The 57,671-nt window shown below is 71.1% G+C and carries 47 protein-coding genes, 1 tRNA gene and 1 pseudogene (2 of these 49 only partly in view); 30 read left to right on the top strand and 19 right to left on the bottom strand.

Annotated features, from left to right (window positions below; genetic code table 11):
- The 8 genes from AB0M54_RS04870 to AB0M54_RS04835 all read left to right on the top strand — a co-directional run.
- Positions 1-2,465, top strand: the 3' portion of a protein-coding gene (locus AB0M54_RS04870; protein ID WP_364469109.1) for a DNA polymerase III subunit gamma and tau. It extends 979 nt beyond the left edge of the window; 2,465 of the gene's 3,444 nt are visible here — the last part of the coding sequence; its start codon lies beyond the left edge, outside the window; the stop codon is at positions 2,463-2,465.
- Positions 2,466-2,559: 94 nt separating this feature from the next.
- Positions 2,560-2,859: a YbaB/EbfC family nucleoid-associated protein gene (locus AB0M54_RS04865; RefSeq protein ID WP_364316973.1), complete on the top strand. Its 300-nt coding sequence runs from the start codon at positions 2,560-2,562 to the stop codon at positions 2,857-2,859.
- Positions 2,860-3,453: a recombination mediator RecR gene (gene recR, locus AB0M54_RS04860; protein ID WP_364312977.1), complete on the top strand. Its 594-nt coding sequence runs from the start codon at positions 2,860-2,862 to the stop codon at positions 3,451-3,453.
- Positions 3,454-3,821: 368 nt separating this feature from the next.
- The gene (locus tag AB0M54_RS04855) at positions 3,822-4,820 is read left to right on the top strand and encodes an ABC transporter permease (RefSeq protein ID WP_364312980.1); all 999 of its coding nucleotides are present in this window, start codon (positions 3,822-3,824) and stop codon (positions 4,818-4,820) included.
- Between the two features lie 70 nt (positions 4,821-4,890).
- Positions 4,891-6,648, top strand: coding sequence for an ABC transporter substrate-binding protein (locus tag AB0M54_RS04850; RefSeq protein WP_364469107.1), 1,758 nt, complete (start codon positions 4,891-4,893; stop codon positions 6,646-6,648).
- A 171-nt stretch (positions 6,649-6,819) separates the two neighbouring features.
- Entirely contained in the window at positions 6,820-7,833 is a 1,014-nt protein-coding gene (locus tag AB0M54_RS04845) for an ABC transporter permease (protein ID WP_364312984.1), read from the top strand.
- 1 nt (position 7,834) lies between these two features.
- Positions 7,835-8,875, top strand: a complete 1,041-nt coding sequence (locus AB0M54_RS04840) for an ABC transporter ATP-binding protein (RefSeq protein ID WP_364469105.1) — start codon at positions 7,835-7,837, stop codon at positions 8,873-8,875.
- Positions 8,875-9,921 (top strand): dipeptide ABC transporter ATP-binding protein, encoded by a 1,047-nt coding sequence (locus AB0M54_RS04835; RefSeq protein ID WP_364312990.1) that lies wholly within the window; start codon positions 8,875-8,877, stop codon positions 9,919-9,921. Before AB0M54_RS04840 ends, AB0M54_RS04835 begins: the two co-directional genes overlap by 1 nt.
- Here AB0M54_RS04835 and AB0M54_RS04830 read toward each other — a convergent pair.
- The 5 genes and pseudogenes from AB0M54_RS04830 to AB0M54_RS04810 form a co-directional block, all read right to left on the bottom strand.
- On the bottom strand, positions 9,908-11,398 hold the full coding sequence (locus AB0M54_RS04830) for a beta-N-acetylhexosaminidase (protein WP_364312993.1): 1,491 nt from the start codon (positions 11,396-11,398) through the stop codon (positions 9,908-9,910). The two genes, AB0M54_RS04835 and AB0M54_RS04830, sit on opposite strands and share 14 nt — an antisense overlap.
- 35 nt (positions 11,399-11,433) lie before the next feature.
- Positions 11,434-11,646 (bottom strand): annotated as a pseudogene (locus AB0M54_RS04825) (hypothetical protein); the annotation flags it as partial.
- A gap of 29 nt (positions 11,647-11,675) precedes the next feature.
- Positions 11,676-12,332: an HNH endonuclease family protein gene (locus AB0M54_RS04820; protein WP_364469103.1), complete on the bottom strand. Its 657-nt coding sequence runs from the start codon at positions 12,330-12,332 to the stop codon at positions 11,676-11,678.
- Between the two features lie 155 nt (positions 12,333-12,487).
- On the bottom strand, positions 12,488-14,236 hold the full coding sequence (gene leuA / locus AB0M54_RS04815; RefSeq protein ID WP_364312998.1) for a 2-isopropylmalate synthase: 1,749 nt from the start codon (positions 14,234-14,236) through the stop codon (positions 12,488-12,490).
- Positions 14,237-14,375: 139 nt separating this feature from the next.
- Positions 14,376-15,179, bottom strand: a complete 804-nt coding sequence (locus AB0M54_RS04810) for a hypothetical protein (RefSeq protein ID WP_364313001.1) — start codon at positions 15,177-15,179, stop codon at positions 14,376-14,378.
- 162 nt (positions 15,180-15,341) lie between these two features.
- Here AB0M54_RS04810 and AB0M54_RS04805 point away from each other — a divergent pair, with 162 nt between their 5' ends.
- The 3 genes from AB0M54_RS04805 to AB0M54_RS04795 all read left to right on the top strand — a co-directional run bounded on the left by AB0M54_RS04805 (position 15,342) and on the right by AB0M54_RS04795 (position 18,293).
- Positions 15,342-16,607: an aspartate kinase gene (locus AB0M54_RS04805; RefSeq protein WP_364313004.1), complete on the top strand. Its 1,266-nt coding sequence runs from the start codon at positions 15,342-15,344 to the stop codon at positions 16,605-16,607.
- A 7-nt stretch (positions 16,608-16,614) separates the two neighbouring features.
- Positions 16,615-17,673, top strand: coding sequence for an aspartate-semialdehyde dehydrogenase (locus AB0M54_RS04800; RefSeq protein ID WP_364313006.1), 1,059 nt, complete (start codon positions 16,615-16,617; stop codon positions 17,671-17,673).
- A 71-nt stretch (positions 17,674-17,744) separates the two neighbouring features.
- Positions 17,745-18,293, top strand: coding sequence for a hypothetical protein (locus AB0M54_RS04795; protein ID WP_364313008.1), 549 nt, complete (start codon positions 17,745-17,747; stop codon positions 18,291-18,293).
- 9 nt (positions 18,294-18,302) lie between these two features.
- Here AB0M54_RS04795 and pyrE read toward each other — a convergent pair whose 3' ends face one another.
- A complete protein-coding gene (gene pyrE, locus AB0M54_RS04790; RefSeq protein ID WP_364313010.1) occupies positions 18,303-18,827 on the bottom strand; it encodes an orotate phosphoribosyltransferase in 525 nt (174 codons plus the stop codon).
- A gap of 92 nt (positions 18,828-18,919) precedes the next feature.
- On the opposite strand from pyrE, the gene AB0M54_RS04785 reads away from it, so the two are divergent.
- The 3 genes from AB0M54_RS04785 (at position 18,920) to AB0M54_RS04775 (ending at position 22,654) form a co-directional block, all read left to right on the top strand.
- On the top strand, positions 18,920-20,080 hold the full coding sequence (locus AB0M54_RS04785; RefSeq protein ID WP_364469101.1) for an FIST N-terminal domain-containing protein: 1,161 nt from the start codon (positions 18,920-18,922) through the stop codon (positions 20,078-20,080).
- Position 20,081: 1 nt separating this feature from the next.
- Entirely contained in the window at positions 20,082-22,274 is a 2,193-nt protein-coding gene (locus AB0M54_RS04780; RefSeq protein ID WP_364469099.1) for an EAL domain-containing protein, read from the top strand.
- Positions 22,275-22,348: 74 nt separating this feature from the next.
- Complete coding sequence (locus AB0M54_RS04775; protein WP_364313019.1) at positions 22,349-22,654, top strand: hypothetical protein; 306 nt, start codon at positions 22,349-22,351, stop codon at positions 22,652-22,654.
- 192 nt (positions 22,655-22,846) lie between these two features.
- On the opposite strand, the gene AB0M54_RS04770 is transcribed toward AB0M54_RS04775, so the two are convergent.
- Positions 22,847-23,740 (bottom strand): glycoside hydrolase family 19 protein, encoded by an 894-nt coding sequence (locus AB0M54_RS04770; protein WP_364469097.1) that lies wholly within the window; start codon positions 23,738-23,740, stop codon positions 22,847-22,849.
- A 192-nt stretch (positions 23,741-23,932) separates the two neighbouring features.
- Between AB0M54_RS04770 and AB0M54_RS04765 the strand changes: the two genes are divergently transcribed.
- The 4 genes from AB0M54_RS04765 to AB0M54_RS04750 all read left to right on the top strand — a co-directional run bounded on the left by AB0M54_RS04765 (position 23,933) and on the right by AB0M54_RS04750 (position 27,864).
- The gene (locus AB0M54_RS04765) at positions 23,933-25,222 is read left to right on the top strand and encodes a methyl-accepting chemotaxis protein (protein ID WP_364469095.1); all 1,290 of its coding nucleotides are present in this window, start codon (positions 23,933-23,935) and stop codon (positions 25,220-25,222) included.
- Positions 25,223-25,399: 177 nt separating this feature from the next.
- Entirely contained in the window at positions 25,400-26,302 is a 903-nt protein-coding gene (locus tag AB0M54_RS04760) for a GntR family transcriptional regulator (protein WP_364313030.1), read from the top strand.
- A gap of 61 nt (positions 26,303-26,363) precedes the next feature.
- Positions 26,364-27,059, top strand: a complete 696-nt coding sequence (locus tag AB0M54_RS04755; protein WP_364469093.1) for a type II CAAX endopeptidase family protein — start codon at positions 26,364-26,366, stop codon at positions 27,057-27,059.
- Positions 27,060-27,105: 46 nt separating this feature from the next.
- Positions 27,106-27,864 carry a tetratricopeptide repeat protein gene (locus tag AB0M54_RS04750; RefSeq protein ID WP_364469091.1) on the top strand — a complete coding sequence of 253 codons (759 nt, stop codon included), beginning with the start codon at positions 27,106-27,108 and terminating at the stop codon, positions 27,862-27,864.
- A gap of 52 nt (positions 27,865-27,916) precedes the next feature.
- On the opposite strand, the gene AB0M54_RS04745 is transcribed toward AB0M54_RS04750, so the two are convergent.
- A tRNA-Pro gene (locus AB0M54_RS04745) sits at positions 27,917-27,990 on the bottom strand.
- Between the two features lie 74 nt (positions 27,991-28,064).
- Entirely contained in the window at positions 28,065-28,958 is an 894-nt protein-coding gene (locus tag AB0M54_RS04740) for a metallophosphoesterase (RefSeq protein WP_364469089.1), read from the bottom strand.
- Between the two features lie 25 nt (positions 28,959-28,983).
- Here AB0M54_RS04740 and AB0M54_RS04735 point away from each other — a divergent pair, with 25 nt between their 5' ends.
- Entirely contained in the window at positions 28,984-29,436 is a 453-nt protein-coding gene (locus tag AB0M54_RS04735; RefSeq protein WP_364313041.1) for a GatB/YqeY domain-containing protein, read from the top strand.
- A gap of 65 nt (positions 29,437-29,501) precedes the next feature.
- On the opposite strand, the gene AB0M54_RS04730 is transcribed toward AB0M54_RS04735, so the two are convergent.
- Entirely contained in the window at positions 29,502-31,919 is a 2,418-nt protein-coding gene (locus tag AB0M54_RS04730) for a transglycosylase domain-containing protein (protein WP_364469194.1), read from the bottom strand.
- 319 nt (positions 31,920-32,238) lie between these two features.
- On the opposite strand from AB0M54_RS04730, the gene AB0M54_RS04725 reads away from it, so the two are divergent.
- Positions 32,239-32,541 carry a WhiB family transcriptional regulator gene (locus AB0M54_RS04725; protein WP_364313044.1) on the top strand — a complete coding sequence of 101 codons (303 nt, stop codon included), beginning with the start codon at positions 32,239-32,241 and terminating at the stop codon, positions 32,539-32,541.
- A 17-nt stretch (positions 32,542-32,558) separates the two neighbouring features.
- Here the strand turns inward: AB0M54_RS04725 and AB0M54_RS04720 are convergent, their stop codons facing one another.
- The 3 genes from AB0M54_RS04720 to AB0M54_RS04710 all read right to left on the bottom strand — a co-directional run bounded on the left by AB0M54_RS04720 (position 32,559) and on the right by AB0M54_RS04710 (position 35,853).
- Positions 32,559-33,704: an ArsA family ATPase gene (locus AB0M54_RS04720; protein WP_364313047.1), complete on the bottom strand. Its 1,146-nt coding sequence runs from the start codon at positions 33,702-33,704 to the stop codon at positions 32,559-32,561.
- Positions 33,705-33,729: 25 nt separating this feature from the next.
- Entirely contained in the window at positions 33,730-34,689 is a 960-nt protein-coding gene (locus AB0M54_RS04715) for an ArsA-related P-loop ATPase (protein ID WP_364469087.1), read from the bottom strand.
- A gap of 69 nt (positions 34,690-34,758) precedes the next feature.
- The gene (locus tag AB0M54_RS04710; protein WP_364469085.1) at positions 34,759-35,853 is read right to left on the bottom strand and encodes a hypothetical protein; all 1,095 of its coding nucleotides are present in this window, start codon (positions 35,851-35,853) and stop codon (positions 34,759-34,761) included.
- Positions 35,854-35,931: 78 nt separating this feature from the next.
- Between AB0M54_RS04710 and AB0M54_RS04705 the strand changes: the two genes are divergently transcribed.
- The 5 genes from AB0M54_RS04705 to AB0M54_RS04685 all read left to right on the top strand — a co-directional run bounded on the left by AB0M54_RS04705 (position 35,932) and on the right by AB0M54_RS04685 (position 42,542).
- Positions 35,932-36,087: a DUF4177 domain-containing protein gene (locus AB0M54_RS04705; RefSeq protein ID WP_185038204.1), complete on the top strand. Its 156-nt coding sequence runs from the start codon at positions 35,932-35,934 to the stop codon at positions 36,085-36,087.
- An 85-nt stretch (positions 36,088-36,172) separates the two neighbouring features.
- Positions 36,173-36,658 carry a RidA family protein gene (locus AB0M54_RS04700; RefSeq protein WP_364313055.1) on the top strand — a complete coding sequence of 162 codons (486 nt, stop codon included), beginning with the start codon at positions 36,173-36,175 and terminating at the stop codon, positions 36,656-36,658.
- Between the two features lie 103 nt (positions 36,659-36,761).
- Positions 36,762-37,547, top strand: coding sequence for an MBL fold metallo-hydrolase (locus tag AB0M54_RS04695; RefSeq protein ID WP_364469083.1), 786 nt, complete (start codon positions 36,762-36,764; stop codon positions 37,545-37,547).
- A complete protein-coding gene (locus AB0M54_RS04690; RefSeq protein ID WP_364313060.1) occupies positions 37,544-41,191 on the top strand; it encodes an adenylate/guanylate cyclase domain-containing protein in 3,648 nt (1,215 codons plus the stop codon). The genes AB0M54_RS04695 and AB0M54_RS04690 overlap by 4 nt, the downstream gene beginning before the upstream one ends.
- Before the next feature lie 31 nt (positions 41,192-41,222).
- Positions 41,223-42,542, top strand: coding sequence for a serine/threonine-protein kinase (locus AB0M54_RS04685; RefSeq protein WP_364469081.1), 1,320 nt, complete (start codon positions 41,223-41,225; stop codon positions 42,540-42,542).
- Between the two features lies 1 nt (position 42,543).
- Here AB0M54_RS04685 and AB0M54_RS04680 read toward each other — a convergent pair whose 3' ends face one another.
- From AB0M54_RS04680 to AB0M54_RS04665, 4 genes are all read right to left on the bottom strand, one after another.
- A complete protein-coding gene (locus AB0M54_RS04680) occupies positions 42,544-42,942 on the bottom strand; it encodes a VOC family protein (protein ID WP_364469079.1) in 399 nt (132 codons plus the stop codon).
- Positions 42,943-42,963: 21 nt separating this feature from the next.
- On the bottom strand, positions 42,964-44,970 hold the full coding sequence (locus AB0M54_RS04675) for a biotin carboxylase N-terminal domain-containing protein (RefSeq protein ID WP_364469077.1): 2,007 nt from the start codon (positions 44,968-44,970) through the stop codon (positions 42,964-42,966).
- Positions 44,971-45,029: 59 nt separating this feature from the next.
- Complete coding sequence (locus AB0M54_RS04670; protein ID WP_364313071.1) at positions 45,030-46,466, bottom strand: carboxyl transferase domain-containing protein; 1,437 nt, start codon at positions 46,464-46,466, stop codon at positions 45,030-45,032.
- Positions 46,467-46,749: 283 nt separating this feature from the next.
- Positions 46,750-47,427 carry a Crp/Fnr family transcriptional regulator gene (locus AB0M54_RS04665; RefSeq protein WP_285686067.1) on the bottom strand — a complete coding sequence of 226 codons (678 nt, stop codon included), beginning with the start codon at positions 47,425-47,427 and terminating at the stop codon, positions 46,750-46,752.
- 203 nt (positions 47,428-47,630) lie between these two features.
- On the opposite strand from AB0M54_RS04665, the gene AB0M54_RS04660 reads away from it, so the two are divergent.
- Genes AB0M54_RS04660 through AB0M54_RS04640 form a run of 5 tightly spaced genes read left to right on the top strand, consistent with a single transcriptional unit; the run spans position 47,631 to position 52,227 of the window.
- The gene (locus AB0M54_RS04660) at positions 47,631-48,815 is read left to right on the top strand and encodes a CapA family protein (RefSeq protein ID WP_364469075.1); all 1,185 of its coding nucleotides are present in this window, start codon (positions 47,631-47,633) and stop codon (positions 48,813-48,815) included.
- A gap of 35 nt (positions 48,816-48,850) precedes the next feature.
- On the top strand, positions 48,851-49,669 hold the full coding sequence (nth, locus tag AB0M54_RS04655; protein WP_364469073.1) for an endonuclease III: 819 nt from the start codon (positions 48,851-48,853) through the stop codon (positions 49,667-49,669).
- Complete coding sequence (locus AB0M54_RS04650) at positions 49,666-50,358, top strand: TlpA disulfide reductase family protein (protein ID WP_364469071.1); 693 nt, start codon at positions 49,666-49,668, stop codon at positions 50,356-50,358. Before nth ends, AB0M54_RS04650 begins: the two co-directional genes overlap by 4 nt.
- Positions 50,355-51,017, top strand: coding sequence for a CoA pyrophosphatase (locus tag AB0M54_RS04645; RefSeq protein WP_364313079.1), 663 nt, complete (start codon positions 50,355-50,357; stop codon positions 51,015-51,017). The genes AB0M54_RS04650 and AB0M54_RS04645 overlap by 4 nt, the downstream gene beginning before the upstream one ends.
- A gap of 31 nt (positions 51,018-51,048) precedes the next feature.
- Positions 51,049-52,227, top strand: coding sequence for a MarP family serine protease (locus tag AB0M54_RS04640; RefSeq protein WP_364469069.1), 1,179 nt, complete (start codon positions 51,049-51,051; stop codon positions 52,225-52,227).
- Between the two features lie 424 nt (positions 52,228-52,651).
- Here the strand turns inward: AB0M54_RS04640 and mycP are convergent, their stop codons facing one another.
- A complete protein-coding gene (gene mycP / locus AB0M54_RS04635) occupies positions 52,652-53,890 on the bottom strand; it encodes a type VII secretion-associated serine protease mycosin (protein WP_364469067.1) in 1,239 nt (412 codons plus the stop codon).
- A 260-nt stretch (positions 53,891-54,150) separates the two neighbouring features.
- Positions 54,151-57,671: the 3' portion of a type VII secretion protein EccCa gene (gene eccCa, locus AB0M54_RS04630; protein WP_364313086.1), read on the bottom strand. Its footprint extends 436 nt past the window's final position; the window shows 3,521 of its 3,957 coding nt (coding positions 437-3,957); the start codon falls outside the window, past its right edge; the stop codon is at positions 54,151-54,153.

The raw sequence follows: 57,671 nt of genomic DNA, 5'->3' as shown, positions 1-57,671 counted from the left end.
GCCCGGCTCAGCTCTCCCGCAGCGCCGACATCGTGCACAACGGACTGGTCGAGATGCGCGGCACGACCGCACCCCGGCTGCTCCTCGAGCTGATCACCGCCCGCATGCTGCTCCCCGGCGCCGACGACTCCCACGGCGCGCTGCTCCAACGCCTGGAGCGCATGGAGCGGCGGCTGACGCTCAGTTCCGAGGTACGCCCGGACGACACGACTTCGTCGCTCCCCGACGCCAGTGCCGGTGGCGGTGTCCAGGCCGTCGCCCCGGGCTCGAGCGGTGGCATCTCCGCCGCCCGAGCCGCCGCGGCCGCCGCGGCCCGCCGCGCCCCCGCCGGCGGCCTCGCCGCAGGCCAACGCCCCGCCTCTCCCGAGCCCACGCCGGCCGCCGCCTCTGTTTCTCCCGCGGCCGTGTCAGCTCCGCCCGCGGCCGGCCCTGCGTTTCCCGAGCCGGCCGCTCCGGTCTCTCCCGCGCCGCCCTCCGGGGCCGTCGCGCCGGTCAGCGAGCCCGAGCCGACGGGTTCCTCGGTGGCGTCCGGGGGGCCCGCCTCGCCGTCGGCGCTTGCTGATCCCTCCGCGGCATCTGCGACACCCGCGGTCTCGTCGGCCGCGCCTGCTTTGGCCGCTCGTGCTTCGACCGGGGCCGTGGCTTCCGCTGCGCCTGCGTCGGCTTCCCCGCGGCCGACGTCGGCGCCTCCCGCGCGCCCGGCCACCGCCGCCTACGACGAGGACGAGTGGCCGGAGGAACCCCCGCCCTACGACGATGAGCCCACGCCTGCCTCGCGCCCGGTGCCGCCGCAGGCCGCACGTACCTCGGGCGGCGCTCAGCCGCCGAACCGTCCCGACCCCGGCGCGATCCTCCCCGACGCGCCCGACGACGGCGTGGAGCCGGTCTCCTCCGGTGCCCCCGGCCAGTTGACCGCCGCGGCGGTCCGCGAGGTGTGGCCCGAGATCATCACCACGGTCAGCCGACAGAGCAAGAAGCTGGCCGCCTTGGCCTCCGGCGCCACCGTCCGCGATCTCGAGGGCCAGACGGTGGTCCTGACGTTCCGCTTCCCGGCCCACGCCAAGATGGTCGCCGACCAGCCTCAGCTGCTGGCCGACGCCCTCTACGAGGCGTTGGGCGGCCGCTGGCAGATCCGCTGCGAGGTGGCCGGCGAGGCCGGCGCCATCCCCCAGCCCGGCGGCAACCCCAACCGCGGCCCGGCCCAGCAGGGCCCGCCGCAGCAGGGCCCGCCCCAGACCGGTCCGTCCCGCAACGGCCCCGCCCCACGCGAGCAGTCCGCCCAGCCGACCCGCCAACGCGAGTCCCCACCGAGGCGCTCACCGCAACCGTCCTCGGACGACAGCGACGACTGGCCTGACCCGGCCCGCCCCGCCACCCCGCAGCCCGCCGCCACCCGGCCGGAGCAACCCGCCACCACCGGCAGCGCCTCGCCCCAGGCGCCCGGCGCCCCGGTCGGCGCTCACCCACGGCCGGCCGGCGCCGATGGCAGCCTCCATGCGGAGGCGTCCGTCACCCGTGCCGGCGCGCAACCGCAGGCTGCCAACACCCCTGCCGACGCCCGTTCGGCACGCCAATCCCATGACGGCGCTTCGTCGGCACGCCCAACTCATGACGGCGCCCAGCCGAACACGCCAGACGTTCGCGCCGCGAGCAGTGCCCCAGCCGGCGAGCAGCCGGGAGCGGCCAGCTCCGCGTCTACGTCCGACGACGACTGGCCCGAGCCGGCCCGCCCGGCCGCCCCCACGGCCCAGCCGAGCGCGACCCCTTCCACCACGGACGCCGACGACGACGGCTGGCCCGAGACCGCTCGCCCCGGTGGCGGCGCGGCGCCCGCCCCCGCCCCACCGGCTGACGAGGCGTGGCCGGTGCCGGCCCGCCCTGGCGGCGTACCCACTCAACCCCCGCCACCCGACCCACCAAGGCCAACCACCGCCCCGGCAACCCCCGCGGCGGCCGCCCCCCAGCAGCCCGCACCGCCTTCCCGCTCGAGCGGCCTGGCCGCCGCCCGAGCCGCCGCCGCGGGTCCCACTGCGGGCAGCGCGGCCACCGGCGCCACTTCTCAGCCGTCCGCAGCCAACCGCCCGGCGACCCAGACCCGCCCGGCGACCCAGGCCCGCCCGGCCGACCAGGCATCGCGCCCCAACGCCGCCCCCGCCGCGGCCACACCGGACGCCCGCCCCACGGCGAGCCCGGGCCTGGCCGCCGCCCGTGCCGCCGCGGCCGCCGGTGCCAGTCGCCAGGGCGCCCCGAAGACCGCCTGGTCCGACGGCTCACCGACCGAGGAAGCACCCTTCGACCCGGAGTTCGACGACTCGGCCAAGCCGTTCGACGGTTTCGACCCGGGCGACGAGCCGCTGGACGAGGTCATCGACGAGAAGAGCGCACGCCAGAACAGCGAGCAACAGGCCATGGACCTGCTGCGCGAGGCGTTCGGCGCCGAGAAGATCGGCGAAACCCAGGGCTGACCCCGGCGGTGGTGCTGCAGGGACCACTACGCTGGACGGGACTTTGTGCCGACTGAGTAGGAGCAACGCGATGCGCCCCGGTGGACAGCCGAACATGCAGCAGCTGATGAAGCAGGCGCAGAAGATGCAGCAGGAGATGGAGAAGGCGCAGGCCGAGCTGGCCGACGCCGAGCTGACCGGCACGGCCGGCGGCGGGCTGGTGTCCGTCGTGGTCACCGGCCTGGGTGAGTTCAAGTCGATCAAGATCGACCCCAAGGCGGTGGACCCGGAGGATGTCGAGACGCTGGAAGATCTGGTGCTCGCCGCCCTGCACAACGCGGCCGAGGCGCAGCGTGAGCTGACCAGCCAGAAGATGGGGCCGGCCGCGGGCGGGCTCTCGCTCCCGGGGTTCTAGGTGTACGAAGGCGCCATCCAGGATCTGATCGACGAGCTGGGCCGGCTGCCGGGCGTGGGCCCGAAGTCGGCTCAGCGGATCGCTTTCCACATCCTGTCCGCCGACCCGGCCGACGTGAACCGGCTGGCCACCACGCTCCGCAAGGTCAAGGAGCTGGTGCGCTTCTGCACGACCTGCTTCAACGTGGCCGAGTCGGAGCAGTGCCGGGTGTGCCGCGACCCGCGCCGTGGCGGCGAGGTGCTGTGTGTGGTCGAGGAGCCGAAGGACGTGGTGGCGATCGAGCGGACCGGCGAGTTCCGCGGCCGCTACCACGTGCTCGGCGGCGCGATCAATCCGCTGGAGGGCATCGGCCCGGACAACCTGCGGATCCGGGAGCTGATGGTCCGGCTGGGCACCGGTGAGATCAAGGAGCTGATCCTGGCCACCGACCCGAACACCGAGGGTGAGGCCACGGCCACCTACCTGGCGCTCATGGTGAAGCCGATGGGCATCGCGGTGACCCGGTTGGCAAGCGGGCTTCCGGTTGGTGGTGACTTGGAGTACGCCGACGAGATCACCCTGGGCCGGGCCTTCGAAGGTCGGCGTGCGGTGTAGGTGTCCTGTTGGGGCCGTTGATCACAAAGTGCCGAAACGCACCTCGGCGATACGACTGTGCGTTACCGTGAGTTCGCGGAGGGCTTTGTCACGCTGCCGTCACGGCCCGGCCAGGAAACGATAAACGGACCGAAAGCCTATTGACCGATGGACGGGATTACGTGAGCGTTCCTCTCACGGCGGCGGCGTAACCCGTCCGCTGGTTCGTGTCCGCATCGACGACCATCCTTGTCGAGGCGGTCCGCACCACCCCACGTACGCGAACAACCGATCGGTTGCCCGCGCTGCGGGGCCGGTCGATCTCGCGGCTTCGTGCCGTGACGGCGGCGGCGCCGTGGCCGGTGGCCGGGGAGAGGACCGGAAGCTTCATGGTCGTTGGACCCGGCACGGTCTCAGACCAGATCCCGCTGGCGCCCGATCCCGCGCCCGGCGGCGCGATCGTGACCAAGCAGATCGAGGGCCGTTCGCTCGGCCGCATCGCCTGGAACCGCCTGAAGCGCGACAAGGTCGCGATGGGCGGTGGCATCGTTGTCATCCTGCTGATCCTGGTCGCGATCTTCGCGCCGCTGCTGGCCGACTGGTTCGGCTCGCCGCCCAACGAGTTCCACCAGGACCTGATCGACACCAACACGCTGGCCCCCAAGGGCGGCACCGGCATCTCGTCCGAGCACCTCTTCGGCGTCGAGCCGCAGAACGGCCGGGACATCTTCAGCCGGATCGTCTACGGCGCCCGGATCTCGCTGCTGATCGCGTTCTTCGCCACGCTGCTGTCCACCCTGATCGGCACGACGCTCGGCGTGATCGCCGGCTTCTTCGGCGGCTGGGTCGACACGATCATCAGCCGCGCGATGGACGTCTTCCTGGCCTTCCCGCTGCTGGTCTTCTCGATCGCGCTGGTCGGCGTGGTGCCCGACAACGCGTTCGGGTTCACCGGCGACGGGCTGCGGATCTTCCTGCTGATCTTCATCATCGGCTTCTTCAGCTGGCCGTATATCGGCCGGATCGTCCGTGGTCAGACCCTGTCGCTGCGCGAGCGTGAGTTCGTCGACGCGGCCCGCAGCCTGGGCGCACGGTCGCCGCGCATCATCTTCAAGGAGATGCTGCCCAACCTGATCGCGCCGATCCTGATCTACGCCACGCTGCTGATCCCGACGAACATCCTGTTCGAGGCCGCGCTGTCGTTCCTCGGCGTGGGTGTGCGCCCGCCGACGGCCAGCTGGGGCGGCATGCTCTCGGACGCGTCCAGGTTCTACACGATCTGGCACTTCATGTTCTTCCCGGGCATGGCCATCTTCATCACCGTGCTTGCCTTCAACCTCTTCGGTGACGGCCTGCGAGACGCCCTCGATCCCAAGGGCCGGCGCTGATGCGCCACATGACTTCTACTCCAGCCAGGCGGTCCGGACCCGGACCGTCCCACCAGGGAGGTTGCTACAAGTGATCCGCAAGAACAGGGTGCTGGCGGCCGCGACGGCCGTCCTGGCACTCGGATTGGCCGGCGCGTGCGGCGGCGGTTCTGACGATGATTCGGACGGCGGCACGACTTCCGCGAAGCCGGAGTTCAATGCTGCTCTGACCAAGGTGTTCAACCCTTCTGACAAGAAGGGCGGCACGATTCGCATGGCGAACTCGGGCGACTGGGACACCCTAGACCCGGGCGAGACCTACTACGGCTACTCGTGGAACCTGCTCCGGCTGTACGGCCGCAGCCTGCTCACCTTCAAGGTGCAGCCGGGCAAGGTCGGCAACGAGCTGACTCCCGACCTCGCCGAGGGCGTCGGCACGCCGTCGGACGGCGGCAAGACCTGGACGTACAAGATCCGGGCCGGCATCAAGTACGAGGACGGCACCGTCATCAAGGCGGCCGACGTCAAGTACGCCGTGCTGCGCTCGATCGACAAGGAGACGTTCCCGAACGGCCCCGCGTACTTCGAGCAGTTCCTGAACCTGCCGGCCGGCTACAAGGGCCCGTACAAGTCGAAGGGCGTGAACACCGACTCGGCGATCACCACCCCGGATGACACGACGGTCGTCTTCCACCTGAAGCAGGCCTTCGGTGGCTTCGACTACCTGGCCGCGCTGTCGCAGACGGTTCCGGTGCCGGAGGCCAAGGACACCGGCGCCAACTACAAGCAGCACGTCGTCTCGTCCGGTCCGTACATGTTCGACACGAACAACCTGGGCAAGGACTTCGCGCTCAAGCGGAACCCGAACTGGGACCAGGCCAGCGACCCGATCCGTAAGGCGCTGCCGGACCGCTTCGAGGTCCAGCTGAACGTCAACGCCGACGACCTGGACAACCGGCTTCTCTCCGGTGACCTGGACATCGACGTGGTGGGCACCGGCGTGCAGCCGGCCGCTCTGGGCCGCGTGGTCGGCGACCCGACGGTGAAGGCCAGCACGGACAACGCGTCGCTCGCCCGCCTCTGGTACACCTCGATCAACGGCAACGTCGCGCCGTTCGACAAGGCCGACTGCCGCAAGGCCGTGGAGTTCGCCGCCGACAAGACCGGCTACCAGACCGCGTACGGCGGCCCGCTGGCCGGTGGCGACGTCGCGACCACGCTGATGCCGCCGATCGTTCCCGGTTACCAGAAGTTCGACCTGTACCCGTCGCAGGACGGCAAGGGTGACGTCGAGAAGGCCAAGGCGGCCCTGGCCGCGTGTGGCCAGCCGGCCGGCTTCGAGACCAACATCGCCTACCGGGCCGAGCGTCCGAAGGAGAAGGCGGCCGCCGAGTCGCTGCAGCAGTCGCTGGGCCGGGTCGGCATCAAGCTCACGCTGAAGCCGTTCCCGCAGGGTGACTACTTCTCCCAGTACGCCGGCAACCCGCCGTACGCGAAGAGCAACAAGCTCGGTCTGATCGTGAACGGCTGGGGCGCCGACTGGAACGACGGTTTCGGCTTCCTGTCGCAGATCGTGGACAGCCGGGTCATCCGGGAGACCGGTGGCTCGTCCAACACGAGTGTCCGGGACCCGGACGTCGACAAGATGCTCGACGCCGCGATCGCGAACACCGACACGGCCGCGCGTGAGAAGGCCTGGGGCGAGATCGACAAGAAGGTCATGGAGGACGCTTACATCCTCCCCGGCGTCTACGCGAAGTCGCTGCTCATCCGCCCGAAGAAGCTGACCAACGTGTTCGTCAGCGAGGCGTACAACATGTACGACTACACCGCGCTCGGCGTGGCCTGATCCAGGCCGGAACACACCCGACAGATAGGTGAAGGCAGCAGACGGCCGGTCCGGGGACGTCCTCGGACCGGCCGTCCAGCCGAGCACCGATGAGGTCTATTCACGACGGTGGAGACCGAGTTGCAGCACTTTCGCATGTCGCTAGTCAAGGAAGGTCGTGAATAAACCTCAGTGATCACGTACATCATCAGGCGCCTTTTCGCGGCCGTCCTGCTGCTCTTCATCGTCAGCGCCGCCACGTTCTCGATCTTCTACCTGTTCCCGCGGCTCGTCGGTGGGACGCCGGAGACGCTGGCCACCCGCTACGTCGGCCGGGCGGCGACGCCCGAGACGGTCACGCTGATCGCCCACAAGCTGGGCTTCTACGAGCCGATCTGGGTCCAGTACGGGCGCTGGATCAAGGGCATCTTCGTGGGCGCCGACTACAACATCGGCTCGAGCCTGGAGCACTGCCCGGCGCCCTGCTTCGGTTATTCGTTCATCACCCACCAGCCGGTCTGGCCCGACCTGCTGGACCGCCTGCCGGTGACCCTGTCGCTGGCGATCGGCGCGGCCATCCTGTGGCTGCTCCTCGGACTGTCCGCCGGCACCATCTCGGCGCTGCGCCGCGGGTCCCTGCTGGACCGCGTCGCGATGGGCATCTCGCTGGCCGGCGTCTCGCTGCCGATCTTCTTCACCGGCCTGATCGGCCTGCTGGTCTTCAGCTACACCCTGAACTGGACGGCGGACGGCGGCAGTTACACGCCGTTCACCGAGAATCCCGGCGAATGGTTCTATTCGCTGCTGCTGCCATGGGTCGTGCTCGCTTTCCAGTTCTCCGCCCAGTACGCCCGGCTGACCCGGGCCGGCATGTTGGAGACGTTGAGTGAGGACTACATCCGGACGGCGCGCGCGAAGGGACTGAAGGAACGCGACGTCAACGTGCGACATGGTCTGCGCGCGGCGCTCACCCCGATCCTGACCATCTTCGGTCTCGACTTCGGCCTGCTGCTCGGCGGCGCGGTGCTGACCGAGACGGTCTTCTCCCTGCCCGGCCTGGGCAAGTACGCGATCGACGCGATCACCAACAACGACCTGCCGAAGGTGCTCGGCGTGACGTTGATGGCGGCGTTCTTCGTGGTCATCGCGAACCTGGTCGTCGACCTGCTCTACGCGGTCGTCGACCCGAGAGTGAGGGTGGGCTGACATGACCGACCAGACACAGCCATTCCTCGAGGTCAAAGACCTGAAGATCCACTTCCCGACCGACGACGGTGTGGTGAAGAGCGTCGACGGCCTGACCTTCTCGGTCGAGCGCGGCAAGACGCTGGGCATCGTCGGCGAGTCCGGCTCGGGCAAGTCGGTGACCAGCCTCGGCATCATGGGGCTCTACAACAAGCGCAACTCGAAGATCTCCGGCCAGATCTGGCTGGACGGCGATGACGTGGTCAGCAGCGACGACGAGACGGTTCGCAAGCTGCGCGGCAACAAGATGTCGATGATCTTCCAGGACCCGCTGTCCTCGATGCACCCGTACTACACGGTGGGCCAGCAGATCGTCGAGGCGTACCGGGTCCATCACAGCGTCTCCAAGAGCGTGGCCCGCAAGCACGCCGTGGACATGCTGGGCCGGGTCGGCATCCCGCAGCCCGACCGCCGGGTGGACGACTACCCGCACCAGTTCTCCGGCGGTATGCGGCAGCGCGCGATGATCGCCATGTCGCTGGTCAACGACCCGCAGCTGCTGATCGCGGACGAGCCGACCACCGCCCTGGACGTGACCGTGCAGGCGCAGATCCTCGACCTGATGCACGACCTGCAGTCGGAGTTCAACTCCGCGCTGATCGTGATCACCCACGACCTGGGCGTGGTGGCCGAGCTGGCCGACGACGTGCTGGTCATGTACGGCGGCCGGTGCATCGAGTTCGCCGATGCCACCACGATCTTCGACCGGCCGGAGCACCCGTACACCTGGGGTCTGCTCGGATCCATGCCCCGCATGGACCGTCCGCAGATCGACCGGCTGGTTCCCATCCCGGGTCTGCCGCCGTCGCTGATCAACCTGCCGACGGGCTGCTCGTTCCACCCGCGCTGCCAGTTCGAGCCGCGCACCGGCGGACTCGGCTCGACCACGATGCCGGAGCTGAGCCCGGCCGGTGGCAGCAAGCACCTGGTCCGTTGTCACATCCCCACCGGTGAGCGGCAGCGGATCTGGTCCGACGAGGTCAAGCCGAGGCTGGAGGCGTGATGAGCGACAAGAAGACCGCGCTTCTGTCGGTGCGGGGCCTGGAGAAGCACTTCCCGATCACCAAGGGCCTGCTGCGGCGCAAGGTCGGCGCGGTGCGCGCGGTCGACGGCATCGACTTCGAGGTCTACAAGGGCGAGACGCTGGGCCTGGTCGGCGAGTCCGGCTGTGGCAAGTCGACCACCGGCCGGCTGCTGACCCGCCTGCTGGAGCCGACCGGCGGCAAGGTCGAGTTCGACGGCCGGGACATCACGCACCTGGGACAGGGCCGGCTGCGGCCGATGCGCCGGGACATGCAGATGATCTTCCAGGACCCGTTCTCGTCGCTGAACCCGCGGCACACGGTCGGCACGATCGTCGGGGCGCCGTTCCGGATCCAGAACGTGAAGACCGAGCACGGCGTCAAGCGCGCGGTTCAAGACCTGCTCAAGCTGGTGGGCCTGAACCCGGAGCACTACAACCGCTACCCGCACGAGTTCTCCGGCGGCCAGCGGCAGCGCATCGGCATCGCCCGGACGCTGGCGCTGCGGCCCAAGATGATCGTCGCCGACGAGCCGGTGTCCGCGCTCGACGTGTCGATCCAGGCTCAGGTCGTCAACCTGCTCGACGACCTGCAGAACGAGTTCGGCCTGACCTACGTGTTCATCGCGCACGACCTGTCCGTGGTGCGGCACATCTCCGACCGGGTGGCCGTGATGTACCTCGGCAAGGTGGTCGAGATCGCCGACCGGGAGTCGCTCTACAGCAACCCGCGCCACCCGTACACGGTGGCTCTGCTCTCGGCCGTGCCGGTGCCCGACCCGCGCCGGCGGGACCGCCTCCAGCGCGAGCGGGTGCTGCTGACCGGTGACGTGCCGAGCCCGATCAACCCGCCGTCCGGCTGCCGGTTCCGCACCCGCTGCTGGAAGGCGCAGGACATCTGCGCGACCGAGGAGCCGCCGCTGGTTCCGCGTCTGGACGACCCCGACTCCCACCAGACCGCGTGTCATTTCCCGGTGGCGGAGGGCGAGGCCGTCCAAGGACGGAAGACGGCTCTTACTCCCAGCTGATCTGCGGGGACGGGTAGAAGTCGACGCCGCGTGCGGTCCACTGTGGGCCGTGCGCGGCCAGGCGTGACCGGAACGACTCCCAGTCGTGTGTCGAGGCCGGCGACCAGGCGAGCTCGGCGATCGCGGCCAGCCTCGGGAACGCCATGAACTCGATGTCGTCGATGCTGCGCAGCGTCTCCGACCAGAGGGCGGCCTCAACCCCCAGAACCGCTGATTCGGGTACGCCGGTCAGGTGCGTTCCGGGATCCCAGTCGTACGCGGTCCGCACCTCGATCAGACCGGCCCAGGTCAGGCCGAGCCGGGTGTTCCGGTCGTACTTCATGTCGAGGTAGGCCTTGTTGGCCGGCGACATCACCACGCGCGTGCCGTTCGCCACCGCGCCGGCCAGGACCGGGTTGCTGCGCGTCGTGCCCCAGTACTGGGCGACGGAGGAGTGCGCGGCGGGGGACTGGGCGATCTCGTTCCACCCGTACGCCGTCTTGCCGTACTTGGCGACCAGCGGGATCACCCGGTTCTGGAACGTCAGGTAGTCGGCCGGCGGGGTGGCGTGCGCCTCGTCGCCGCCGATGTGGATGTACGGCCCGGGGGTGATGGCGGCGAGCTCGCGGATCACGTCCTCGACGAACCGGTAGGTGGTTTCCGACGAGATGCACAGCGAGCTGTAGCCGACCGCGGTGTCGGTGCGGGGCGGCGGCGCGACCCCGTCACAGGTCAGCTCGGGATAGGCGACCTGGGCGGCGTTGACGTGTCCGGGCATGTCGATCTCGGGCACGATGGTGACGAACCGGGCCGCCGCGTACGCGACCAGGTCGGCGTACTGCGCCTTGGTGAGGAAGCCGCCGCCGACCCCGTCCACGCCGGTGCCCGCGGCCCCGCCGATCTCGGTGAGCCGGGGCCAGCCGTCGATCTGGATCCGCCAGCCCTGGTCGTCGCTGAGGTGCAGGTGCAGATAGTTGATCTTCAGGCGGCGGATCTCGTCGATGTACTTCTTGACCTCGTCCGGGGTGTGGAAGTGCCGGGCCAGGTCGAGGTGGGAGCCGCGGTAGGCGAACCGCGGCCGGTCCTGGACGGTCCCGCCGGCGATGGCCCGGCCCTCGCGCAGCTGCAGCAGCGTCTGGGTTCCGTTGAAGAGCGCTTCCGGGTTGCCGCCGGTGACCTCGACGCCGCTCCGGTTGACGGTCAGCTGGTAGCCGTCGCCCAGACCGCCGGCGATCCTCAGCGAGATCTTCCGGGCGGCCGGCGCCGCAGAGGTCGTCACCGGGAGCGTCAGCCCGGTGGCGGCGGCGAGGTCCGACGCCAGCAGGGTGCCGACCGCCGGGGTCCGGGTCTGGATCACGGTGTTGCGGTCGAGGTGGAAGTCGGCGCCGCTGGGAACCGCGGAGACGGGCGCCGGGATGACATCGCCGAAGGTGGATGCCGACAGAACGGGCACCGGAGCCGCCAGGAGGGCGGCGGTCAGAATCTGAGGCAGGGCCATGCCCGACGCTACATCGAGGACTGTAAATAAAGCTACTACTCCGGGCGGTGCAGCAGCGCCACCGCGAAGTCGTGCAGCACGTCGGCGTCGGCCGCGTCGGCCAGCTTCACCTTGCCGCCGGTCACGTGGTACCACTCAGCGGCGTCCTTGTACTGCACGGTCAGCGTCACGTCCTGGCCGGACACCTCGCTGACCAGCGTCACCTCGCCGGTGATCACGCCGACCTCATCGGTCATCACGCCGCCCGGCGCGTTCAGATCGCTGCGCTTGCCCGCCATCAGCACTCCTTGAGCATCGTGCTCAGCGCCTTCTTCTCGGCGCTGGTCACCGTCAGCTTCCAGTAGCTCTTCACCGTGATCCAGTCCCCGGCGTAGCCGCACCACTCGGCCTTGACCGAAGGCTTCCACGTCGATGGATCCTGATCGCCCTTACCCCGGTTCGAGGTCTGCGACACCGCCACCAGCTGGGGACGTTCCAGGTCGTTGGCGAAATCGCCGCGCCGATCCTTGGTCCACGCCGCCGCGCCCGAACGCCACGCGTTGGCCAGCGGCACCATGTGGTCGATGTCGACCAGGGTGGGCTTGGTCAGGACCTTGCCGTCGTAGCTGCTCGTCCAGGTGCCGCCGACCACGTTGCAGCCGGAGAACTTCACCTTGCGGCCGTCCCGCTTGAGGACCGAGTCGCGGACGTCGCAGTTCTTTCCGGTGTCGCGCCAGTGCGGGAACTCGTCCCGGGTGTAGCCGCGCATCGATCCGGCCTTGGCCTCATTGAGGCCGGCGAGCAGCTTCGCGGGGTTGCCGCTGGTGCTGCCGCCGGCCTCGCCACCGCCCGGAGTCGTCGTCGTGGGAGCGGGCTCGAGGGGAACCACTTCACAGCCGGTGGTGAGGGTCGCTGCCGCGATCAGGACAAGAGCAAGGGGGGTACGTGTGAGCACCCCCCAAGCCTAGGAGGGTTGTGCCCGTTTCTCGCCCTGGAGAGCGGGGTGTCCGCTTTGTGTGGCGCGCCGTCGTTCAGTGGTAGCCAAGATCAGTGGTAGCCAAGACCGGCATCCGAGGCCCGGATGGCGCGCTCGGCTACCACTCGGAGGGGTTAGCGGACCCGGTTGACCGCGCTCGTCACGGCCTTGATCGAGGCGGTGACGATGTTCGCGTCCAGTCCGACGCCCCACACCGTGGTCTCGCCGACCTCGCACTCCACGTACGCGGCGGCCTGCGCGTCTCCACCGGAGGACAGTGCGTGCTCGGCGTAGTCGTGCACCCGGACCTGGATGCCCAGCGGCTGGAGCGCCTGCACGTACGCGTCGATCGGGCCGTTGCCCACCCCGGTGAGCGTCTTCTCCTCGCCCCGGTCGGTCACCGTGACGTCGATCTCGACCTTGCCGTCCACCGTGGCCGTCGTGTAGCGCTGCATGACGATCCGCGCGAAGGCCTGGTGATCGGGGAGGTACTCGCCGGCGAAGATGTCGTACATCGCCTGCGGGCCGACCTCGCCTCCCTCGCTGTCGGTGACCCGTTGCACCACGCCGGAGAACTCGATCTGCAGCCGTCGCGGCAGGTCGAACTTGTGCTCCTCCTTCATGATGTACGCCACGCCGCCCTTGCCGGACTGCGAGTTGACCCGGATGACCGCCTCGTACGTCCGGCCCACATCCTTCGGGTCGATCGGCAGGTAGGGCACGCCCCAGGTGAAGTCGTCCACCGGCGTCCCGGCCGTCTCGGCGTCCTTGGCCAGCGCGGTCAGGCCCTTGTTGATCGCGTCCTGGTGCGAGCCGGAGAAGGCGGTGTAGACCAGGTCGCCCACGTACGGGTGCCGCTCGTGCACCGGCAGTTGGTTGCAGTACTCGACGGCCCGCTTGATGTCGTCGATGTCCGAGAAGTCGATCATCGGGTCGACGCCCTGGGAGAACAGGTTGAGGCCCAGCGTGACCAGGTCGACGTTGCCGGTCCGCTCGCCGTTGCCGAAGAGGCAGCCCTCGACCCGGTCGGCGCCGGCCAGCACGCCCAGCTCGGCCGCGGCCACCGCGCAGCCGCGGTCGTTGTGCGGGTGCAGGCTCAGCACCACCGACTCGCGGCGGGGCAGGTTGCGGTGCATCCACTCGATGGAGTCGGCGTATACGTTGGGGGTGGCCATCTCGACCGTGGCCGGCAGGTTGATGATCAGCGGCCGGTCGGGCGTCGGATCGATCACGTCGATGACCGCCGAGCAGACCTCGAGCGCGTAGTCCAGTTCGGTGCCGGTGTACGACTCGGGGCTGTACTCGTAGAAGATCTCGGTGTCCGGCGTGTGGATCTCGGCGTACTTCTGGCACAGCCGCGCGCCCGTGGTCGCGATGTCGGTGATGCCGGCCTTGTCCAGGCCGAACACCACCCGGCGCTGCAGCGTCGAGGTCGAGTTGTAGAAGTGCACGATGGCCCGCTTGGCGCCGCGGATCGACTCGAAGGTGCGGTCGATCAGGTGCTCGCGACATTGGGTCAGCACCTGGATGGTGACGTCGTCCGGGATCAGGTCCTGCTCGATGAGCTGGCGGACGAAGTCGAAGTCGGTCTGGCTGGCGGCCGGGAAGCCGACCTCGATCTCCTTGTAGCCCATCTGCACCAGCAGCGTGAACATGCGCCGCTTGCGCTCGGGGGACATCGGGTCGATCAGGGCCTGGTTGCCGTCGCGCAGGTCGACCGCGCACCAGCGCGGGGCCTTCTCGATGCGTTGCGAAGGCCATTGCCGATCGGGCAGCTCCACCGCGAACTGCTGGTGGTAGGCCTGGTAGCGCTGGAACGGCATCGCGCTCGGGCGTTGGCGGGCGATGGCGTCGTCAGTCACGACTGAGTCGTTCGAAGACATGGGATGTGCTCCTGCGAAAAGGGGAACGGACCTAGGGCGGCCGCGCGCACATCAACTCCGCGACGAGGTGTCGGCCTAGAAACGGGCCTCGTCGCGGCAGCGAAGGAGAAGTGCGTTCCACATGTCGTCGGAAACACTATCAGCCTTGCGGCTGAGCGCTAGGGGCAATGGATCCGTTCGAGGGATCGACGGTGGGCGCGGGCGGCGGACTCTTGGTGCCGAGCGGCTCGCCGCCGGTCAGCGGGCCGGGCAGGTCGATCCGCGGCGGCGCGGCCGCGACGCTGACCAGGGTGAGCATGCCGAAGTCGACCCGGGCCGCGGTGAGCAGGCCGTTGTCGGCGTAGCAGTAGATGCCGACGTCGACCGGCGGCTTGAGCGCGGCCGAGATGCCGTCCACCGCGTAGCACGCGCCCTGCGCGGCCGGACCCTGCGTGGCCAGCGGCTTCGCGGCCACCACGGACAGCGGCGACTGCCGGTCCTGGAAGACGCTCAGCCACTGCCGGAAGATCCGCTCCACCCCGGGGTCGAACTCCCGGGGCAGGCGCTTGTCCGGATCGGCGACCCGGACGCAGGAGGGGTTGATCGGGTTGCTCGCCGACGGCATCGCGCATTGGAAGACGCCCTCGGGGGTCTGCACCACGGAGACGTCGGCGGCGCCGCCGAGCGCGCCGCCGGGGATGTCGACCCGCCACGAGCCGTCGGTGGCGACCGTGGCCACCACCGAGCGGGCGCCCTGGCCGTCGCCGGGGTCGTAGTCGTAGAGCGCGGAGTAACGGTGGTCCTGGGCCAGCGCCGCGCGTGCCGCCAGCTCGCTGCGCGCGGCCGAGGTGTCGGTGATGACGTCGTCGCTCGGCTCCGGCGACGGGCCGGCCGCGGGCGCGTCGGACCCACAGCCCGCGGCCAGAAGGGTCAGCAGGACGACGGGTACCAGGCGTGGACGCACCGAGACATTCTCGCCTCTGTGCCGCACATCGGTCGCGGTCCGCCGCCGGGCGTGTCGCGGCGCACAGGCCGGATTCTGGGATCGCCATCCAGCGCGATTCTGAGTTCCCACTAAGCTGGTCCGCGTCCGTTCCCGCCCCATGCTGAGAGGAAGTTCGCGGCCGTGGCCCTGGTGGTGCAGAAATACGGCGGTTCGTCCGTCGCCACGGCGGAACGTATCAAGCGGGTGGCGGAACGGATCGTGTCCGCCCGCAAGGCCGGCGACGACGTCGTCGTGGTGGTCTCCGCGATGGGTGACACCACCGACGAGCTGATGGACCTGGCCAACCAGGTCAGCCCGCTCCCGCCCGGCCGCGAGCTCGACATGCTGCTGACCGCCGGCGAACGCATCTCGATGGCGTTGCTGGCGATGGCGATCCACAACCTGGGCTATGAGGCCCGGTCGTACACCGGCTCGCAGGCCGGCGTGCTGACCACCTCGGTGCACGGCAAGGCCCGCATCATCGACGTCACGCCCGGCCGGCTGCGCACCGCGCTGGACGAGGGCGCGATCGCGATCGTGGCCGGCTTCCAGGGCGTGTCACAGGACACCAAGGACATCACCACGCTGGGCCGCGGCGGTTCCGACACCACGGCGGTCGCGCTGGCCGCGGCGCTGCGGGCCGACGTCTGCGAGATCTACACCGACGTGGACGGTGTGTTCACCGCCGACCCGCGGATCGTGCCGAACGCGCGACACATCAAGAAGATCACCTACGAGGAGATGCTCGAGCTGGCCGCCGGCGGGGCGAAGGTGCTGATGCTGCGCTGCGTCGAGTACGCGCGGCGCTTCGGCGTCCCGATCCACGTACGCTCGTCGTACTCACTCAAGCCCGGCACCATGGTCACCGGATCGATGGAGGACCCTTCCGTGGAACAGGCGCTGATCACCGGGGTCGCCCACGACCGCAGCGAGGCCAAGATCACGATCGTCGGGGTGCCCGACGAGCCGGGCGCCGCCGGCCGGATCTTCGAGACCGTCGCCTCGGCCGAGATCAACATCGACATGATCGTGCAGAACGTGTCCACCGAGGGCACCGGCCGCACCGACATCTCGTTCACGTTGCCCAAGGCCGACGGCCCGACCGCGATGGCCGCGCTCAACAAGATCCAGGGCCAGATCAAGTTCAAGAGCCTGCTGTTCGACGACCACGTCGGCAAGGTCTCGCTGATCGGCGCCGGCATGAGGTCACACCCGGGTGTGGCCGCCTCCTTCTTCGCCTGCATCGGCGCCGCCGGCGTCAACATCGAGATGATCTCCACGTCCGAGATCCGGGTCTCGGTGGTGTGCCGCGACAGCGACCTCGACAACGCGGTCCGCGCCGTGCACGACCAGTTCGAGCTGGGCGGCGACGAGCAGGCGGTCGTCTACGCCGGCACCGGACGTTAGCCCGGCGATGGCGAAGCAGCCCACGCTCGCCGTCGTCGGAGCCACCGGCTCCGTCGGCACGGTGATGCGTGAGCTGCTCTCCTCCCGGCGCAACGTGTGGGGCGAGATCCGGCTGATCGCATCGGCCCGCTCGGCCGGCAAGTCGTTGCGCTGCCGCGGCGAAGATCTCTCGGTCGTCGAGCTGACGCCCGAGGCGTTCGACGGCGTCGACGTGGCCATGTTCGACGTGCCCGACGCGGTGTCACTGGAGTGGGCGCCGATCGCGGTCGAGCGCGGCGTCACCGTGGTCGACAACTCGGCCGCCTTCCGCATGCACCCCGACGTCCCGCTGGTCGTGCCCGAGGTCAACCAGGACGCGATGCGCCGCCGGCCGCGCGGCATCATCAGCAACGCCAACTGCACCACGATGGCGATGATCATGGCGATCGCGCCGCTGCACCAGGAGTACGGCCTGCGCGAGCTGGTCCTGGCGTCCTACCAGGCGGTGTCCGGGGCCGGGCAGATCGGCGTCGACGTCCTGCACGACCAGCTGATGAAGGTGGCCGGCGACCGCACGCTCGGCTCCCGCCCCGGCAACGTGCGGCAGGCGGTCGGCGACGACCTCGGCCCGTTCCCGGCCCCCCTGGCGCTCAACGTGGTGCCCTGGTCGGGTGATCTGGCCGCGAACGGCTGGTCGTCCGAGGAGCTGAAGATGCGCAACGAGTCGCGCAAGATCCTCGGCCTGCCCGCCCTCAAGGTCTCCGCCACCTGCGTCCGGGTCCCGGTGGTGACCGGCCACTCGGTCGCGGTGCACGCGGTCTTCGGCTCCGAGCTGACCGCCGAAGACGCCCGCGCGGTGCTGCGCAACGCCCCCGGCGTGATCCTGGTCGACGACCCGGCCGCGGGCGAGTTCCCGATGCCGATCGACGCCGTCGGCACCGACCCGTCCTGGGTGGGCCGGATCCGCCGGGCGATGGACGACCCACGGGCGCTCGACATGTTCATCACCGGCGACAACATGCGCAAGGGCGCGGCGCTCAACACGGTGCAGATCGCCGAGCTGCTGGCCGCGGAGGCCGCGGCCTAACGCTCAAGTGCTCGGGGTGCGCGTCGATCCTTACGGCCGCAGATTCTGAACACCCCCGAGGAGACCCACCGATGGCTTGCCCGAACTGCGGCACCGGCGTCAGCGTCGGCGCGCCCTGCCCGGCCTGCGGCTTCACGTCCCCGGCCCCGGCGGCCGACCAGTTCGGCGGCCCGATGCCGTCCGGCCTGACCGGCTACACCCCGCCCCCGACCGCAGCCCAGCTCTACCCCGAGCCGGCCCCCGCCTACAGCGCGCCGCCACCGCCGCCCGGCCACCCCGCGGCCTACTCGGCTCAGGGCTACCCGGCTCAGGGCTACGCGCCCGGTTACCCGCCGCCGCCCGGCAACTACCCGGTCGGCGTGCCGTACAACGCCTACTTCGCGCCGCAGGCCGACGTCGGCAACGGCTTCAGCATCGCCGGCATCGTGCTGGGCGTCATCGCGCTGGTGGTCTGCCCGCTGCTCTTCGGCCTGGCCGGCGTGGCCATGGCGCAACGCGCCCACAGGCGGGGCGAGAGCCTGTCGAAGGTGTCCTTCGGCGTGGCGATCGGCGGGCTCGTGGTCGGCATCATCGGCACGATCGTCCTGAGGGCGACCACGAGCCTCTACGACTTCAGCTGACGGGCCCGGTCAGACCGCCGCGTCGAGGGCGGCTCGGTTGAGCAGGGCCCGCAACGTGATCCCGTGCTCGGCCAGCGCCTCGCCGCCGCCTTCCTGCCGGTCGATCACGCACAGCGCGTGGTCCACGTGTGCGCCCAGCTTCCGCAGCTCGCCGGTGGAGATCACCACCTGGCCACCCGAGGTCACCACGTCCTCGACCACCAGCACCCGCCGCCCGGCCACCTCCGCGCCCTCGGAGAGCCGGGCGGTGCCGTACTGCTTGGCCTGCTTGCGGACGAACGCGCAGGGCAACCCGGCGTGCCGGGCGACGGCGGTGACCACCGCGATGCCGCCCATCTCGAGGCCGGCCAGCACCTCGGTGCCGCCCGGGATGAGCGCCGCCATCTGCTCGGCCAGCTGGTCGAGCAGCACCGGGTCGGACTCGAACTGGTACTTGTCGAAGTATTCGGTCGCCGCGCGGCCGCTGCGCAACGTGAACGTGCCGGTCAGCCGGGCAACGCGGTTAACCTGCCGCGCCAGGTCGGAGTCAGTCACAAGGTGACAGCCTGTCAGGTCAGCCCCAGGGGAATCACGGCACCCCAGCCGCAACCGCTCAGCAACCGTGGGTACCCGCCGATCAGAAGATCATGCAGACACCGCACCGCTGGTTCGGCGCCGGTCACAGCATCGCCGCGGACAGCGCCAAGGCGGGCGCCGAGGCGGCGGCATCCGCGGTCGGTGGGCGTACCCCCGCGGTGGTTTTCGTCTTCGCCTCACACCAACATGACCTGCCGGCGCTGCTGATGGCCGTCCGCGACGAGGCCGGACCGAACGCGCTGGTGGTGGGCGCGTCCACGCTCGGCGAGCTGGCCTACGACGGCGCGAGCGCGGGCGGGGTGTCGGTGGCCGCGCTGGGCGGTGAGGGCTTCACCGTACGCGCGAAGGTCGCCCACATCGGCGACGCCGGGCACCGCCGGGCCGGAGCCGAGGCGGCCGAGGCGATGGCCGGCGTGACCAGTCCGCACAGCGTGCTCATCCTGCTCGCCGACGGGCTGTCCGGCGACCCGCACGAGGTGGTCCGGGGCGCGTACTCGGTGCTCGGCGCCGTGGTGCCGCTGGTCGGGGGCTTCGCCGGCGGCGGGTCGGACAAGTCCCGGACGTTCCAGTTCATCGGCGACACGGTCTACACCGACGCGGTCGTGGGCGTCGCGCTGGGCTCGGACGCCCCGATCGGCATCGGCGTCGCGCACGGCTGGCACCGGGTCGAGCCACCGATGATCATCACCAGCAGCCGGGGCGGCCGGATCTTCGAGCTGGACGACGAGCCCGCGCTGGACGTGCTGCTGCGCCGCAACGACCTGGCCGGCCAGCGGGCCGCCGACCTGTTCCACGGGGTGGACGCGCTCCAGGCGCTCGGCCTGTCCCGGCGCAACGGGGAGGACATCCGGGTGATTCACGACGGCGACGACGTCGACCGGTCCATCCTGGGCATGTCCGACGTTCCGCAGGGCGCGCTGTGCTGGCTGATGGAGGCCGACCACGACGCGCTGATCCGGGGCGCGACCGACTCGTGCCGGGAAGCTCTGGACGGCCTCGGCGGGAAGGTGCCGCTGGGCGTGCTCGCCTTCGACTGCGGCGCGCGGCGAGGCCGGCTCGGACCCGACGGCATGCAGGAGGAGATGGCCGCGATGCGCTCCGCTCTGGGCAGCACGCCGTACGCCGGCTTCTACACCGCCGGGGAGATCGCCCGGGTCCGCGGCGCCCTCGGCACCCACCACCTGACCCTCGTCACCCTGGCGCTGGCCTGACATGTCCCACTCGTCGTCACATCAGCCCACCGAGTTCTTCTCGGTGGTCAACGCGGCCGCCGACGAGGAGACCGCCGTCGCCGCCGCCGTGGAGCGGGCCGCCGAGATGGTCGAGGCCGAGGTCGCCGCCGTGGTGCTGGCCGACCAGGTCCGCGGCGCCTGGGGCTTCGGGACGGAGGTGCCGTCGGCCGGGCTGCTCCGCGCCGACAAACGGCTGGGCGTGCCCGCCCTGGGCGCGCTGCACACCTGCTACACCGCGCTCGGCGAGGACAAGAAGCACGGCGCGCTGATGGTCGGCCGGCTCAGCGCCGAGTTCAGCCCCGAGGAACGGCACATGCTGCAGGGCATGGCCCAGGTGCTCGGCCTGGCGCTGCGCGGCATCCGGGTGCTCTCCGACGAGCGCAACCTGCGCGCCGACTCGGAACGCGTGGCTCAGGTCGCGCAGACCAAGCAGATGCTGGTGGAGACGCTGCTGAGGATCCAGCGGACCATCTCCAACCGGCGCCCGCTGCCGGAGATCCTGGACGCGGTGACCAGCGGCGCCGCGGCCCTGCTGGGCGCCGACTCGGTGGCGCTGATGCTGGCTGAGGAGGGCCGGGCGCGGCGGCTGACCGTGGCGTCCACGGCCGGCACACCCGAGGCGTCCACCCACGACGGCGATGCCCGCGAGGCGATGGCCGGTGGCCAGGTGGTGATCCGTGCGCTTGCCCGGGACGCCGTGATCGCCGCCCCGGTGCAGGTCACCGGCGAGATGACGGGAAGCCTGGTGGCCCGGCTGCCCGGACCGGTCGAGCGGCACGCCGAGCACCGCGAGCAGCTGGCCGCGTTCGCCCAGCAGGTGAGCGTGGCGCTGACCGACGCCCGTACCGCCGAAGCCGCTCACGAAGCGCACCATGATCCGGTCACCGGCCTGCCCAACCGGGGCCTGTTCCTGAAGATCTTCAACCGGGTGCTGGCGTCGCGGGACGTGGCGACCGACCCGACCAGCGTGCTCTTCGTCGACCTGGACCGGTTCAAGGCGGTCAACGACAGCCTCGGCCACGAGGCCGGCGACCAGTTGCTGGCCGCGGTGGCCGGTCGGATCCGCGGCTGCGTCCGGGCCAGCGACACCACCGCCCGGCTCGGCGGCGACGAGTTCGCGGTGCTGCTGCACGATTCGCCGATGGACGCCGCGACCGGCGTCGCCGAGCGGATCGTCCAGGCCGTGAAGGACCCGTTCCGGTTGGCCGGGCGGGACATCTTCATCGGGGCCAGCGTCGGCGTGGCCATCTCGCGGGAGACCGCCGAGCACTCCGACGTGCTGCTGAACAACGCGGACGTGGCGATGTACCGGGCCAAGAAGGAGGGCCCGGGCAAGGTCATCGTGTACGAGCCGTACATGCACACCGAGGCCCTCAACTATCTGAGCCTGCGCGGCGACCTGCAGAAGGCCCTGGACGCGGGCGAGTTCGCGCTGCAGTACCAGCCGCTGATCCGCCTGGCCACCGGCGAGGTGACCGGGGTCGAGGCGCTGATCCGCTGGCACAGCCCCGGTCGTGGCCTGGTCAGCCCGGTCGACTTCATCCCGATCGCCGAGGAGTCGGGCCTGATCGTGGAGATCGGCCAGTGGGTGCTGGAGACCGCCGCGGCCCAGGTCGCCACCTGGCGCCGGACGTTCCCCGACCTGACCCTGAACGTGAACGTCTCCGGCCTCCAGCTGGTCAACCCGCGCTTCGCCGACGACGTGATGCGCGCGCTGGCCCTGGCCGGCCTGCCGTCCAGCGCGGTCACCCTGGAGCTCACCGAGTCGGTGCTGATGAGCGAGCCCGATCTGGCCCGGTCGTCGCTGGCCGCGCTGCGTACGCTCGGGGTTCAGCTCTCGATCGACGACTTCGGCACCGGCTACTCGTCGCTGGCGTACCTCCGCGAACTGCCGGTCGACGAGCTCAAGATCGACCGTGCCTTCATCGCCCGCGCCGAACTCACCGCCGAAGACCTGGCCCTGGTCCGCACGATCGTGCAGCTCGGCCAGATCCTGGGCCTGCGGGTGGTCGCCGAGGGCATCGAGAACGCCGCCCAGCTCGAGGCCCTGCGCTCGCTCAGTTGCGCCTGCGGCCAGGGCTACCACCTCTGCCGCCCCGCCGACGCGGCCGACCTACCACCGTTCCTCGAGCGCGCAAGCCTCCGTCACCCGAACGCGTCACTCATGGCTTAGTTACGGCCGGTTCTGTCGGGTTTCGCGTATTTTGCACGTCAATGGGAGATTCGCTGCTCTCGAGAGGACGGACCATGACACCCTTCGCGCTGCTGTTCCTCCTGGCCCTCGCCGGCTCCTCCTGCTTCGCCATCGGCCGCGCCCTGGGCCGCGGTGAACGCTACGAGAAGGGCTACCGGGCCGGCTTCCGCGACGGCGAGACGGGTTCCCTGGCCCGCGCCGCCCGCCTGATCTCACTCAACGAACGCCCGGCGATCGCGCCCGCGGTCGAGTCCATGATGCTCCCGGCCTCCTACGCGGTCCCCCAGCAACTGCCCCCGCAGCGCGCCGCGGCGCCCGCGGTGGTGGGGGTTCCGGCCCGTCCGCAGCTCGCGCTCTAACCCTTGGGAAGTACGCCGAACACCCGGTCCCGCCATCTCGGCGGCCTGACCGCAACTCCGGGCCGTCCCCCGCCATCCGGCCCGGTGGGTGGTCACCCCGAGAACCAGGACAAAGTCATCGAGAGGGGTACGGCCGCCGCCCGGCCGTACCCCTCTCGGCCCCTCTTCCGTGTTGAAGCCTGTGGTTGGTGATCAGCAGTACAGGTTGCCGCCCGGGTCGACGCCGAGCAGTTGCGTGAAGCGCAGGTAGGAGTTGACCCGGCTCTGCACCTGGGCCGGGTTGCCGCCGTCGCACTCGCGCGACCCGTTGATGCTGCGGATCGTGCCGCCGAAGCCGGAGCCGCCGGTGATCGCCTGATGCGCGGTCATCGTGTTCGGGCCGTTCTGGCTCATCCAGTACCAGAAGGCGGTCTGGAAGGTGATCGACGTGTCGGTCTTGACCAGGTCGGGGAAGTGCAGCAGGTCGACGCCGAGGTAGTCGCCGGCCGCCTTGTAGTTGTAGTTCCAGCTCAGCTGGATCGGACCGCGGCCGTGGTAGGCCGTCGGGCCGGCCGGGCAGCCGTACGGCCGGCCGAGGTCGCAGTACTCGCCCCAGGGTTGGTGTTCCTCGGCGTACTGCAGCTGGCCGGACTCGTGGTCGATGTTGGCCAGGAACGCCGCCACCTCGCGCTTGCGGGTGGTGTCGTCGCCGGCGGCGAAGGCCGGAAAGTGGCCGGCCGCGTCGACCAGGCCGGCGTACGTGTAGATCGGCAGCCGGTTGGGGAAGTTCTGCTCGAACTGGGTCTGGCTCAGCGGGAAGCCGCCGGCCGGGGGCGGGTCCTCACCGCCGCCGCCACCGCACGCGCCCTGGTCGGCCCAGACGTCCCACTGGCCGCTGTGCGTGGCCGGGCTGTCGTTCTGGGTCCACCACTTGGCGCGGTAGTTGTGGCCGCTCTGCGAGGCGACGTTGTCGGCGACGTACACCTGGGAAGCGTTCCAGGCCGCGGCGCAGGCCGCGGCGGCTTGGGAGGCGGTCATCGGGACGAGGGCCGCGGCAGCGCCGGCGAGAGCAACGCCGAAGCACGCGAGCAGACGGTTCTTGCGCATGGGGGGATCAGCACCTTCAGGCTGGGGGGCCGTGAGGACACATTGAGCCAACCCGATGTCTGAGGCTGCGTCAACTACTGTTAGGAAACTTCAAGGAATGAACAAAGCTCCCGTTTTGCACCCTCCGAACGCGCCGATGGGAGACCGCGGAGACGAAGTAGGGATGGTGACCCGATCCCGAAAGGTGCAGTGATGTCGGCACTTGCCCGCCTGATCCCCGACGTGCCGCTCTCCGACCACGCCTTCGACGCCCGGCACCGGGTGCTCCGGGTGCTGCTCTGGGTGCACGTCCCGGTGATCCTGGTGATCGGCTTCTTCGCCGGCCAGCTCAGCCCCGGTCACCACGCCCCGCTGCTGCTCACCGTCCTCGGCGGCGTGATGGTCTGCGGCGTGATCGCCGGCCTGACCGCCTCGCAGCGCGGCCGCGCCATCTCGACCAGCGTCGGCTTCCTGCTCGCGGCGGACGCCCTGGTGCACGCCGGCGGCGGCATGATCGACCTGCACTTCCACTTCTTCGTGGTGATCGCACTGATCGGCCTCTACCAGGACTGGCTGGCCTTCGCGCTGGCCGTCCTGCTGGTCGCCGGCCACCACTTCGGCATCGGCCTGCTCGCCCCGGGCCTGGTCTTCGGCGAGCACGGCGACCACAGCGCCGGCGCGGTGTTCAACCGGGCCCTGCTGCACGCCGGCTTCGTGCTGGCCATGTCCGCCGCGCAGATCACCTACTGGTACTTCGACGCCGCCGTCCGCCGCGAGAACGAGGCGCGCCAGACCCAGCTGGCCGAGGAGAGCGCCACCCAGCTGCGCGAGGCCGCCGAGCAGGCGAGCCGCCGCGAGGAGTCGGCCCGGGCCGAGGCGCGGGCCCAGCTCGAACGCTCCGAGCAGATGGCCGTACGCCTGGAGGACGTGCTCCAGCGCACCAGCGCGACCGGCGCCCGCCTCCGCACCGACGCCGACGAGGCGCTCGGCGGCTTCGAGTCGGCCCTGTCCGACGTCACCCGCACCGTCACGCACGCCAGCGACCAGGTCACCACCACCCTCAGCGACGCCGACGCCGCCCTCAAGTCCCTGGAGGAGCTGCGTACGTCGGTCGCCGACATCGCCACCATCGCCAACCTGATCCAGGCCGTCGCCGACCAGACCAACCTGCTCGCCCTGAACGCCACCATCGAGGCGGCCCGGGCCGGCGAGGTCGGCAAGGGCTTCGCGGTCGTCGCCGGCGAGGTCAAGCAGCTGGCCGGCCAGACCGCCACCGCCACCGCCCGCATCGAGGCCACGCTCGCCGAGGTGACCACGGGCGCGGCCGCGGTCGGAACCGCCGTCAGCGGCATGACCAGCCGGCTCGGCGCGGTCGCCGACGCCCAGCGGCTGGCCGCCTCGGTCATGGACGAGCAGGTCGCCATGGCCGCCCACACCCGAAGCCTGGTCACGTCGGCCGCCGACCAGGTCGCCAACTCGGCGTCCGAGGTCTCCATCCGCTGACCCCGCTCCTGACCTGCGTCCGCGCGGAGGATGTCTAAAGCTTGTCGATAATCTCGACGAGCATCATGCGCGGCGTGCGGCCGGGTTGGGAACGGCGCCGGCCAACGTCCTTGCGTACGCCCCGGGGTGGCGAGACCACCAGCGGATTCTTGTCGTCCTATGACATAGAGTGATCAGATGAGCGAGCTGACCGTCGACTCGACGTCGGCCACGCCGGTCTACCGGCAGATCGTCGAGCAGATCCGCTACCTGGTCGAGGGCGGTGGCCTGCGGCCGGGTGATCGCCTTCCGCCGGTCCGCCGGCTCGCCGACAATCTGGGCGTCAACCGGAACACCGTCGCCAAGGCGTACTCGATGCTCCGGGAACTGCGGCTGATCGAGACCAAGGGCGCGTCGGGGACGACGATCGCCGGCCGTCCGCCACGCGCGCGGGCCGATCTGCGGGAGGCGGTCCTGGAGGCGGTGCGCGGCGGGATGACCCCCGAGGCGGTTCGCGACGCCGCGTACGCCATCGCTCAGCAAGCCGGGTCCGATGTGCGGGCGGTCTTCGCCGAGTGCAACGAAGAGCGCGCGTCGGCCTTCGCCAAGGAGCTTTCCGACCGGTTGTACGCCGACGTGCGCCCGAGCCTGCTCACCGAGCTGGACGCCGCGACGGCCGATGCCGAGCTGGTCATCACCACGTTCTTCCACCTGGCCGAGGTCCGGCGCTGGGCGCATGCGGCCGGTCGCGAGATCGAGACCGTGGCGATCGTGGTGGCGCCACACATCCGGACCCTGATGAAGGTGGCCGAGCTGCCCGAGGGGGCCCGGGTCGGCGTCCGCTACTCCACCCTCCACCAGGCCGAGCAGGTGCGGGACTGGCTGGCCGCGGCCGGTCGGGCCGAGGTGGTCGTGGTGCCCTACGCGGCCGCCGAGCCCCGTCCCGACCTGGCGGTGCTCGTCGTCCCGAGCGAGGAGCCGGCCCTGGCCGCGGTGGCCGGGCCGGACACCGAAGTGGTCGAGTTCGGCAACGTCCTGGACGAGGGATCGATCCAGATGGTCGGCACGGTTCTCGACGACCTTCGTAGCCGCCCCGTTTGACCTAGGACAAGATGGCTTCTACGTTCTTGACATAGGCCAAGAACGTCAGAGAGGTGTCGTCATGTCCGTGCAGACCCCGACCGTCACCAAACGTCCGGGCTGGCCCGAGATCCTGGTCGGGCTGGCGGTCATGGCCCTGGTCGGCTACGGCCTGCCGATCACGTTGAGCCGGCTCGGCGTCAGCGAGGCGCTCGGCCCGGTCGTCTTCGGCCTGTTCCTGGCCGCCCTGTCCGGCGTGGCCGGGCTGGCCGCGTTCGCCGCCGCCGCGTACCTCCGCGTTCGCTCGCTGCCAGCCTTCGGCGTCCGCCGCACCACCGGCCGCTGGCTCCTGATCGGCGTCGCGGGTGGCCTGGTCGCCCTGGTCGTCGCCCGCATCGCCGCCGCCGCGTACTACTACCTCTTCCACCCCACCGACAACGTCCAGCAGCCGTACGCCGACGCGGCGTCCGGCGGGATCCTCACGGTCATCCTGTCGCTGCTGTTCCTGGCCGTCCTCACCCCGATCGGCGAGGAGTTCCTGTTCCGTGGCGTCGTCACCACGGCGCTGCTGCGCTACGGCGCGCTCGCCGGCGTCGTCGGCAGCGCGGTGATCTTCGCCCTGATGCACGGCCTCAACGCGGTGTTCGTGACCGCGCTGGTCGTCGGCCTGGTCGCCGCCGAACTGCGCCGGCGCAGCGGTTCGGTCTGGCCCGGCGTCGTGGTCCACGTCACCAACAACCTGATCGGCCAGGGCCTGGTCCTGTTCCTGGCGAGCTGAGGGGAAACAAGCCCCGTCCGGCGCCCGGGGTGCGACGCTGAGCCACATGGGTGGCGGGACAACAACCAGGGAAGTCGTCGACGCGCGTACGCTGCTCGACCGGTCCTTCGAACTCGGCCGGTCCGGCCGCCACGAGGAAGCCGTGGTCACCTGCCGGGAAGCCATCGCGGCCTACCGCCGGGAGGCCGAGGTCAAGATCGTGGTCCACGAGCCCGGCCTCGCCCTGACCCTGATGGGCCTGGCCCTGTCGTTGCAGGGCCTGGCGCTGTGGTCGATCGCGCTGGACGCCCGCGGCGAGGCCGTGAAGGCCGACCTGGAAGCGGTGGCCGTCCACCGCCAGCTGATCGAGCTCAATCCCGCGACCGACCGGTCGAGCTTCGCGTCGGCCCTCGACCGCCTTTCCGCCCTCCTGGCCGAGCAGGGCGACCACGATCAGGCACTGATCGCGTGCCAGGAGGCCGTCGCGCAGTACCGCCAGGTAGCCGACCTGCCGTCACTCGCCCACGCGCTCTACCACGTCGCGGTGCGGCTGGGCGCGGTCGACCGCCACGACGAGGCGCTGGCGGCGTGCACCGAGGCCATCGGCTACTTCCGCGAGCTGGACCCGGCCGAGTACCTCCCCGAGCTGGCCGACGCCCTCCACAACGGCGCCGCCGAGCTGTACGAGCTGGGCCGGTACGACGAGGGCCTGGCCGCCATCAACGAGGCCATCACCCTGCGCCGCCACCGGCCCGACGACGACGGCGCCAAGCTCGCCAAGTCGCTGCGCGTGCGGGCGGTCATCGTGGCGAAACTGAACCACTAGCACCGAACGAACAAGGGCCGGTCTTCATGAGAAGACCGGCCCTGCATGCGCGTCGGGGTGGCCGGATTTGAACCGACGGCCTCTTCGTCCCGAACGAAGCGCGCTACCAAGCTGCGCCACACCCCGCAACGTGCTGAGCAATAGTATCCGACGCCCCGCCCAGGGTGAAACCGGTATACCGCTCCGGACGAAACCGCAGGTCAGCGCGGTATCAAGGTGAGCACGGTGGCTTCCGGGCGGCAGGCGAAGCGGATCGGGGCGGTGGGGTGGGTGCCCAGGCCGGCCGAGACGTGCAGCCAGCTGTCGGTTCCGGGCCAGCGGTGCAGGCCGCGGGCCATGTGGTGGGGGAGGTCGCAGTTGGTGGTCAGGGCGCCGTAGCCGGGGACGCGGACCTGGCCGCCGTGGGTGTGGCCGGCCAGCAGGAGGCTGAAGCCGTCTTGGGCCATCGGGGCGAGGACCCGGCTGGCGGGGGTGTGGGTGACGCCGATGTGCAGGTCGGCGCCGCGGGAGACGTGGCCGGAGACCGACGGGTAGTCGTCGCGCTCGACGTGCGGGTCGTCGACGCCGGCCAGCTCGACCGAGCGGCCGCCGGCCTTGATCACGGTGCGGGCGTTGTTCAGGTTGATCCACCCGGCGCTGGTGAAGGCGTCCCGCAGGTCCTCCCACGGCAGGTCGACGCCCTGCACGTACTCGCGCTCGGGCAGCAGGTACCGCAGCGGGTTCTTCCAGATCGGGCCGCGGTAGTCGTTGCTGCCGAAGACGAACGCGCCGGGCACGTCGAAGAACGGATCGAGGGCGTTGAGTACGCCGGGGACGCCGCCGGGCGACGACAGGTTGTCGCCGGTCACCACCACCAGGTCGGGGTCGGTGCCGCGCAGCGCCGCCACCCAGGCCTGCTTGCGCCGCTGCTCGGGCATCATGTGCAGGTCCGAGAGGTGCAGGATGCGCAGCGGCTCGGCATCCGGTTCGAGCACGGGCACGTCGAAGCGCCGCAACGTGAACAGGTTGCGCTCGACCAGCGACGCGTACGCGAAGGTGGCGCCCCCGAGGGCGGTGAGACCGGCGGCCAGCGAAATTACGGTGCGCTTACGCATGAGGGCAAGGGTAGTTTCTCGGTTCATGGGATCGCTCAAGGACCGCCTGAACTCCGACCTCCGCTCCGCCATGAAGGGGCGGGACGAACTCACCACCTCGACCCTGCGCCTGGCCATGGCCGCCGTGCAGACCGCCGAGGTCGCCGGGGACGCGGCGCGGGACCTGTCCGACGACGAGGTCACCGCCGTGCTGACCAAGGAGGCGAAGAAGCGGCGCGAGGCGTCGGCCGCGTTCGCCAAGGCCGGTCGTGGTGACCAGGCGGCGCGAGAGAGCGCCGAGGGCGAGATCCTCGACCGCTACCTGCCGAAGCAGCTGTCCGACGAGGAGATCGCCGAGATCGTGGCGGGCGCGCTGGCCGCGGGCGGCTTCACCGGCAAGGGGCAGATGGGCCCGGCGATGAAGGCGGCCCAGGCGGCGGTCGCCGGCCGGGCCGAGGGCGGCCGGGTGGCCGCCGCGGTCCGCCAGCGGCTCGGCTGAGGTTCGCCGGCAGCTGGGCTGAGACGAACGAACCCCCAGGGCGAGTGCCCTGGGGGTTCGGCCGATCAGTTACGTCTCGGTGGGTTCTGACCGCCCGGTGGGGCGGGACCCCCGTTCGGCGGCAGCGTCACGCCGCCCTTGCCGTTGCTCACCTCGATGCCGATCGGGCTGCCCTTGATCGACTGGCCGCTCGGGTTGGTGCCCGCGGCGGTGCCGGCCGGGCACTTCGAGTCGACCTGGCCGCCGACCACGTACGGGTCGAAGTCGGCGCCGGCCAGGCGGGACTTCGCCTCACCGATCGACGAACACTCGACGTTCGGCACGCGGCGCTGGTCGCCGACCGTGAGTTTCTTGTTCCCCGGTTTCTTGAAGCCCTTCGACGGTTTGCCCTTCATGTAGTCGGCCACGGTCTTGTACACCGCGGGGTTGATGACGTCGTGGCTGATCCGGTCGTTGTGGTTGGCCCAGTCCGGATTGACCTGGTAGCCCGCCACCACGATCGACGTGGTGCCGACGATCAGCGAGGCGGTCTTGGCCGAGTCGGTGGTGCCGGACTTGCCGAACACCGGGTGGCCGACGTCGCGGCGGACGTTGCCCGCGGTGGCGCCCTTGCAACGGCCGAGGTACGACTGGTCGCCGACCGGGCAGCGGGCGGCGTCCAGGGCCGATCGGGCCACCTCGGCCGACGTCGCCCGGGTGCAGTGCGGCTTGCCGACGTCGATCTTCTGGCCGCGCTGGGTCTTGATCTCCTGCACCGGGGTCGGCTCGCAGTACATGCCGTCGCCGGCCAGGGTGGCGTACGCGTTGGCCATCTCGAGTGGCGTGGACGAGGAGACGCCGAGCGTGAACGCGCCCCAGTCGTGGGCGTATTCCTTGTTGTTGGCCAGGCGGGCGTCGTTAGCGGCGCGGAACTGCACGCCGAAGCGCTTGGCCACGTCGACCACGTTCTCGGCACCGACCCGTTCCTCCAGCGGCACGAAGAACGTGTTGCGGGAGGTGCCGAAGCCGGTCCACATGTTCGTCGGGCCGGCGTCCGCCCCACCGGCGTTCTTCGGGCAGTACTTGTTCGTGCCGGGGCAGGCGGCCGGGCTGCCGTACTGGACGATGTAGTTGGTCTTGGCCACCGGCCCGGCGTTGATCGTGGTGCCGAGCGGCATGCCCTTCTCCAGGGCGGCGACCATGGTGAACATCTTGAACACCGAGCCGCCCTGGTAACCGGTGATGTCGCCGCCGCCACTGAACAGTGGGTTCACCGTGTTGGGGGCGCTGCCCCGGAGGCCCTTTTTCTTCTTCTTGGGGTCGGAGGACAGCTTGTTCTGCGGCTTGGCCGGATCGTCCAGCTTGAACTTGCGGTTGGCGGCCAGGAACTTGACCTGGCCGGTGCCGGGCTGGATGCCGGCCAGCAGCACCGCGTTCTGGTTGGTGTCCCTGATCTTCTCGGTGGCCCGCTTACGCGCCTGGTCCTGCGCCTTGGTGTCGAGCGAGGTGACGATGCGGTAGCCGCCGCTCTTGAGCTGGCGCTCCCGGTCGTAGTTGTTGACGCCGAACGCCGGCTGGCTGTTCCACCAGCGGTAGAAGTAGTCGCAGAAGAAGCCCCAGCTGTTGGTGCGCACCGACGTGCAGCCGTTGCCGACCCGCTTGATGTTGGTCGGGATCTTGGTGGCGATCGCGTCGGTGTATTCCTTGGGCGTGATGTAGGCCATGTCGCGCATGTTGCCGAGCACCCAGGTGCGGCGGTCCTTGGCCTGCGGGTAACCGGTCTTGGTGGTCGGGTCGAACGCGGACGGCGCCTTGACCATGCCGGCCAGCAGCGCCGACTCGGCCACGGTGAGCTTGCTGGCCCGCTTGCCGAAGTAGACCTGGCTGGCCGCGGCGATGCCGTACGCCCCGCTGCCGAACGGCGCCGTGTTCAGGTACCGCTCGAGGATCTGCTGCTTGGTCATCTCCTTCTCGACCTGCAGCGCGTACTTCATCTCGTTGACCTTGCGCTTCGGGGTGTCCTTGGTCGCGTCGACGACCTCCTGCGGGCTGGTCGCGGTGTAGGCCAGCGACATCCGCACGTACTGCATCGTCAGCGTGGACGCGCCCTGCTGGGACTTGCCGGTGTTGTTGTTCACGAAGGCACGCGCGACGCCCTTGACATCGACGCCCTTGTGCTTGAAGAACTGGTGGTCCTCGGCGGCGACAATCGCGTCCTGCATGTTCTGCGCGATGTCCTTGAGCCGGACGTCGCTGCGGAACTCGTCGTACATCGCGGCGATCTGGGTCTTGCCGTCGCTCGCGTAGACCCGGCTGACCTGTGGCGCGGTCGCGGTCTTGAGCGTGCTCGGGAGCTGGGCGAAGGTGTCGCTGCCGGCCTTGGCGGCCAGCCCGGACATCGCCACCGCCGGGAACGCGGCAGCCGCGACCACCACCCCGGCCAGCAGACCGCAGATGAGCAGCGAGGTCGCGTTGGCGAAGATGTTGTGATCGCGTCGGCGCATCCAGGAACTCACGCGCACAAGTTACCTGACCGGTGCACGCGTCTGCTCGGCGAGAAGGTCACGGTTCGCCGAGAGTGATTCTGCACGCTCAGCGCGCCATCCGCTCCGTTTTCCCCCAAGACGTTCACCCAGATGGTGCGATCGGCTGACCGGACTTGCCCGACTGTGCCCACCTATGCCGATTTTGAGGGTGAACGTTGCGTAATCGCCCGACTACAGAGCATGATGGTCCGGCGAGCTATCGCACGACGTCAGCGCGGCTTGGGGGACACATGAGCCCGCAGACGTCAGGGGGTAAAGCAAGGGGGGACGTTTACAGATGGGAATGATCAGCGACTGGCCCAGCATGGCGGCGTGTCAGAGCGGCGACCCGGACGCGCTGTTCGTGCAGGGTGCCGAGCAGAACGTGGCGAAGAGGATCTGCCGCAGCTGCCCGGTTCGCTACGAGTGCCTCGCCGACGCGCTGGACAACCGCATCGAATTCGGGGTCTGGGGCGGGATGACCGAGCGGGAACGCCGCGCGCTGCTGCGCCGGCACCCGCACGTGGCGAGCTGGCGGAAGATGTTCGAGGCCGCGCTCAAGGAGAAGAACGCCGACAAGGTGCTGGTCTCGGCACGCTGACCTGAACCATCAGGGGTTCATGGCCGCCCGGTCGTGGCCAGGGCCGCGCCGATCGTGCGCAGCCCGTCGACATCGTGCACGTCGGCGGGCTGGGCCACGATCGCGGCCGTGGGCACGACCGGGAACGCGTCGGTGAACGTCGCGGCCACCCGGGTCTCGCGCTCGGTCTGCCGCAGCAGCGTGGCGTGGATCCGGAGCGCGTCGGCGGTGACCTCGTTGCCTTCGGTCGCGTCGAGAGCCGCCGCGGCCCGCTCGGCCTCGTCGGCGCTCAGGCCGGGCAGCTCGGACCGGTGCACCCGGTTCAGCACCAGGCCGGCCAGCGGCATCCGCTCGGCGACCAGCCGCTCGGCGAAGTAGGCGGCCTCTCGCAGCGCGTCCCGTTCCGGGGTCGCGACCAGCAGGAACGCGGTCTGTGGGTCTTGCAGGATTCGGTACGTCTCGTCGGCCCGCTGCCGGAACCCGCCGAACATCGAGTCGAGCGCGGCCACAAAACCCGACAGGTCGGTCAGCAGCTGGGCGCCCAGGATCTTCTGCACCGCCCGCGAGAACAGCCCGAAAGACGCCGTGACCAGCGAAAACATGCTCCGGCCGCCGGTCCGGGCGGGCGCCAGCAGCAGCCGCAGCATGCGCCCGTCGAGGAAGCGGGACAGCCGGGCCGGCGCGTCCAGGAAGTCGAGCGCCGAGCGCGACGGCGGCGTGTCGACCACGATCAGGTCCCACTCGTCGGTGGCCCGGAGCTGGCCCAGCTTCTCCATCGCCATGTACTCCTGAGTACCGGCGAAGGTCGAGCTCATCGCCTGGTAGAAGGGGTTGGCGAAGATCTCCGCGGCCCGCTGCGGCGTGGTGTGCTCCTGGACCACGTCGTCGAAGGTCCGCTTCATGTCGAGCATCATCGCGTGCAGCTCGCCGCCGCTGGCCTCGGTGTCGATGCCCTTGACCTGCCGAGGCGTGTTGTCCAGCTCGGTCAGGCCCATCGACTGCGCCAGCCGGCGGGCCGGGTCGATGGTCAGCACCACGGTGCGCCGGCCGTGCACCTCGGCGGCGCGTACGCCGATCGCGGCGGCGGTCGTGGTCTTGCCGACACCGCCGGAACCGCAACACACCACGATCTTGGTGACGGGATCGGCCAGCACCGCGTCGAGGTCGAGGCGCGCAACGGTCACCACCCGAGCGTAACCAGTCCGGTCGTCAGGCACCCATCAACGCCTCGGCCAGTGCGTCCAGGCCGGCCCGGTCGACCCCACGGGCGAGCAGCGACAGCTCGACCATCGGCAGACCCAGCTCGGCCAGCTCGCCGCGCAGCGACTCCTCCAGCCCACGGCGGGTCAGATGGGCCTTGGCCTCGTCCTGGAGCACCGCGACGGTGCCCGCGTCGGTGGCCAGCCCGGCCGCGGTCAGCCCGCGCTTCAGCTCGGCCTTGGTGACTTTGCCCTCAGTGAGCAGAGGCGGGCGTACGGCGTTCAGAATGACCCGGCCGACCGAGATGTCCAGGGTGCGCAGCTCGGCGATCGCGTCCAGGGTCTCCTGGACCGGCATCTCCTCGAGCAGGGTCACCACGTGCACCGACGTGATCGGCGAGCGCAGCAGGGACGCCACGCCCTCGCTCTGGTTCTTGATCGGGCCCATCTTGGCCAGCCGCGCGGTCTCCGCGGTCACGTTCAGGAAGCGGCCGATGCGCCCGGTCGGCGGCGCGTCGAGCACCACCGCGTCGTACACCCGGCGGCCGTCCCGCGACCTCGTCGTGGACTCCTTGACCTTGCCGGTGAGCAGCACGTCCCGCAGGCCGGGGGCGATCGTGGTGGCGAAGTCGATCGCGCCCACCTTGCGCAGCGCCCGCCCGGCCGCGCCCAGTCGGTAGAACATCTCGAGGTACTCGAGCAACGCTTCCTCGGCGTCCACGGCCAGCGCCCGCACCTCGCCGCCACCCGGCACGCTGGCGATCCGCAGCTCTTTGTAGGGCAGCGGCTCGACGCCGAACAGCTGAGCGATGCCCTGCCGGCCCTCGACCTCGACGAGCAGGACCTTGCGCCCGCCCTCGGCCAGGCCGAGCGCGAGCGCGGCCGCCACGCTGGTCTTCCCGGTCCCGCCCTTGCCGGTCACCACGTGCAGGCGAGCCGGCCAGCGCGAGGTCCGCAGTTGGTCACCCATGGTTCGAGAGTACGGCGAGGCTGTGCTTACCCAATCAAGGATGTAACGCCGCTTACCCAATCAAGGAAGTCAGCCCTTGATTTCGCAGACCAGCCAACCCGATTTCCGTACGGTCGTGAAGGTCAGCGTCTGCTCGGCCGTCTTCTCGTCCTCGGTCGCCATGGTGAGCTGAACCGACACCGTGGCGCGCTCGTCGGTCCGCCCGTCCACGGCCGGCTCGTCCCAGCGGAAGGTCGGCGCGTCGTACTCGGCGGCGTAGCCCTTGATCTGTTCGACCCTGGCGGTCAGCTTGTCCTTGTCGCGCGCCTCGCGGCAGACCAGCTCACCGGCCGCGCCCGGGTCCTGGCGGGTGTAGACCGCGGTGAGGAACTCGTTCACCGCGGTGGCCGGGTCGGGTGCCCCGCCGGTGTCGCTGTCCCGCAGCAGCAGGTAGGCCGAGGCCGCGCCGCCACCACAGAGCAGCAGCGTGGTGGTCAGCGTCACCGAGATCCACAGCCCGTTGCGCCGGCGGCGGTCGCTGTCCTCGGCCTTGAGCGGCACCTCCCACGGCGGGGCCGCCGGCACCGGCACCGCGGCCGCGCCCAGCAGCGACGGGATCTGCACCTCGGCCGGCGGCGAGTGCTCGAACGAGAGGTGCTCGGGCGGCACGTACTGCCACTCGCCGGGCTTCTCGTGCCGCGCGTGCCACGGCCCGCTCGGCACCGGCTGGTGCCACACGGTCGGCGCCTCGCCGCCGGGCACGGCCGGGAGCTGGGTGGTGTCGTCCGTGCGTACCGCCGGCATCTGTTCGGTCTGGTCGGACACCGCGGGCAGCAACTGGGTGCCGGCGTCGCTCGAAGCGGCGGGCTCGCTGGGTTCGGCCGCCGCACCAGGTTCGGCCGCCGCACCAGGTTCGGCCGATGCGCCAGGCTCAGACGCGCCAGACTCGTCGGCGAAGGCGCCCGGCGGCGGGTACGGAGCCTCCATGGCGTCCGGACCCGCATCGATGAAGTCCGCCCCGTAGGAAGCCAGGGCGGACTTGTGCGGCGGTTCCGGAGCGGGCACCGGCTCGGGCGGCGGGATCGGCTGAGGCGGATCGGAGTCCGGAGCCGGGGCCGGCACGGGCTCCGGATGACTGGGCGCCGCCGTCATCTCGGGCCCGTCGTCCTCGGTCTCGTGTGACATCGCGCTCAGCCTAACCAAATCGGGACTCGCGCGAGCCCTAAGCTGTCGCGGTACCCGAATCGAAGGAGCACATCGACGATGCAGAAGTGGGAGTACGTGACCGTGCCTCTGCTGGTGCACGCCACCAAGCAGATTCTCGACAACTGGGGTGAGGACGGCTGGGAACTGGTCCAGGTCGTGCCCGGTCCCAATCCCGAGCAGCTGGTCGCGTACATGAAGAGGCCCAAGTCATGACCGACCGCACCGAGCCGCACACGCCGGCGGCGGCCGGCGGCGCCGCACGCCAGGGCCGGAAGGGCATGACAAAGGACGGCACAGCATGACCGTCCCGGTCAGCGGGGAGGGCGGGGCGGCGATCTACGCCCGCCTGGCCGAGCTGGGCCTGACCCTGCCACAGGTGGTGCCGCCACTGGCCGCGTACGTGCCGGCCGTGCAGTCCGGCAACTACGTCTACGTCTCCGGCCAGCTGCCGATGGTCGAGGGCACGCTGGCCGCGACCGGCAAGGTCGGCGCCGAGGTCTCGGCCGAGGAGGCGACCGGCCTGGCCCAGATCTGCGGGCTGAACGCGCTGGCCGCGATCGACGCGCTGGTCGGCCTGGGCCGCGTGGTGAAGATCGTGAAGATCACCGGGTTCGTGGCGTCCGCGCCCGGGTTCACCGGGCAACCGGGCGTCGTCAACGGCGCCTCCGAGCTGTTCGGGAACGTGCTCGGCGAGCTGGGCCGGCATGCCCGGAGCGCGGTCGGCGTCGCGGAGCTCCCGCTCGGCGCTCCGGTCGAGGTGGAGGTCATCGCCGAGGTGGCCTGAGCGGGCAGGTCCGTGTGCGTTTGTGCACGAGACCTGACCGAAAGTGACCGGATCGCACATCCGGTCCCTGCCACGTGGCACGAAGCGACGTACCATCCGTGACGTGGGTCGCGCTGCTCAGGAGGGTCTGCCCGGCTGGGTGACGCTGGTGCGCGCGCCCAATCCGGGCCCGATGACGCTGGATGGCACCAACACCTGGGTGTTGCGTGCGCCGGGGGCCACCGACGCGGTGGTGATCGACCCCGGTCCGCGCGACGACGGTCACCTCGCGAAGCTGGCCGAGCACACCCCGGTGAGCATGATTCTGATCACGCACGGCCACGGTGACCACGTGGAGGGCGCCGCCAAGCTGTCCCGGCTGCTCGGCGGCGCTCCGGTCCGGGCGGCCGACCCCCGGCTCTGTGTGAACGGCGAGCCGCTGACGCCGGGCCGGCTGTCGCTGGCCGGGCTCGACCTCGAGGTGCTGGCCACGCCCGGGCACACCGCCGACTCGGTGTGCTTCGTGACCGAGGACGCGGTGTTCACCGGCGACACGATCCTGGGCCGGGGCACCACGGTCGTCGCCCACCCGGACGGCGACCTCGGCGCCTACCTCGACAGCCTGACCGTGCTCACCGCGTACCCGAGGATGTTGCTGCCGGGGCACGGCCCGGCGCAGGACGACTGCGCCCGGGTGGCACGGGCCTATCTCGCGCATCGGCGTGAGCGGCTGGCGCAGGTGCGCGCGGCGATTGCGGAGGGTGCCGACACTCCGCAGGCGATTGTCAACTCTGTGTATCGAGACATCGACCCGAAAGTACGGTTTGCGGCGGAGATGTCCACCCGGGCTCAGCTCGAATATCTGAGGCGGGAATCACAACCGGGTGCGCAACAGTTGGACCCGCTGTGACTTGTCCCGTGTGTGGAACCGTCGCCGTTCCCGGTGCCCGTTTCTGCCACAACTGCGGCGCCGCCCTGCCCGCCGCGGCCACCCTGCCGGCGGCCGAGCGGCGGATCGTCACCGTACTGTTCGGCGACCTCTCCGACTTCACCTCCTGGTCCGAAGACCTCGACCCGGAGCGGGTCGGCGCGGTCACCGACCGGGTGCTGGCCGCGCTCGCGGGCGCCGTCAAGACCTTCGGCGGCCACGTCGACAAGCTCACCGGCGACGGGATCATGGCCGTGTTCGGCGCGCCGGTGGCCCACGAGGACGACGCCGAGCGGGCCGTCCGCGCCGCGCTGAGCATGCAGCGCGCGGTCCGCCGGGTGCTGGACGACGAGCGCGGCGGCGGCGCCCCGCTGGGCCTGCGCGTCGGGCTGAACACCGGCGAGGTGGTGGCCGGCATCCAGGCGTCCATCGAGTACACCGTCATCGGCGACACCGTGAACACCGCCGCCCGGCTGGCCGACGCCGCCGCGGTCGGCGGGGTCTACGCCGGTGCCCGCACCACCGGGGCCACCCGGCACGTGGCGGCCTGGCGTCAGCTGCGCCCGCTGCGGCTGAAGGGCAAGCGTGAGCCGGTGCCCGCGTTCGAGCTGCTCGGCCTGCACGACGCGCCCGGCATGCGCTCCGGCGTGGGCGACGAGGCGCCGTTCGTGGGCCGGGAGACCGAGCTGGGCCGGGTGTCCGGGCGGCTGTCCGAGGCGATCGACACGCTCACCCCCCGGGTCATGGTGATGACGGCCGAGGCCGGGATCGGCAAGACCCGGTTCGCGACCGAGATCAAACGCCTGGCCGCCGGGTACGACGTGAGCAGCCACGGCCGGTTCGCGGCACACACCGGCGCCCGGGTGCTGCGGGTGCGCTGCCGCGCGTTCGGCGAGCGCCGCCGCTTCGCGCCGCTGGCCGACCTGGTCCGCAAGTCGGCCGGCCTGCCCAAGGACGTGACCGCCACGATCACCCGCCCGGTGGTCGAGGAGCGGCTGAAGAAGCTGGTCAACCGGCTGGGCCGAGACGGCGAGCCGGCCCGGGTGGACATCGACCGGCTGCTCGGGCTGCTCGGCTACGGCGAGGCGCCGACCGTCCCGGTGGGCCCCAACGCCACCGCCGACTGGGCGCCCAGCGGCAAGCGCACCGACGCCGAGGCGATCTCGATCGCGGTCGCCGACCTGCTCAATGCGCTGGCCACCGAGGCGCCGCTGGTGGTGATCGTGGACGACCTGCACGACGCCACGGCCACCACGGTCGACGCGCTCGGGATGACCCTGGCCCGGCTCGACGGCCCGGTGGTGGTGCTGCTGCTCGGGCGGCCCGAGCTGGTGCGTACGGCCGGCGCGCTGACCCGCCTCTCCGAGGCCGAGGTGCACACGCTGCCGTCGCTGCGCGGCGCCGACGCCGCCCGGCTGCTCACCTCGTACCTGAACGGCGGCAAGCTGCCCCAGCCCGACGCCGACCGGCTGCTCGCCACCGCCCAGGGCAACCCGTTCTACCTGGCCGAGCTGGTCACGCTGCTGATCGAGCGAGGCGCGCTGATCCCCGCGGTGGGCGCCAACGCGGCCGGCAAGTGGCAGCTGGCCGCCGGCTCGATGGGCAGCCAGCTGCTCTCCCGCGACCTGGCCGCGGTGCTCGCCGCCCGCATCGACGCGCTGCCGGCCGAGCCACGCTCGGTGCTGCGGGACGCGGCGGTGGTCGGTGACACGGTGCCGACCGGTGTGGTCGAGGCCCTGCGTGAGCGCCGCGCCGCCAGCGACGCCCGGCCCGGCGCGGTCGCTGCCGTCGAGCTCGAGCGCGCGGTCGACGAGCTGCTGCAACGCCGCATGCTGCACCGGGTTCGCGGCGGGTTCGCGTTCACCACGCCGCTGATGCGCGAGGGCGCGTACGCCGGGATCGGCAAGGCCGAGCTGGCCGACAAACACGCCTACCTGGCCCGCTGGGCGGCGCCGGAGTCGGTCACCGAGCTGGGCTACGACGCGGCCGGCCGGCTCAGCCTGACCGAGAACGAGCGGGACGCCTTCGTGGCCACCCACGCCGAATGCGCGGTCGAGCTGGCCGACCAGGTCCGCCTGCGCGCCGACGCCCCGGCCCGGCAGGTCGGCCCGCTCGGCATGAACGCGCTCAGCCGGCTGGCCCGGCGGGCCCTGGCCAACGTGGAGCCGGGCGCCACGATCGAGTACGGCGAACGGGCCACCGCCCTGGCCAAGGGTGACCTGCCGGTCGCCGACCAGCTGGTCCAGGCCCGGGCGTTGCTGCGGCTGGGCCGGGCCGACGAGGCTCTGGCGTACGGCGAGAAGATCGCCGGGGTGGCCGACGACGACCCGGTCGCGCGGGCCGAGGCGCTGCTCGTGGCCGGCCGCGCGCACGAGGCGCTCGGCGACATGCCACGGGCCACGGTGTCCTGGCAGCGCGCGCTGGACGTGGCCACCGAGGCCGAGCTGGCGCCGGAGCGGGCCAACGCGATGCGCCGGCTGGGCATGGCCGACTTCCTGGCCGGGCGGCTCAGCCAGGCCAGCAGCCGGTTCGCGGCCGCCTACCAGGTGACGCTGGCCGCGGGCGACCGGCACGGCCAGGCCTGGGCGCTGCAGAACCTGGCCTGGGTCACCACCACCCGCGGCGACTTCACCGGCACCGACGCCGTCCTGGGCCGGGCCGCGCGGCTCTTCGCCGAGCTGGGCGATCCGGTCGGGCGCTCCTGGCTGCGCGGCACCACCGCGTTCGCCCGGCTGCTCTCCGGCCGGCTGACCGAGGCGCGCCGGCTGGCCCAGGTTTTCCTGCCCTTCGGCGAGCGGGTCGGTGAGGGCTGGGCGGTGGGCACGCTTCGTGCGGTCGAGGCGTACGCGGCCAGCGAACTGGGCGACCTCGGTGAGGCGGACCAGGAGGCGCGCCGCGCGTACAAGGAGTTCAGCGCGGTCTCCGACGACTGGGGGCGTGGCCTGGCGCTGGTGGTGCGGGGCGCGATCGCCCGCGGCCTCGGCGAGTGGGACCATGCCGCCGACCTGCTGACCGACGCGCTGGGTTACGCCGACCGCACCGGGCACCCGCTGCTGCTCGGCATGGCCGGGACGATCCGCGGCTTCGTCCACCTGCACCGGGGTGACACGGCGGCGGCCGAGGCCGATGCCCGCCGGGTGATGAGCGCGGTCGAGCCACACAATCCGCTCGCGCCCGCGCAGGTGGGGCCGCGGGTGCTGCTGGCCGAGGCGCGGCTGCGGGCCGGTGACGCGTCCACCGCGGTCGGGCTGCTGGCGCCGATCGCGAGTGACACGGGCACGCCGTCCCTGCTGTTCTCGCGGCGGCAGGCGCTGGCCTCGTACGCATCGGCCCTGTTGGCCGAAGGCCGGGGTGACGCCGCGCTGACCTGGATCGTCCGGGCCCGCGAGGTGAACGCGGAAGACGTCCGCAGCAGCGTGGTGGCGGCCGGGGTGCACGCGAGGGTGCTGGCGGCGGCCGGTTGTCTCGACGAGGCCCGGGTGGCCGCCGACGAAGCGGTCCTGCTCGCCCGCTCGACCGAACAGGCAGGTGAACGCCTCGCGGCGGAGGAATTGCGAGACGCTCTCGCCCTGCCGCTGACCGGTCCGGCCGAATCAGTTGTCCTTACCTCTGACGTGCCTGGATGATCTCAGCCGCTCCTGGGTTATTTTCATAGCCGTGACGGACACCCCGCCTGGCGCCCTGCCCACACCCTATGTGCCAGGCATGTCCGGATTGTCGGTCATGGCCCGCGGCGGATACGCCACTGTCTACAAAGCCACTCAGGATTCGGTCGGCCGCGAGGTCGCGATCAAGGTCGAGAACCGCACCCTGGACAACCCTCGTGATCAGGCCCGGTTCCTGCGCGAGGCGCGCGCGGCCGGTCGCATGTCCTCGCATCCACACGTGGTCGACCTGTTCGACGTCGGTGTCACGGTCGACCAACACCCCTACCTCATCATGGAACTGTGCGACGGCTCGTACCTCGACCGCATGCGCGTCTCGCCGCTCGGCGCGGTCGAGGCCCGCGACCTCGGCGTCAAGATCGCCGACGCGCTGGTCCACTCGCACGCCAACGGGGTGCTGCACCGCGACGTGAAGCCGGCCAACATCCTCTACTCCCACTTCAACCCGGCCGTGCTCGCCGACTTCGGGCTGGCCGTGCTGGGCGAGATGCGCGACTCGTCGGTCACCCTCGAGGTGCTGACCCCGGCGTACGCGCCGCCGGAGATGTTCCGCCACGACACCCCGTCCGGCGCGGTCGACGTCTACGCGCTCTGCGCCACCCTGTACGCGGTGATGAAGGGCCACCCGCCGCGCTGGGAGGGCGACCGCAGCCCCAGCCTGATCACGTTGATGGACCTGTTCAACCGGCCCATCCCCGACCTGCCGCACATCCCGCAGTCGATGACCGACGTGCTGCGCTACGGCATGACCAACGACCCGCGCGCCCGGCCCACCGCCGAGCAGCTGCGCGAGATGCTCGGCGGCCTCCAGCTCGCCCCCGGCGGCACCCCGCCCGTGCCGCCGACCCTGTACCGCTCGGCCCACAGCTTCGGCACGCCCCGCCCGGTCCCGCCGACCAGCCAGACCCAGCCCGACGAGACACCCACCGTCAACACCGAACGCAAGAAGCGCAGGTGGTTCCTCGGCGGCTTCGGCGTGTTCCTGCTGGTCGCCGTCGCCCTGGCGGGCGCCTGGCTGGCGTCGTCGGCGCCACCCGCCGGCGTGCGCCCCCTGGCCGGCAAGCTCCGCGTCCCGGTCTCCTCGGCCTCACCGATCGGCTGGCGCACCTACGCCACCGGCCGCCTCCCGGCCGGCGTCGACCCCGCGAACCGAGCGGCCGTGACCGGCGACGAAACAGTGCGCGAGGTGTGCAGCGTCCGATCGTTCCGCCGCGCGACCGAGGTGACCGACCTGCACGGCTGGTCCTTCGCCGTGCGCCCACCCACCGGCGACGACCGCACCTTCCACTGCCTGGCGGCGCCGAACCGCTGAATCAGTTGTCGTTCGCTCCGAGGAGGTCCCAGCGGTTTCCGGCCAGGTCGAGGAAGACGGCGACGCGACCGTAAGGCTCGGTACGCGGTGCGCGAACGAACGTGACACCGGCCTCGGTCATCCTCCAGTACGTCGCGTCGAAGTCGTCGGCCCGGAGGAAGAACCCGACCCGGCCGGCGGTCTGGTGGCCGACGGCGGCACGCTGGTGCTCGCCGTCGGCGCGGGCAAGAAGGATTCCGGTCTGCGCCCCGGGAGGGCGAACCACCACCCAGCGCTTCGGCCGTCCGTCGTTGGTCAGCGACGGCGTGTCCTCGACCAGGTCGAAACCGAGCACCCCGGTGAAGAAGGCGATGGCCGGGTCGTAGTCGTCGACGATCAGGGCAACCAGGTCGATCCGCACCCCGAGAGCGTACGAATGGATCTACTCGGGGTCGAGGACGGCCAGCAGTTCGCCGGTGTCCACTTCGGCGCCGGGGTGCACCGGGAGTGACGCGACGACCCCCGCGGACGGGGCGTGCACGGGATGCTCCAGCTTCATCGCCTCCAGGGTCAGGAGCAGTTCGCCGGCGCGTACTCGCTGGCCCGGCACCACCAGGACGCGCCGCACGGCGCCCGGCAGCGGGGCGATCAGCGAACCCTCGGCCGCCTCGGGGGCGGGCAGCGGGAACCGTGGCACCTCGCGCAGCGTGACCGAACCCTCGGGGCTGTCCACGTAGGACACCTCGCCCACCCGGTGCACGTGGAAGGTCAGCCGGATGCCGCTCACGTCCAGTGCCACCTTGTCGCGGGAGGCGTACACGACCGTGGTCGGCGGGTGGTCGTCGATCGTCGGCTCCTGCCCCAGCCCGGCCAGGTCGAGCTCCTCCGGGTCGACCGCACGCACCCACCAGCCGGCCAGCTCACCGTGCCGGTTCATCCGGTAGCCCACCTCGACCGGGCCTGCCGGGCCGTCGTAGACCGAGGTCTGCGAGCCGGAGGGCACGTTGCGCCAGCCGCTGGGCAGGGAGTGGAGCACGCGGGCGGACGAGCGGCGACCGGCGGCGCCGGCCAGGGCGGCGGCCAGGCAGGAGATGCGTACGGCGTCGACCGACGAGAGCAGCGGCGCGAAGACCTCGGGGTGCCGGTCGAGGAAGCCGGTGTCCACCTCGCCCATCCGGAACGACGGGTGCCGCAGCACCCGGACCAGCAGGTCGCGGTTGGTCACGACGCCGTGCAGCTGGGCCCGGGCCAGCGCCGAGCCGAGCATCCGGGCCGCCTCGGGCCGGGTCGGCGCCCACGCCACCAGCTTGGCCAGCATCGGGTCGTGGTGCGCGCCGACCACCGAGCCGTCGGTGACCCCGGCGTCGAGGCGGAGGCCGGGCTGTGGCAGCGGGCGGAACGAGCCGGCCACGTCGGGGACGGCGAAGCGGTGCAGGGTTCCGGCCGCGGGCAGCCACGCGTACGCCGGGTCCTCGGCGCAGATCCGCACCTCGATCGCGTGCCCGCGGATCGGCGGCGGGCCGGGCATCGGCAGCGGGCCGCCCTCGGCGATCAGGAACTGGAGCCGGACCAGGTCGTACCCGGAGACGCACTCGGTGATCGCGTGCTCCACCTGAAGGCTCGGGGTCAGCTCGAGGAAGTGGAAGTCGCCGGCCGCGTCGAGCAGGAACTCGACCGTGCCGACGCCGACGAAGCCGAGCACCTTGACGCTGACGATCGCCGCGCGGCACAGCTCCTCGCGCAGCGCCGGGTCCACCGCCGGGGACGGTGTCTCCTCGACGATCTTCTGGTAGCGGCGCTGCACCGAGCACTCCCGTTCGCCGAACGGGACCACGTTGCCGTGCGCGTCGGCCAGGATCGGGATCTCGATGTGCCGGGCGTCCTCGACGTACGGCTCGCAGAACACGTCCGAGCCGACCTCCTGGCGGGTGGTGGCGACCGCCTCGGCCAGCGTGACCCTGTCGCGGACCACGCGCATGCCGGTGCCGCCACCGCCGATGGCCGGCTTGATCAGCACCGGGAAGTCAGTGACCTGCGCCGGGTCGGTGTGCGTGGGCAGCACCCGTACGCCCGCCTCGGCGACCCTCGCCTTGCTCTCGATCTTGCTGTGCAGCGTGCCCAGGATCTTGGCCGGCGGGCCCACCCAGATCATCCCGGCGTCCACGACCGCGGCGGCGAAGTCCGGATCCTCGGCCATCACACCGTTGCCCGGATGCACCGCGTTGGCGCCGGCGCGGCGGGCCGCGGCGATGATCAGATCGCCGCGGAGGTAGGTCGACGACGGCGAGTTGCCGGGCAGGTGGACGGCGTAGTCGGCCTCCGTCACATGCGGCGCGTCGGCGTCGGCATCGGAGTAGACGGCAACCGTCTCGATGCCGACCAGGCGGCAGGTGGCGAACACCCGGCGGGCGATCTCACCACGGTGGGCCACCAACAGACGTCGGATCACTGCTTCAGAGTCTCCTTAGTGCATTGCGGCGGAGCCGCCTTCGGCGGCACAGCTCGCTTTCAGGGTCTGAACACGCCCACGTGCTCGGCACCCTGCACGGCCGCGCTGTGCACGGCGGAAAGGCAGAGACCAAGCACCGTACGCGTGTCGCGGGGGTCGATGACGCCGTCGTCCGGAAGCTTGCGCCGCTGGTCCGGCTCCTCGGCGGGTCGTTCCACCGGCCAGCTGAAGAGGAACCGTGGCTCGTACGCCCGACCGTAGATGCCGCCCAGCTGCTCGGCCGGTGTCCCGCCGATCATCAGCGTCAGGTGCGGCACGGCCGACTTGGCCACCGCGTGCACCAGCGGCGCGCCGTGCCGGACGTCGGCCGCCTCCCGGTCCTCCACCTGGGCGTCGCCGGTGTACTGCACGAAGAGCAGGGTGGTGTCGGTGGCGTTGGCGAGCTGGATGAAGTGCACGGCCTTCTGGGTCTCGGCCGGGGTGAACGTGCCGCCGAGGTTGGCCACCACGCCGATCGGGTAGCCGTGCAGCTCGCCCCAGCCGGTCACCACCGCGGTGCCCTGGGTCGGCTTGAACTCGTCGAAGTCGCTGTCGTCGAGGATCCGGGCGAGCACCTCGCGCGGGTCGAAGGCGTCCGCCCCGCCCATGGTGAGCAGGGCGTCGGCGTCGTAGCGGGGCGGGCGCGGGGGAGTGGTGCGCGGTGCGGGGCCGCGCTTGCGCCAGTTGAAGCGGCGTACGCACTGACGGGCCAGCCGCAGGCCGTCCCGCTCGTCCTCGGCGAGCTGATCGGCCGGTCCGGTGACACCGGCCGGCACGGTCGGGGCGCTGCGCACCTCGGAGCCACGGCCGTTGGTGGTGGCGCGTACCGGCTGGGGGTGGATCGTCAGCACCTTGGCGTGCCCACGCACCATGATCGTGTAGTCGGAGAGCGCCGGCAGGTAGGCGGCGTCACCCGTGGTCGCGCCGAACACCACGCAGACGGTCGGCACCCGGTCGGCGGTGAGCTGGCTGAGGTCGCGGGCGATGGCGCCGCCCGGCGGTGGGCCCGCCGGGGCGGCCGCGCCGGTCGATTCGACCAGGTTGACCAGGGGCAGCCGGTTGACCGCGGCGATCCGGGCGGCGCGACGGATCTTCTCCACCGTGTACGGGTTGACGGCGCCCCCGTCCACCGTCGGATCGTTGGCGATCACCACGCACTCGACGCCCTCGACCACGCCGATGCCGGTCACCACGCTGGCGCCGACCGGATAGCCGGAGCCCCAGGCCGCCACCGGGGAGAGTTCCAGGAACGGGCTGTCCCGGTCGAGCAGCATCTCGACCCGCTCGCGGGGCAGCAGCTTGCCCCGGGCATGATGCCGCGTCACCCACTTCTCGCCGCCACCGGCGCGGGCCTCGTCCAGCGCCGCCTCGAGCTCCGCCAGGCGCTCGAGCATCGCGGACCTGCCCTGCAGGAAAGCGGGAGTACGCGGGTCGATCGCGGACTCAAGGACGGTCACGTGCTCACCCCGCTGTGCCCGCCGGCCCGTGCGTTGCTCAAGTCCGCGCCCTCTCGCTGTGGTGTCGTGCCTCTCGACCACCTCCACAACGAACATCCGACCAGGTGCGACACGGATCTTGACGTCCTTCTCCCGGGTGGCCTTCCGGCCGGCCGGGCCCGTCTCCGAGCGGCCAGGCACATCTTCCGGCGGAAGGGCCGTCCGGGAACATCTTCCGGCGGGAGGGCGTCCGGGCATGCGAAAGGGCCGCCCGGGCGGGCGGCCCTTTGTCAGCTGTTCGGGGTCAGACGCGCGCGCGACGCGCGAGACGCTCCGGGTCGAGGATGATCACGCTCTTGCCGTCGAGCCGCAACCAGGCGCGCGAGGCGAAGTCGGCCAGGGCCTTGTTCACCGTCTCGCGGGAGGCGCCGACCAGCTGGGCCAGCTCTTCCTGGGTGAGGTCGTGGGTGACCCGCAGGACGCCGCCGTCCCGGGTGCCGAACCGGCCGGCCATCTGGAGCAGGTTCTTCGCCACCCGGCCGGGCACATCGGTGAAGATCAGATCGGCCAGGGCGTCGTTCGTCCGGCGCAACCGGCGGGCGAGCACACGCAGTAACTGCTCGGCGATCTCGGGCCGGTTGTTCAGCCACGGACGCAGCGACGACTTCTTCAGCCGGGCCAGCCGGGTGTCGGTCACCGCGGTCGCGGTCGCCGTTCGCGGACCCGGGTCGAACAGGGACAGCTCGCCGAGCATGTCGGACGGGCCCATGATCGAGACGAGATTCTGCCGGCCGTCGGCCGCACGGCGTCCCAGCTTGATCTTGCCGGAGAGCACGATGTAAAGGCTGTCGCCCGCCTCGCCCTCGTTGAAGACGATGTCGCCCTTGCGGACCTCGATCGTGTCCATCTCCTTGGCGAGCGCCTCGGCCGCCTCCGGGTCAACGCCCTGGAAGATCCCGCTGCGCGCCAGCACCTCATCCATCGCCGCACCTCCACCTGCGCGTTTGCCCGCGCTCGATCAGTCTAGGCGCACGCGTGCCGGAAACGGGCGGGCACCCCTTGATCCAGATCCCGCAGCGTAACCGCTACGGGCCGTCTCGCTCGAAAATCCGTCGCTCTCGGTGATTGATTGTCGGCTGAACGACCGTCGTCCGTAGTTGTCCCCTGACGGTATCGTCGCCGTCGATGAATGCCCACCCCCGGACCGGTCTGTTCGGCCGTCCCGTCCTGACGGCGACGATCGTGATCGCGGTGCTGGCCGGGGCCGGTATCGGCGGGGTTGCTCTGGCCAATCGCGACAAATCGGACCCGCCGCAGTGGCAGTCCGCGCCCGCCGCCGCGCCCTCCTCCGTACCGAAGAAGAGCCAGGCGCCCACGGGGCAGGAAGAGGAGCCGGCCGCGGCCGACGCGATCTCGATGTCGGCCACCGGGGACATCATCATGGGCAGCGCGCCCAACAAGCTGCCGGCCCGGGGCGGTGACGGCTTCTTCGACTCGGTCCGCGACGGGCTGAAGGCCGACCTGGTCATGGGCAACCTGGAACAGCCGCTGACCGGCGACACCGGTTCCTCCAAATGCGGGTCGCCGCCCCGGGCCAACTGCTTCGCGTTCCGGGCTCCGCCGTCGTACGCGAAGCATCTGAAAGAGGCCGGCTTCCAGCTGCTGAACACGGCCAACAACCACTCCAACGACTACGGGCGGCAGGGCTACAAGAACACCGCCCAGGCGCTCGAGGACGCCGGGCTCAAGCACACCGGGGCCCAGGGCCAGATCACCGTGGCCGAGGTCAAGGGCGTCAAGGTGGCGGCGGTGGGCTTCTCCTCGTACGCCGGGGCGAACAACCTGAACGACCTCGACGCCGCGCGTGAGGTGGTCGCCAAGGCCGCCGAACAGGCCGATCTGGTCGTCGTGCAGGTGCACATGGGCGCCGAGGGCTCGGACAAGAACCACGTGCGCTCCGGGCACGAGCTGTTCTTCGGCGAGGACCGCGGCGACCCCAAGGCGTTCAGCCGGGCGGTCATCGACGCCGGCGCCGACGTGGTGGTCGGGCACGGTCCACACGTGCTGCGCGGCATGGAGTTCTACAAGGACCGGCTGATCGCCTACAGCCTGGGCAACTTCGCCGGCGGCGGCAAGACGCTGTCCAACACCGGGGTGCTCAAGTACGGCGCCATCCTGCACGTCTCGCTGAAGCCGGACGGTTCGTGGGCCGGCGGCAAGGTGGTCTCCACCTTCATGAGCCCGGTCGGGGTGCCGACCGCGGACGAGGACGGTAAGTCCCGCGATCTGATCGCCGACCTGTCCGCCGACGACTTCGGCGACACCGCGGCGAAGATCGGTGAGGACGGATCGATCTCGCCGCCGGGGTGAGTCGGCCTGTCGTACCGGCGACGTACTCTTTGTCGGTGACTCCGTCCCCTGCCGCTGTCCTGGCCCGCGCGGCCAAGCGTTTCGCCGGTGAGACGCCGATCGGGCGCAAGCGCCGGGCCCGCAAGATGGCTCGCGAGCTGGCCGAGACACATCCCGACGCGCATTGCGAGCTCGACTTCACCAACCCGCTCGAGCTGGCCGTCGCCACCATCCTCTCCGCGCAGACCACCGATGTCCGGGTCAACGAGGTCACGCCGCGGGTGTTCAAGCGCTACCTGACGCCGGCCGACTACGCGTCGGCCGAGCGCAGCGAGATGGAAGAGATCCTCCGGCCCACCGGGTTCTTCCGGGCCAAGACCGACTCGCTGATCAAGCTGGGCCAGGCGCTGGTCGAGCGGTACGACTCGGTGCTCCCCGCCAAGCTCGACGACCTGGTCAGCCTGCCCGGCATCGGGCGCAAGACGGCCAACGTGATCCTCGGCAACGCGTTCGACGTCCCCGGCATCACCGTCGACACCCACTTCCGGCGGCTGACCAACCGGTTCGGCTGGGTTCACGAGGACGACCCCGTCAAGATCGAGTTCGCGGTCGCCGACCTGATCGAGAAGCGCGACTGGACCATGCTGTCGCACCGGGTGATCTTCCACGGGCGGCGGGTGTGCCACGCCCGCAAGCCGGCCTGCGGGGCCTGCACGCTGGCGCCGATGTGCCCGTCGTACGGCACCGGCCCGACCGACGCGGCCGGCGCGGCCCGGCTGCTCAAGGGTCCGCGGGCCCGCGACCTGGCCATCCACGCCGGCGTCGACCCCGACCTGGTCCCGGCGGCCGCGATCGTCACCCCGGAGGCCCCGTGAGGCGTGGTCCGGCCCTCCCGGCGCCGCGACCGGCCTCTTCCGCCCGTCGTGCGCCGCGACCGTCCGTACCCTCGATCTCTCCTGGTCCTTCGCCTGTAAGCCGCGGGCTGACGTGGCTGGCCGTGCCCCTGGTGCTGGCGTTGGCGGCGTGCACCTCGCCGCCCGAGACCTCGGCCACGGCCGCCCCCGAGACCCCGTCGCCGTTCGCTGACTGTGCCGCGTTGACCGCGCCGCCTGCCTCGGCCGCCCCCTCCTCTTCCTCGGCCGCGACCTCCCCCCTGCCTGATTTGTCGCTCCCGTGCTTCACCGGCGGACAACAGGTGGCATTGAACGATTTGCGCGGACCAGCCGTCATCAACATGTGGGCGTCGTGGTGCGGGCCGTGTCGCGACGAACTGCCGGTCGTGCAGAAGCTGGCCGATCGGGCCGGCGGGCGGCTGCACGTCCTGGGGGTCGATGTGGGTGACAGCCGTGCGGCGGCCGCGTCGTTCGGTGAGGGCCGCTCGGTCACCATGCCCACGCTGTACGACCGGGACCGCCGCCTGCTCACCGCCCTGGGCCGGGCGAACCTGCCGGTCACCGTGTTCGTCGACGCGGCCGGCCGCACCAACGTGCACCCGCTGCCGGTGGACGCCCGCACGCTGTCCGAGCTGGTCCGCACCCACACCGGTGTGACGGTGGCGCCGTGACCGGGCTGCCCGGCTGGTGGGAGCCGTTGCGGAGCCGGGCGGCGACGCTGCGTACCGAAGACTTCACCACCCTGCGCGCACCGCACGGCGAAGGGCGACCCAGCGCCGTGCTCGTGCTGCTCGGCGAAGACCGACCCGGCGAACCCGACCTGCTCGTGCTGCAACGGGCCGCGACCATGCGCAACCACGCCGGTCAGCCCGCCTTCCCGGGCGGCGCCTCCGACCCCGGCGACGCCGACCCGGCCGCCACCGCGCTGCGCGAGGCCCACGAGGAGGTCGGGCTCGACCCGGCCACCGCCACCGTGGTCGCGCGGCTGCCCGAGCTGTACATCCCGGTCAGCGGTTTCGTGGTGACGCCGGTGCTGGCCTGGTGGCACGCACCCCATCCGGTGCGCCCGTGCCAGCCCGCCGAGGTCGCCCGGGTCGAACGGCTGCCCGTGGCCGAGCTGGTCGACCCGGCCAACCGGCTGCGCATCCGCCATCCGAGCGGCTGGATCGGCCCGGCCTTCCTGGTCCGCGACATGCTCGTCTGGGGTTTCACCGCCGGTGTCACCTCGACCCTGCTCGACCTGGCCGGCTGGAGCCGGCCGTGGGACACCGACCGGGTCGAGGACCTGCCCGCGGAGGTCTCGCCGGTCCCCGATCAGGTGGTCCCGTGAGCGAGTGGTCCGTCACTTCTACGCTGAGTTGGTGCATGTGGTCGACGCGATCCTGATCCTGCTGATGCTGGTCTTCGCGATCAGCGGATACCGGCAGGGTTTCGTCATCGGTGCCCTGTCCTTCGGCGGCTTCTTCAGCGGCGCGCTGATCGGCCTTCAGGTCGGCCCGCTGATCGCCAACCAGTTCGCCGACGGCGCGGTCCGCGTCGTGGTGTCGCTGGTCTCCATCTTCGCCCTGGCCGTGCTCGGTCAGACCCTGGCCGGCTGGTTCGGCACCAAGCTGCGCCGGTCGATGACCAGCAAGCCGGTGCAGCGGCTGGACGACGCCGGCGGTGCCCTGGTCTCGCTGGTCGCCGTCCTGCTGGTGGCCTGGCTGGTGGCCATCCCGTTGAAGTCGACGTCGTTGCCGTGGCTCAACCGCGAGGTCCGCAGCAGCTCGGTCCTCGACGCCATCAACGGCCTGATGCCGCAGGAGGCGCAGGCGCTGTCCTCGGCCCTGCGGTCCACCCTCGACACCAACGGTTTCCCCGAGGTCTTCAGCGGCCTCGCCCCGACCAACGCCCGCGAGGTCGCCGAGCCCGACCCGGCCCTGGCCAAGTCCGGCGTGGTCGTCAACAGCAAGCGCTCGGTCCTCAAGATCCTCGGCACCGCGCCCAGCTGCTCGCGCCGCATCGAAGGCTCCGGTTTCGTGTACGCCGACGAACGCGTGATGACCAACGCGCACGTGGTCGCCGGCACCCGCGAGATCGAGGTCGAGACGTCGAACGGCCGCCTCGACGGCACCGTCGTCGTCTACGACCCGAAAGGCGACCTGGCCGTCATCTACGTCCCCGGCCTGCGGGCGCCCCGCCTCAGCTTCGTGGACAAGCCGGCCGCCACCGGCCAGAGCGCGATCGTGCTGGGCTACCCCTTGGACGGCCCCTACGACGCCCAGTCGGCCCGGGTCAGCGACGTCGGCAACGTGCCCGGCCCCGACATCTACGAGGCCGGCGAGGTGAACCGCGAGATCTACACGATCCGGGCCCTGGTCCGCAGCGGCAACTCGGGCGGCCCCTTGGTCTCCACCAACGGCCGCGTCCTCGGCGTGATCTTCGCCGCGGCCGCCGACGACCGCAAGATCGGCTTCGCCGTAACCGCCCGCGAGGCCGCCGGCGTAGCCCAAACCGGCCGCGACCGCACCCGAGGCGTCCGCACCGGGGATTGCGCCTGATCCCCACCAAGTTCAAGTTCAAATTCAAGCGCCGGTCGTAGCGGGGTGGTGGGTGCAGACCGCAGCTCCCGCCGAGGGTCGCTCCGCTCCACCTGCGTAAGTGGTTGCGCCCCGCCGCCCGCCGCCCGCCGCCCCGCCGCCCGCCGTGCCCCGCCGTCAGTGGTAGCCCAGCGCGGCTTCGGAGCCGGGGATACCGCCTTGCTCTACCACTGGCAGGCCGCGAGCCACGACGGCTCGCGGCGGCGGCAAGCAGGGCGAGTCGGCACCCCGGCCGCATGGTGCACCCAGGGCCGCAGCCAGGGTCGGCCCGCACTCGCCCCGCACACAGAAACCGACGGGGCGGCCGCGCACCCAGCGCATCAACCCGCCGCCCGGACACTCCCACAACGGTCTCCCCGCGCAAATAGGGCGGAGTGGCGGGCAGCTAGGTGACTGTGGCGAAGCGGCGGATTATGAGGAAGGCGACGCCGGCGGAGAGGGCGAAGAAGGCGGCCGCCGCCCACCAGCCTCGGGACTTCTGCTCGTCGTCGGCGGGCGGGGCGGCCACGACGCCGCCGGCGTTCTTGCCCGGGGCTCGGTTGTTGTTTCGGGCCGCGTCGCCGGCGAGCTTGTTCGGGGCCGACTGGGCCGAGCCGGAGACCTTGGCGGCGCCCAGGCGGGCCACCCCGGGCGGCGGCGACGTGTCGAGCGGGTTGCCCGCCACCTCGGGAATCTCCGCGGTCAGCGCGCCGGTCGGGTCGATCAGGCCGAAGCCGTACTTGTCGTCGCGGCCCTCGGGGCCCCGGTCACGGGCGGTCTTGATGATGCGGTTGACCACCTCGCCGGCCGGCATCGTGGGCCAGCGGGAACGGATCAGCGCCGCCGTCGCCGACACCATCGGCGCCGCGAAGCTGGTGCCCTGCACGTTCCAGTAGCCGCCGCGCCCGGCGCCGACCAGCTTGGTCGCGGGGGCGGTCACCACCGTCTCGGCACCGGTGATCGAGCCGGACCAGAGCACGTCGCCGGAGCGTTCCATGCCGGCCACCGCGAGCACGCCGGGCTCGCGAGCGGGGTACCACACCCCGGTCGACGACGAGGCGCTCGCGTTGCCGGTGCAGGCGACCACCACGACATCTTTGGCGAAGGCGTAGTCGATGGCCGCGGCCAGCGCCGCGCTGCTGCCGCTGCCGCCCAGGGACAGGTTGATCACGCGGGCGCCGTGGTCGACGGCCCAGCGGACGCCCTTGGCCACGATCAGCGCGTCGTCGTACCGATTTTCCTGGTCGAGGACGCGGACCGGGAGAATCTTGGCCTTGGGGGCGATGCCCACCACGCCGGCGTCGTCGTCCTTGCCGGCGATCAGCGCCGAGACCGTAGTGCCGTGGCCGACCAGGTCGGTGTCGCCGTCGCCCTTGGTGTCGACCAGGTCGAGGCCGGGCAGCACCTGGCCCTGCAGGTCGACGTGCTTGGAGTCGACCCCCGAGTCGATCACCGCGACCGTGACACCGGCGCCCTGCGACCAGTTCCAGGCGCCGGCCACGTTGAGCGTCCGCAGGTGCCATTGCTGGGCGCGGATCGAATCTTCGGTGATCGGCCGTGGGGCGGCCTGGGCCACCGTGGCGGGCAGCCCGATCGCGGCGACCACACCGGCGAACAGCCCGGCCAGCGCCCGAAGGCCTACCAAAGCGCACCACCGCGCGCGGGGCAGGGCGAAGGACGACGTGCGAGGAAACGGCCCTGGGAGGAGGTGCTCGCTGCGCTCACGGGTCGACGATGCCTATCTGGAGAGGTGAACAGGGTCGGTCGATGCAGGGAGATTACTCCGAAAAAGCAGGGTGCGGCTGAGGTGTGGACAACTCAATCGCACCGTTCGTCCGATCGCCCTAGGACCAGTCCCAAATTCGGCCCAGATGAGGCGCCCGGGAGGCGAATGTGGGACAGGTTCTAGTAAGGCGGTTGGTGGGCCAGCTGGACCAGGCGTACTCCTTCACGCCGGGTGATGAGGCGGCCACGTCCTGCTGGCATCGGGACGGCCTTGACCGGGCCGATGAGCGCGCCCTCGTCGGTCGGCCCGGACATCACCAGGCCGGGCGACGACAGCTCGCGCAGCCGCTGGATGATCGGCTCGTAGAGCGCCCGGCTGGCGCCACCGGCCCGCCGGGTGACCACCAGGTGCAGGCCGACGTCGCGGGCCTGCGGGAGGTAGGGCAGCAGCGGGGTGAGCGGGTTGGTCGGGCCGGAGACGACCAGGTCGTAGTCGTCGACCAGCACGAACAGCTCCGGTCCGGTCCACCACGAGCGTTCCCGCAGCTGCTGCGCGGTCACGTCGGGGCCGGGCAGCCGACGTTCCATGTAGCCCGCCACCGACTCGATCAGCTCCAGCGTCTTCTGGGCCTGCATGCCGTACCCGATCCGGTGTTCGGTCTCAGGCAGGTCCATCAGGCTGCGCCGGTAGTCGACCAGGATGATCCGGGCCTCCTCGGGCTGGAACCGGTGCATCACGGTGCTGGCCATGGCCCGCAGGAACGACGACTTGCCACACTCGGCGTCGCCGAACAGCAGGAAGTGCGGGTCCGTGGCGAAGTCGATCTCCACCTGGGACAGGTCCTGCTCGGACAGCCCGATCGGCAGGCGCAGGCCGGTGCTGCGGTTCAGGTCCATCGCGGTGTACGGGTACGAGTCGGGCAACATCCGCACCCGCGGCGCCAGCGGGCCACGCCAGTTGGTCGCGATCTCCTTGACCAGCTCGGACGTCTCGCCGATGGTGCTGAGCTCCGCGCGTACGGTCAAAAGGTGGTAGCTCTTGTTCTTGTCGGTCGGGTGTTCGGTGATGCCACGGCCGGCCTGTTCCGGCACGTTGACGGCGGCGCGGCGGTTGATGTTGGAGTCGCTGGGGTCGCCCAGCCGCAGCTCGAGCTGGGAGCCGAAGAGGTCGCGGATGGCCGGCCGGAAGTCCATCCAGCGGCTGGCGGTGGCCACCACGTGGACGCCGTACGACAGGCCGCGGGTGGCGATGTCGGTGATCACGCCTTCCAGCTCGTCGAAGTCCTTGCGTAGCGTGGTCCAGCCGTCGACCACCAGGAAGACGTCGCCGAACGGGTCGGCCGCCACCGCGGACGGGTTCGCCCGCCGCCGCCGGTAGGACGCCATCGAGTCGACGCCCATCTCGGCGAACCGCTGCTCCCGGTCGGTCAGCACGGTCAGGACCTCGCCGACGGTCCGGCGCACACCCACCAGGTCGGTGCGCGCGCTGACACCGCCCACATGCGGCAGATCCCGGAGTACGCCGAGAGCGCCGCCACCGAAGTCGAGGCAGTACACCTGCGCCTCGGCCGGCGTATGGGTGAGCGCCAGCCCGGTGATGAGTGTCCGCAGCGCCGCCGACTTGCCGGACTGGGTCGCCCCGACCACGGCCAGGTGCCCGGCCGCGCCGCCGAGCTGGATCCACATCGCGTCGCGTCGCTGCTCACGCGGCTTGTCGATGAGCGCGATCGGCACCTGCAGGGCGCCGTGCAGCTCGGGGTTGGCGAACGACAGGCCGCGCACCGGGTCGACCACGACCGGTCCGAGCAGCTCGTCGAGCACCGAGGACTGGTTCAGCGGCGGCAGCCACACCTGGTGGGCCGGTGGTCCCTGGCCGGCCAGCCGGGCCACCATCACGTCCATCACGCTCTCGCCGGCCGGGGTGTTCTCCTCGGGCTTCGGCTCGACCGGTTTGACGGTTTTCGGCACCGGCACGTAATGGGTCGAATAGGACAGTACTTGGGGTGCGGCGCTGGCCCCGGTCGCGCCGGGGCCGCGGCTGCCGGGCCTGCGGTAGGTGCCGGAGACGTACGCCGCCTTGAACCGGACCAGCGGCTCGGTGCCGAACTTGAGGTAGCCGTGGCCGGGCGAGCGCGGCAGCTCGTACGCGTCGGGCACCCCGAGCACCGCCCGCGATTCCAGCGCGGAGAAGGTTCGCAGACCGATGCGGTACGAGAGATGCGTGTCCAGTCCCCGCAGCCGCCCCTCCTCGAGGCGCTGGCTGGCCAGCAGCAGGTGGACGCCCAGCGACCGCCCGAGACGTCCGATCTGGACGAAGAGGTCGATGAAGTCCGGTTTGGCGGACAGCAGCTCGGAGAACTCGTCACAGATCACCAGCAGCGACGGCAACGGCGGCAGGGCCGAGCCACTGGCCCGCGCCTTCTCGTAGTCGCGCAGGCTGGCGAAGTTCCCGGACTTCCGCAGCAGTTCCTGGCGGCGCAGCATCTCGCCGTCGATCGCGTCCACCATGCGGTCGACCAGCGGCAGCTCGTCGGCCAGGTTGGTGATCACGGCGGCGGTGTGCGGCAGCCGGTCGAGCGAGGCGAAGGTCGCGCCGCCCTTGAAGTCGACCAGCACGAAGTTCAGCGTCTCGGACGAGTGCGTGCCGGCCAGCGCCAGCACCAGCGTGCGCAGCAGCTCCGACTTGCCCGACCCGGTGGCGCCGATCAGCAGGCCGTGCGGGCCCATGCCGTCCTGGGCGGACTCCTTCAGGTCCAGTTCGATCGGGCCGCCGTCACCGCCGATTCCGATGGGTACGCGGAGCTTGTCCCGGTTGGGCCGGGGCTGCCAGCTCTGCCCGACGCTGAAGGTCTCCAGGTCGGCGATGCCGAGCAGCTCGGTCAGGCCCATCTCGGCTGCCAGCGGGGTGTCCGGCGACTTCGAGGCGGCGGCCAGCCGGTAGGGCGCGAGCCGCCGGGCGATCGCCTCGGCGTCCGGTTCGCTCAGCCGGTCGGGCAGGCCGACCTCGGCGGCGTGCTCGGTGGCGTACGTGTGGAGGGCACGCCTCCCGGCGCCCGCCCGGACCTCCAGCACGAGCAGCGACCGGTCGAGCAGCTTGGGTGGGGTTTCGTCGAGATCGAGCACGGTGACGCCGTCGATGCCGTCGTCGAGTTGGGTCGCGCCGCGCAGGTCGACCCCGTCGAGCACGATGATCACGTGTGGGGTGGTGGTGCCGATCGCGGCCGGGCTGAACCGCGGCCGGTTGCCGATCACGTCCTCGATCATCCGCTCGAGGTCGGGGCCTGAGCTGGCCACCATCCGCACCTGGCCGAGCGCGTCGGTCCGGGACGGGTGCAGGTTGTGCGGCAGCCACTTGACCCACTCCCAGGCGGCCCGCCGCTCCGGCCCGGCGGCCACCGCGATCAGCAGGTCGTCGGGGGCGTGGAAGACCGCCAGCTGGGCCAGCACCGCCCGGGTCAGCGCCCGCGCCTCGGCGTCCGGCCCGCGCATGAAGACCCGGGCGAAACCGCGCAGGGAGACCGCCACCGGCAGCTCCGGGACCACGGAGTACGCGTCCAGGAAGCGCCGCAGCGCCCCCGCGGTCATCGGCTCCAGGTCTTCCAGCGGCCGGGTCACCGGCGGAACCAGCGGCGTGGCCAGGGTCTGCGGCCCGACCGCCAGCCGGACCACCCCGAAATCGGGATCACTCGGGCGGCGTTCCC

The sequence above is a fragment of the Actinoplanes sp. NPDC051470 genome (assembly GCF_040682035.1).
Classification (GTDB): Bacteria; Actinomycetota; Actinomycetes; order Mycobacteriales; family Micromonosporaceae; genus Actinoplanes.
The sequence above is the reverse complement of the archived record's forward strand: the minus strand, read 5'-3'. Positions and strand labels throughout refer to the sequence as shown.

Bases quoted from the DNA above. Each gene is read 5' to 3' on its own strand.
- AB0M54_RS04855 (WP_364312980.1), top strand. From the start codon at position 3,822: ATGGTCGTTGGACCCGGCACGGTCTCAGACCAGATCCCGCTGGCGCCC.
- AB0M54_RS04700 (WP_364313055.1), top strand. From the start codon at position 36,173: ATGACCGTCCCGGTCAGCGGGGAGGGCGGGGCGGCGATCTACGCCCGC.
- AB0M54_RS04765 (WP_364469095.1), top strand. From the start codon at position 23,933: ATGTCGGCACTTGCCCGCCTGATCCCCGACGTGCCGCTCTCCGACCAC.
- AB0M54_RS04775 (WP_364313019.1), top strand. From the start codon at position 22,349: ATGACACCCTTCGCGCTGCTGTTCCTCCTGGCCCTCGCCGGCTCCTCC.
- AB0M54_RS04715 (WP_364469087.1), bottom strand. From the start codon at position 34,689: ATGGGTGACCAACTGCGGACCTCGCGCTGGCCGGCTCGCCTGCACGTG.
- AB0M54_RS04830 (WP_364312993.1), bottom strand. From the start codon at position 11,398: ATGGCCCTGCCTCAGATTCTGACCGCCGCCCTCCTGGCGGCTCCGGTG.
- AB0M54_RS04730 (WP_364469194.1), bottom strand. From the start codon at position 31,919: ATGCGCCGACGCGATCACAACATCTTCGCCAACGCGACCTCGCTGCTC.
- AB0M54_RS04785 (WP_364469101.1), top strand. From the start codon at position 18,920: ATGCAGACACCGCACCGCTGGTTCGGCGCCGGTCACAGCATCGCCGCG.
- AB0M54_RS04755 (WP_364469093.1), top strand. From the start codon at position 26,364: ATGTCCGTGCAGACCCCGACCGTCACCAAACGTCCGGGCTGGCCCGAG.
- AB0M54_RS04660 (WP_364469075.1), top strand. From the start codon at position 47,631: ATGAATGCCCACCCCCGGACCGGTCTGTTCGGCCGTCCCGTCCTGACG.
- AB0M54_RS04835 (WP_364312990.1), top strand. From the start codon at position 8,875: ATGAGCGACAAGAAGACCGCGCTTCTGTCGGTGCGGGGCCTGGAGAAG.
- AB0M54_RS04840 (WP_364469105.1), top strand. From the start codon at position 7,835: ATGACCGACCAGACACAGCCATTCCTCGAGGTCAAAGACCTGAAGATC.
- AB0M54_RS04665 (WP_285686067.1), bottom strand. From the start codon at position 47,427: ATGGATGAGGTGCTGGCGCGCAGCGGGATCTTCCAGGGCGTTGACCCG.
- AB0M54_RS04770 (WP_364469097.1), bottom strand. From the start codon at position 23,740: ATGCGCAAGAACCGTCTGCTCGCGTGCTTCGGCGTTGCTCTCGCCGGC.
- AB0M54_RS04800 (WP_364313006.1), top strand. From the start codon at position 16,615: ATGGCGAAGCAGCCCACGCTCGCCGTCGTCGGAGCCACCGGCTCCGTC.
- AB0M54_RS04735 (WP_364313041.1), top strand. From the start codon at position 28,984: ATGGGATCGCTCAAGGACCGCCTGAACTCCGACCTCCGCTCCGCCATG.
- AB0M54_RS04710 (WP_364469085.1), bottom strand. From the start codon at position 35,853: ATGTCACACGAGACCGAGGACGACGGGCCCGAGATGACGGCGGCGCCC.
- AB0M54_RS04780 (WP_364469099.1), top strand. From the start codon at position 20,082: ATGTCCCACTCGTCGTCACATCAGCCCACCGAGTTCTTCTCGGTGGTC.
- AB0M54_RS04725 (WP_364313044.1), top strand. From the start codon at position 32,239: ATGGGAATGATCAGCGACTGGCCCAGCATGGCGGCGTGTCAGAGCGGC.
- AB0M54_RS04865 (WP_364316973.1), top strand. From the start codon at position 2,560: ATGCAGCAGCTGATGAAGCAGGCGCAGAAGATGCAGCAGGAGATGGAG.
- AB0M54_RS04750 (WP_364469091.1), top strand. From the start codon at position 27,106: ATGGGTGGCGGGACAACAACCAGGGAAGTCGTCGACGCGCGTACGCTG.
- AB0M54_RS04795 (WP_364313008.1), top strand. From the start codon at position 17,745: ATGGCTTGCCCGAACTGCGGCACCGGCGTCAGCGTCGGCGCGCCCTGC.
- leuA (WP_364312998.1), bottom strand. From the start codon at position 14,236: ATGTCTTCGAACGACTCAGTCGTGACTGACGACGCCATCGCCCGCCAA.
- AB0M54_RS04740 (WP_364469089.1), bottom strand. From the start codon at position 28,958: ATGCGTAAGCGCACCGTAATTTCGCTGGCCGCCGGTCTCACCGCCCTC.
- AB0M54_RS04705 (WP_185038204.1), top strand. From the start codon at position 35,932: ATGCAGAAGTGGGAGTACGTGACCGTGCCTCTGCTGGTGCACGCCACC.
- AB0M54_RS04760 (WP_364313030.1), top strand. From the start codon at position 25,400: ATGAGCGAGCTGACCGTCGACTCGACGTCGGCCACGCCGGTCTACCGG.